Annotated in this window: 53 protein-coding genes and 1 other RNA gene (1 of these 54 only partly in view); 50 read left to right on the top strand and 4 right to left on the bottom strand. The window is 59.5% G+C overall.

The window, feature by feature from the left end; all coding sequences use genetic code 11:
• Positions 1 to 647 precede the first annotated feature (647 nt).
• From lepA to deoC, 15 genes are all read left to right on the top strand, one after another.
• Positions 648 to 2,471, top strand: coding sequence for a translation elongation factor 4 (gene lepA, locus BM063_RS01795; RefSeq protein WP_092035602.1), 1,824 nt, complete (start codon positions 648 to 650; stop codon positions 2,469 to 2,471).
• A gap of 40 nt (positions 2,472 to 2,511) precedes the next feature.
• A complete protein-coding gene (gene hemW / locus BM063_RS01790) occupies positions 2,512 to 3,672 on the top strand; it encodes a radical SAM family heme chaperone HemW (RefSeq protein WP_092035601.1) in 1,161 nt (386 codons plus the stop codon).
• Between the two features lie 88 nt (positions 3,673 to 3,760).
• Positions 3,761 to 4,786, top strand: coding sequence for a heat-inducible transcriptional repressor HrcA (gene hrcA / locus BM063_RS01785; protein WP_092035600.1), 1,026 nt, complete (start codon positions 3,761 to 3,763; stop codon positions 4,784 to 4,786).
• Positions 4,787 to 4,881: 95 nt separating this feature from the next.
• The gene (locus BM063_RS01780) at positions 4,882 to 6,432 is read left to right on the top strand and encodes a TCP-1/cpn60 chaperonin family protein (RefSeq protein WP_092035599.1); all 1,551 of its coding nucleotides are present in this window, start codon (positions 4,882 to 4,884) and stop codon (positions 6,430 to 6,432) included.
• Between the two features lie 12 nt (positions 6,433 to 6,444).
• On the top strand, positions 6,445 to 7,050 hold the full coding sequence (grpE, locus tag BM063_RS01775) for a nucleotide exchange factor GrpE (RefSeq protein WP_245751968.1): 606 nt from the start codon (positions 6,445 to 6,447) through the stop codon (positions 7,048 to 7,050).
• Positions 7,051 to 7,103: 53 nt separating this feature from the next.
• A complete protein-coding gene (gene dnaK, locus BM063_RS01770; RefSeq protein ID WP_092035598.1) occupies positions 7,104 to 8,954 on the top strand; it encodes a molecular chaperone DnaK in 1,851 nt (616 codons plus the stop codon).
• Between the two features lie 200 nt (positions 8,955 to 9,154).
• Positions 9,155 to 10,288, top strand: a complete 1,134-nt coding sequence (gene dnaJ, locus BM063_RS01765; protein WP_092035597.1) for a molecular chaperone DnaJ — start codon at positions 9,155 to 9,157, stop codon at positions 10,286 to 10,288.
• An 88-nt stretch (positions 10,289 to 10,376) separates the two neighbouring features.
• Positions 10,377 to 11,309: a 50S ribosomal protein L11 methyltransferase gene (prmA, locus tag BM063_RS01760; protein ID WP_092035596.1), complete on the top strand. Its 933-nt coding sequence runs from the start codon at positions 10,377 to 10,379 to the stop codon at positions 11,307 to 11,309.
• Positions 11,310 to 11,374: 65 nt separating this feature from the next.
• The gene (locus BM063_RS01755) at positions 11,375 to 12,121 is read left to right on the top strand and encodes a 16S rRNA (uracil(1498)-N(3))-methyltransferase (protein ID WP_092035595.1); all 747 of its coding nucleotides are present in this window, start codon (positions 11,375 to 11,377) and stop codon (positions 12,119 to 12,121) included.
• On the top strand, positions 12,118 to 13,461 hold the full coding sequence (mtaB, locus tag BM063_RS01750; protein ID WP_092035594.1) for a tRNA (N(6)-L-threonylcarbamoyladenosine(37)-C(2))-methylthiotransferase MtaB: 1,344 nt from the start codon (positions 12,118 to 12,120) through the stop codon (positions 13,459 to 13,461). The genes BM063_RS01755 and mtaB overlap by 4 nt, the downstream gene beginning before the upstream one ends.
• A 326-nt stretch (positions 13,462 to 13,787) precedes the next feature.
• Positions 13,788 to 14,237 carry a GNAT family N-acetyltransferase gene (locus BM063_RS01745; RefSeq protein ID WP_092035593.1) on the top strand — a complete coding sequence of 150 codons (450 nt, stop codon included), beginning with the start codon at positions 13,788 to 13,790 and terminating at the stop codon, positions 14,235 to 14,237.
• Positions 14,238 to 14,783: a GNAT family N-acetyltransferase gene (locus BM063_RS01740; protein ID WP_245751967.1), complete on the top strand. Its 546-nt coding sequence runs from the start codon at positions 14,238 to 14,240 to the stop codon at positions 14,781 to 14,783. It begins immediately after the preceding gene.
• A gap of 107 nt (positions 14,784 to 14,890) precedes the next feature.
• Positions 14,891 to 15,043, top strand: a complete 153-nt coding sequence (locus BM063_RS17505; protein WP_177198924.1) for a hypothetical protein — start codon at positions 14,891 to 14,893, stop codon at positions 15,041 to 15,043.
• Positions 15,044 to 15,243: 200 nt separating this feature from the next.
• A complete protein-coding gene (locus tag BM063_RS01735) occupies positions 15,244 to 15,714 on the top strand; it encodes an NUDIX hydrolase (RefSeq protein ID WP_245751966.1) in 471 nt (156 codons plus the stop codon).
• A gap of 50 nt (positions 15,715 to 15,764) precedes the next feature.
• Positions 15,765 to 16,433 carry a deoxyribose-phosphate aldolase gene (gene deoC / locus BM063_RS01730; RefSeq protein WP_092035592.1) on the top strand — a complete coding sequence of 223 codons (669 nt, stop codon included), beginning with the start codon at positions 15,765 to 15,767 and terminating at the stop codon, positions 16,431 to 16,433.
• A gap of 45 nt (positions 16,434 to 16,478) precedes the next feature.
• On the opposite strand, the gene BM063_RS01725 is transcribed toward deoC, so the two are convergent.
• Together BM063_RS01725 and BM063_RS01720 are read right to left on the bottom strand one after the other, a co-directional pair.
• On the bottom strand, positions 16,479 to 17,438 hold the full coding sequence (locus tag BM063_RS01725; RefSeq protein ID WP_092035649.1) for a Na/Pi symporter: 960 nt from the start codon (positions 17,436 to 17,438) through the stop codon (positions 16,479 to 16,481).
• 116 nt (positions 17,439 to 17,554) lie between these two features.
• Positions 17,555 to 17,923: a hypothetical protein gene (locus tag BM063_RS01720; RefSeq protein WP_092035591.1), complete on the bottom strand. Its 369-nt coding sequence runs from the start codon at positions 17,921 to 17,923 to the stop codon at positions 17,555 to 17,557.
• 157 nt (positions 17,924 to 18,080) lie between these two features.
• On the opposite strand from BM063_RS01720, the gene BM063_RS01715 reads away from it, so the two are divergent.
• From BM063_RS01715 to glyS, 21 genes are all read left to right on the top strand, one after another.
• Positions 18,081 to 18,422: a histidine triad nucleotide-binding protein gene (locus BM063_RS01715; protein WP_092035590.1), complete on the top strand. Its 342-nt coding sequence runs from the start codon at positions 18,081 to 18,083 to the stop codon at positions 18,420 to 18,422.
• A gap of 237 nt (positions 18,423 to 18,659) precedes the next feature.
• Complete coding sequence (gene rpsU / locus BM063_RS01710) at positions 18,660 to 18,833, top strand: 30S ribosomal protein S21 (protein ID WP_092035589.1); 174 nt, start codon at positions 18,660 to 18,662, stop codon at positions 18,831 to 18,833.
• A 17-nt stretch (positions 18,834 to 18,850) separates the two neighbouring features.
• Positions 18,851 to 19,294, top strand: a complete 444-nt coding sequence (locus BM063_RS01705; RefSeq protein ID WP_092035588.1) for a GatB/YqeY domain-containing protein — start codon at positions 18,851 to 18,853, stop codon at positions 19,292 to 19,294.
• Between the two features lie 150 nt (positions 19,295 to 19,444).
• The gene (locus BM063_RS01700; protein WP_092035587.1) at positions 19,445 to 20,818 is read left to right on the top strand and encodes an NfeD family protein; all 1,374 of its coding nucleotides are present in this window, start codon (positions 19,445 to 19,447) and stop codon (positions 20,816 to 20,818) included.
• A gap of 1 nt (position 20,819) precedes the next feature.
• Positions 20,820 to 21,809 carry a flotillin-like protein FloA gene (floA, locus tag BM063_RS01695; protein ID WP_092035586.1) on the top strand — a complete coding sequence of 330 codons (990 nt, stop codon included), beginning with the start codon at positions 20,820 to 20,822 and terminating at the stop codon, positions 21,807 to 21,809.
• Between the two features lie 39 nt (positions 21,810 to 21,848).
• The gene (locus tag BM063_RS01690; RefSeq protein WP_143085198.1) at positions 21,849 to 22,358 is read left to right on the top strand and encodes a hypothetical protein; all 510 of its coding nucleotides are present in this window, start codon (positions 21,849 to 21,851) and stop codon (positions 22,356 to 22,358) included.
• Positions 22,359 to 22,644: 286 nt separating this feature from the next.
• Positions 22,645 to 23,892, top strand: coding sequence for an MFS transporter (locus BM063_RS01685; RefSeq protein ID WP_092035584.1), 1,248 nt, complete (start codon positions 22,645 to 22,647; stop codon positions 23,890 to 23,892).
• A gap of 160 nt (positions 23,893 to 24,052) precedes the next feature.
• The gene (locus BM063_RS01680) at positions 24,053 to 24,241 is read left to right on the top strand and encodes an alpha/beta-type small acid-soluble spore protein (RefSeq protein ID WP_092035583.1); all 189 of its coding nucleotides are present in this window, start codon (positions 24,053 to 24,055) and stop codon (positions 24,239 to 24,241) included.
• A gap of 191 nt (positions 24,242 to 24,432) precedes the next feature.
• The gene (yqfC, locus tag BM063_RS01675; RefSeq protein WP_092035582.1) at positions 24,433 to 24,711 is read left to right on the top strand and encodes a sporulation protein YqfC; all 279 of its coding nucleotides are present in this window, start codon (positions 24,433 to 24,435) and stop codon (positions 24,709 to 24,711) included.
• A gap of 13 nt (positions 24,712 to 24,724) precedes the next feature.
• The gene (gene yqfD / locus BM063_RS01670) at positions 24,725 to 25,918 is read left to right on the top strand and encodes a sporulation protein YqfD (RefSeq protein ID WP_177198922.1); all 1,194 of its coding nucleotides are present in this window, start codon (positions 24,725 to 24,727) and stop codon (positions 25,916 to 25,918) included.
• A gap of 5 nt (positions 25,919 to 25,923) precedes the next feature.
• Positions 25,924 to 26,874, top strand: a complete 951-nt coding sequence (locus tag BM063_RS01665) for a PhoH family protein (protein ID WP_425439104.1) — start codon at positions 25,924 to 25,926, stop codon at positions 26,872 to 26,874.
• A gap of 27 nt (positions 26,875 to 26,901) precedes the next feature.
• A complete protein-coding gene (locus BM063_RS01660; protein ID WP_092035579.1) occupies positions 26,902 to 29,046 on the top strand; it encodes an HD family phosphohydrolase in 2,145 nt (714 codons plus the stop codon).
• Positions 29,030 to 29,497: an rRNA maturation RNase YbeY gene (gene ybeY, locus BM063_RS01655; protein ID WP_092035578.1), complete on the top strand. Its 468-nt coding sequence runs from the start codon at positions 29,030 to 29,032 to the stop codon at positions 29,495 to 29,497. The genes BM063_RS01660 and ybeY overlap by 17 nt, the downstream gene beginning before the upstream one ends.
• Positions 29,498 to 29,509: 12 nt before the next feature.
• Positions 29,510 to 30,199, top strand: coding sequence for a diacylglycerol kinase family protein (locus BM063_RS01650; RefSeq protein WP_092035577.1), 690 nt, complete (start codon positions 29,510 to 29,512; stop codon positions 30,197 to 30,199).
• Between the two features lie 21 nt (positions 30,200 to 30,220).
• Complete coding sequence (locus BM063_RS01645; RefSeq protein WP_092035576.1) at positions 30,221 to 30,952, top strand: DUF502 domain-containing protein; 732 nt, start codon at positions 30,221 to 30,223, stop codon at positions 30,950 to 30,952.
• On the top strand, positions 30,949 to 31,350 hold the full coding sequence (locus BM063_RS01640; protein WP_092035575.1) for a cytidine deaminase: 402 nt from the start codon (positions 30,949 to 30,951) through the stop codon (positions 31,348 to 31,350). The genes BM063_RS01645 and BM063_RS01640 overlap by 4 nt, the downstream gene beginning before the upstream one ends.
• On the top strand, positions 31,340 to 32,236 hold the full coding sequence (era, locus tag BM063_RS01635) for a GTPase Era (protein WP_092035574.1): 897 nt from the start codon (positions 31,340 to 31,342) through the stop codon (positions 32,234 to 32,236). The genes BM063_RS01640 and era overlap by 11 nt, the downstream gene beginning before the upstream one ends.
• A gap of 124 nt (positions 32,237 to 32,360) precedes the next feature.
• A complete protein-coding gene (locus tag BM063_RS01630) occupies positions 32,361 to 32,498 on the top strand; it encodes a YqzL family protein (RefSeq protein ID WP_092035573.1) in 138 nt (45 codons plus the stop codon).
• 15 nt (positions 32,499 to 32,513) lie between these two features.
• Positions 32,514 to 33,275: a DNA repair protein RecO gene (gene recO, locus BM063_RS01625; protein ID WP_092035572.1), complete on the top strand. Its 762-nt coding sequence runs from the start codon at positions 32,514 to 32,516 to the stop codon at positions 33,273 to 33,275.
• Between the two features lie 319 nt (positions 33,276 to 33,594).
• Positions 33,595 to 34,479, top strand: coding sequence for a glycine--tRNA ligase subunit alpha (glyQ, locus tag BM063_RS01620; protein WP_092035571.1), 885 nt, complete (start codon positions 33,595 to 33,597; stop codon positions 34,477 to 34,479).
• Positions 34,472 to 36,559, top strand: coding sequence for a glycine--tRNA ligase subunit beta (gene glyS / locus BM063_RS01615; RefSeq protein WP_092035570.1), 2,088 nt, complete (start codon positions 34,472 to 34,474; stop codon positions 36,557 to 36,559). The genes glyQ and glyS overlap by 8 nt, the downstream gene beginning before the upstream one ends.
• Positions 36,560 to 36,872: 313 nt before the next feature.
• Here the strand turns inward: glyS and helD are convergent, their stop codons facing one another.
• Complete coding sequence (gene helD / locus BM063_RS01610) at positions 36,873 to 39,215, bottom strand: RNA polymerase recycling motor HelD (RefSeq protein WP_092035569.1); 2,343 nt, start codon at positions 39,213 to 39,215, stop codon at positions 36,873 to 36,875.
• A gap of 339 nt (positions 39,216 to 39,554) precedes the next feature.
• Here helD and ccpN point away from each other — a divergent pair, with 339 nt between their 5' ends.
• The 14 genes from ccpN (at position 39,555) to BM063_RS01540 (ending at position 56,558) form a co-directional block, all read left to right on the top strand.
• Positions 39,555 to 40,184 (top strand): transcriptional regulator CcpN, encoded by a 630-nt coding sequence (gene ccpN / locus BM063_RS01605; protein WP_483878449.1) that lies wholly within the window; start codon positions 39,555 to 39,557, stop codon positions 40,182 to 40,184.
• A 33-nt stretch (positions 40,185 to 40,217) separates the two neighbouring features.
• Positions 40,218 to 41,045: a pyruvate, water dikinase regulatory protein gene (locus BM063_RS01600; protein ID WP_218154395.1), complete on the top strand. Its 828-nt coding sequence runs from the start codon at positions 40,218 to 40,220 to the stop codon at positions 41,043 to 41,045.
• Complete coding sequence (gene ppdK / locus BM063_RS01595) at positions 41,042 to 43,699, top strand: pyruvate, phosphate dikinase (protein WP_092035567.1); 2,658 nt, start codon at positions 41,042 to 41,044, stop codon at positions 43,697 to 43,699. Before BM063_RS01600 ends, ppdK begins: the two co-directional genes overlap by 4 nt.
• A gap of 433 nt (positions 43,700 to 44,132) precedes the next feature.
• The gene (gene dnaG, locus BM063_RS01590) at positions 44,133 to 45,959 is read left to right on the top strand and encodes a DNA primase (protein WP_245751964.1); all 1,827 of its coding nucleotides are present in this window, start codon (positions 44,133 to 44,135) and stop codon (positions 45,957 to 45,959) included.
• Positions 45,960 to 45,989: 30 nt separating this feature from the next.
• On the top strand, positions 45,990 to 47,126 hold the full coding sequence (rpoD, locus tag BM063_RS01585; RefSeq protein ID WP_092035565.1) for an RNA polymerase sigma factor RpoD: 1,137 nt from the start codon (positions 45,990 to 45,992) through the stop codon (positions 47,124 to 47,126).
• A gap of 267 nt (positions 47,127 to 47,393) precedes the next feature.
• A complete protein-coding gene (locus BM063_RS01580; RefSeq protein ID WP_092035564.1) occupies positions 47,394 to 48,533 on the top strand; it encodes an acyl-CoA dehydrogenase in 1,140 nt (379 codons plus the stop codon).
• A 74-nt stretch (positions 48,534 to 48,607) separates the two neighbouring features.
• Complete coding sequence (locus BM063_RS01575; protein ID WP_092035647.1) at positions 48,608 to 50,257, top strand: AMP-binding protein; 1,650 nt, start codon at positions 48,608 to 48,610, stop codon at positions 50,255 to 50,257.
• A 259-nt stretch (positions 50,258 to 50,516) separates the two neighbouring features.
• On the top strand, positions 50,517 to 52,013 hold the full coding sequence (locus tag BM063_RS01570; protein ID WP_177198920.1) for a M1 family metallopeptidase: 1,497 nt from the start codon (positions 50,517 to 50,519) through the stop codon (positions 52,011 to 52,013).
• Between the two features lie 6 nt (positions 52,014 to 52,019).
• Positions 52,020 to 52,889, top strand: a complete 870-nt coding sequence (locus BM063_RS01565; protein ID WP_092035562.1) for an endonuclease/exonuclease/phosphatase family protein — start codon at positions 52,020 to 52,022, stop codon at positions 52,887 to 52,889.
• Positions 52,890 to 52,916: 27 nt separating this feature from the next.
• Positions 52,917 to 53,672 (top strand): tRNA (adenine(22)-N(1))-methyltransferase, encoded by a 756-nt coding sequence (locus BM063_RS01560; protein WP_092035561.1) that lies wholly within the window; start codon positions 52,917 to 52,919, stop codon positions 53,670 to 53,672.
• Entirely contained in the window at positions 53,648 to 54,757 is a 1,110-nt protein-coding gene (locus BM063_RS01555; RefSeq protein ID WP_092035646.1) for a Nif3-like dinuclear metal center hexameric protein, read from the top strand. Before BM063_RS01560 ends, BM063_RS01555 begins: the two co-directional genes overlap by 25 nt.
• 69 nt (positions 54,758 to 54,826) lie before the next feature.
• Positions 54,827 to 55,255: RNase P RNA component class A (gene rnpB / locus BM063_RS01550), an RNA gene on the top strand.
• 164 nt (positions 55,256 to 55,419) lie between these two features.
• A complete protein-coding gene (locus BM063_RS01545) occupies positions 55,420 to 56,211 on the top strand; it encodes a GDSL-type esterase/lipase family protein (protein WP_245751973.1) in 792 nt (263 codons plus the stop codon).
• Positions 56,212 to 56,294: 83 nt separating this feature from the next.
• Positions 56,295 to 56,558 carry a hypothetical protein gene (locus BM063_RS01540; RefSeq protein ID WP_092035559.1) on the top strand — a complete coding sequence of 88 codons (264 nt, stop codon included), beginning with the start codon at positions 56,295 to 56,297 and terminating at the stop codon, positions 56,556 to 56,558.
• A 65-nt stretch (positions 56,559 to 56,623) separates the two neighbouring features.
• Here the strand turns inward: BM063_RS01540 and BM063_RS01535 are convergent, their stop codons facing one another.
• Positions 56,624 to 57,671 carry the end of a DUF2339 domain-containing protein gene (locus BM063_RS01535; RefSeq protein WP_092035558.1) on the bottom strand. Its footprint extends 1,307 nt past the window's final position, so only the last 1,048 of its 2,355 coding nucleotides appear in the window; its start codon lies off the right edge, out of view; the stop codon is at positions 56,624 to 56,626.

The following is a 57,671-nucleotide window of genomic DNA, read 5'->3' as shown; positions in this document are numbered from 1 at the left end:
CGGAAGGTCAAAAAATTGGGTCTAAGAGCCCGCCTGTGGCCTGTGCCCCTTCTTATTGAAGGGCTGCGCCGGATCCGATATACTAAATTAATGCGTTTTTCCCGCCGTCGATTTTGTCCGTGTGCAGGCGGTTTGAAACAGCTATAATATTTATATGTGCCAACGCCGGAGGATCCGGTATGATATAAAACAGCAGGGTCCCATCGAGGCGCAAAGGGGGAGGCGCCCCCTGAAAATAAATAAGGAAGGTTTCGATCCCCCGCGGCACTCCTTTGGCGGCGCGCGGCATGAGGCGCGGCCGGCGGGAACCCCCCGGTGAGCGGGAAAGAGGACAGCCCGGATGGGAAGGGTTCTTCGATGGAAGGGCCGGGCCTGCGGGGCGGCGCCTTCCTCGGGAAGCCGGATCGTGAGAATGGAACGGACGGGGCGGAAGTCGGCGGAGTCGAAACCGCGGGGATGACGGCGCCTCCTGGGGAAGGCGGTTCCCGCCGGGCCGGGCGAGCGAGGCCGGGATGCTTCCGGTCCTGCCCGGTTGGGTTTTCGGGCCGCGGTTCCATATCCCATATCCGAAAGGAGGCGAAGGCCTGGTCGAAAGACCGGTCTGCTTGGAGCACGGCTCAAGCGGATTTTTTGAACCAGGGAAGGATATGGACGTTCGGAAACGGCAGCAATTGATTCGCAATTTTTCCATTATCGCACACATCGACCACGGCAAATCCACTTTGGCCGACCGGATCCTGGAGCATACCGGGGCCCTGTCGGAGAGGGAGCGGGTTGACCAGTTCCTCGACCAGATGGATTTGGAACGGGAGCGGGGAATCACCATCAAGCTGCAGTCGGTCCGCCTCAAATACCGGGCGAAGGACGGGAAGGAGTATATCCTGAACCTGATCGACACCCCCGGACACGTGGATTTCACCTACGAGGTTTCCCGCAGCTTGGCCGCATGCGAAGGCGCCCTCCTGGTGGTGGACGCCGCCCAGGGGGTGGAGGCCCAGACCCTGGCCAACGTTTATCTCGCGCTGGAGAACAACCTGGAAATCATCCCGGTGATCAACAAGATCGATCTGCCCAGCGCCGATCCGGACCGGGTCAAGCGGGAAATCGAGGAGGTCATCGGGCTGGACGCTGGCGATGCGGTGCTGGCATCGGCCAAGGAAGGCATCGGCGTGGAGGAGATTTTGGAGCGAATCGTCCGGGACGTGCCTCCTCCTTCCGGCGATCCCGAGGCGCCGCTCCGGGCGCTCATCTTTGATTCGGTCTACGATTCCTACCGTGGTGTGATCACCTATATCCGGGTGGTGGACGGCACCATCAAGAAAGGGATGAAGATCCGGATGATGTCCACCGGGAAAACCTTCGAAGTGACGGAGGTGGGCTCCTTCACCCCCCGGCCCGTCGTGATGGATGCGTTGTCCGCCGGCGAGGTGGGATTTGTCGTGGCCGGGATCAAAAACGTGAAGGATACCCGGGTGGGGGACACGATCACCGACGCCCAGCGGCCCGCCGGGGAGCCCCTGCCGGGTTACCGGCGGGTGAATCCCATGGTGTACTGCGGCATGTATCCGGTGGACTCGTCGGATTACGACGATTTGAAGGAGGCCCTGGAAAAGCTGGAGCTGAACGATGCCTCCCTCCACTATGAACCGGAAACTTCCACCGCCCTGGGTTTCGGTTTTCGCTGCGGTTTTTTGGGCCTGTTGCACATGGAGATCATCCAGGAGAGAATCGAGCGGGAATTCAACATTCCGCTGATCACCACCGCGCCCAGCGTGGTTTACAAGGTATACCTGACCAACGGGGAAGTGAAGGAGATCGACAATCCCACCCACATGCCCCCCCAGCAGAAGATCGATCACATCGAGGAGCCGTATGTCCGGGCTTCCATCATGGTGCCGAACGATTACGTGGGGGCCGTGATGGAGCTGTGCCAGTCCAAACGGGGGGAGTATGTCGACATGCAATATCTGGACACCAACCGCGTCAATCTCGTATACGAGCTGCCCCTGTCGGAGATCATCTACGATTTCTTCGACCAGCTCAAATCCGGGACGCGCGGTTACGCTTCCCTCGATTACGAGCTGATCGGATACAGGGCTTCCCAACTGGTCAAGATGGATATCCTGCTGAACGGGGAGCCGGTGGACGCCCTCTCCTTCATCGTCCACCGGGACAAGGCGTATCATCGGGGCCGACAGCTGGTGGAGCGGCTGAAGGAGCTGATTCCCCGTCAAATGTTCGAGGTGCCCGTTCAGGCGGCCATCGGCAACCGGGTGATCGCCCGGGAGACGATCAAGGCGATGCGGAAAAACGTCCTGGCCAAATGTTACGGCGGAGATGTCAGCCGGAAGCGGAAGCTGTTGGAGAAACAAAAGGAAGGAAAGAAACGGATGAAGGCCGTCGGCAGCGTGGAGGTGCCCCAGGAAGCCTTCATGGCGGTGTTGAAGCTGGACGACTCCGGCAAGAAATGAGGCATGCCCCGGTGGCAGAAGGAGGGAAGGAAGGGAGCCGATGCCCCCTGAAGCGGTCTATATTCACATCCCCTTTTGCACCAACAAATGCCATTACTGCGACTTCACCGCCTACGTGGTGAAGGGGCAGCCGGTGGACGAATACCTGTCGGCGCTGGAAAAGGAGATGGAGATGTGGGTGCGGAAGGTTCCCCCCGGACGAATCCGATCCGTCTTTCTGGGCGGGGGAACCCCGACGGTGCTGACACCGTCCCAGATGGAGAGGCTGCTTTCGGCGGTCCGGCGCTTCTTTCCGGAGTGGTCCGGCGATCTGGAGTTCACGGCGGAAGCCAATCCCGGCACGACGGGGCCCGATCTGTTGCGCGTCATGCGGGAGGGCGGGGTGAACCGGCTCAGCCTCGGCGTGCAGACCTTTCGGCCGGATTTGCTCGTGCGGATCGGTCGGATTCACACGGTGGAGGATGTGTTTCGCAGCGTGGAGCAGGCCAGAGCCGCCGGGTTCGACAATCTCTCCTTCGACCTGATCTTCGGGCTGCCGGACCAGCGGGTGGAGGACATGGAAAGGTCCCTGGAGCAGGCCCTCGCCCTGAAGCCGGATCATTTGTCCGTCTACAGCCTCAAGGTGGAAGAGAACACGCTTTTTCACCTGCTGTATGAGCGTGGCCGGCTGCCCCTTCCCTCCGAGGACGACGAACTGGCCATGTATCAGTTGACGCGGCGCCGCCTGGCCGAAGCGGGGTTTGTCCACTACGAAATCAGCAATTTCGCCCTCCCCGGCCGGGAAAGCCGCCACAACCGCACCTACTGGCTGAACGAGGAATACTACGGGCTGGGGGCGGGAGCCCACGGCTACGTGGACGGGTGGCGCCACGCCAATGTGCGCGGCATCCGCGAATACATCCGGCGCTGCCGGGACGGGCGCCTTCCGGTGGCGGAACGGAACCCGGTGCCTAAGGCGGAGGCGATGGAGAACGAGATGATCCTCGGGCTCCGGCTGCTTCAGGGGGTGGACCCTTCCCGTTTCCACAGGCGGTTTGGACGAAGGGTGGAGGAGATTTTCGGCAAGGTGCTGACGTCCCTGTTTGAAAGGGGGCTTCTGACGGAAAGGGACGGGCGCCTGGCCCTCACCGAACGGGGTCTTCTCTTCGGAAACGAGGTGTTCGCCGCCTTTGTGGGAGAGGCGGAACAAGCCTGCGGATAAGATTGACATCGCCTTTTCCTTCTGGTACTTTTAAATTGTGTATTTTTAGCACTCGAGGGCTTGGAGTGCTAACAAGGAGGTGGGGCAGATGTTGACCGAGCGGCAGGAAAAAATCCTCCAGGCCGTCGTGGATGATTACATTCTGACCGCGGAACCCGTCGGTTCGAGGACGGTTTCGAAGCGGAAAGGGGTGGGTTACAGCGCCGCCACGATCCGCAACGAGATGGCCGACCTGGAGGAGATGGGTTATCTGGAACAGCCGCACACATCTGCCGGCCGTATTCCTTCCCACAAAGGCTACCGTTATTATGTGGATCATCTCCTTCCGCCTTTTCGACCGCGGACGTCGGACATTCGGATGCTCAAGCGCCTTTTCACCCTTCAGATGGACGAATTGGAGCAGGTGTTTCAGGAAACGGCTTCGATATTATCCAAACTGACTCAATATACCACCGTCATTCTCGGACCCAAGGTGAACGAGGATAAGTTGCGCCATCTGCAAGTGGTGCCGCTGTCGGAAAAAAATGCGGTCGTGGTCGTCGTCACCGACGCGGGCCACGTGGAAAAGAGGAGGTTTACCATACCGGAGGGGATTTCCCTCTCTTCGATCGAGAAACTGGTCAACCTGCTGAACCACCGGCTGAAGGGACTTCCTCTCGTTCAGCTGAAGCAGACGGTTCATCGGGAGCTGATGGATGAGCTGTCGCGGTATGTGGATCAGTACGAATACCTCATGGACATGATCGACGAGATGCTCCAGCGGGAGCAGGAAGAACGCATCTATTTCAGCGGTACGACCAACATTCTCAATCAGCCGGAATTTCGCGACGTGGAGAAAGTGAAACGGCTGTTCGACCTTTTTGATCAGACCGACGTGGTCCTCCAGCTGTTCGGGTCGACGGACAGCGGGGTCCAGGTTCGGATCGGGAAGGAGAACCGCTGTGAGGCGGTCGACAACTGCAGCATCGTTTCGGCATCCTACACGGTCAACGGACGATCCGTCGGAACCATCAGCGTATTGGGACCTACCCGGATGAACTACAAAAGGGTGATCAGTCTTCTTGAAATGTTGGCCATAGACTTCTCCGACCATCTGCGCCGGTTGTTCGGGTAGGCCCGTTCCGGCATTGGTGGGGATTGAACGGATATTGGATCGGGGGTTCGAAGGAGCCCCCTATCCCTATGTCACAATAGAGAGGAGCCGCATCCATGGAGCGTCAAAAGGAATTCACCGGATCCGACAAGGGAGATTCCCGCCTGAGCGCCCTCCAAACCAACACCAGTGCTGTTCGGGCCATTGCCTCAGCGGTGGAGGGAACGCTTGGCCCCAAGGGACTTGACACCATGCTGGTGGACAACCGGGGGGAAGTGATCGTCACCAACGACGGCGTCACCATTCTGGACCGCATGGAAGTGAAGCATCCCGCCGCCCGCATGCTGGTCAACGTGGCCAAAGCCCAGCAGGAAGAGATGGGGGACGGGACGACGACGGCCACCCTGCTTGCGGCCGCATTGGTGGAGGAAGGGGCCAAGCAGGTTTTCCGGGGTGTGCCGGTGGCGAAAGTGATCGCCGGAATCGGCAAAGGCGTCCGTTTCGCCCTGCAGAAAATGCAGGAGATCGCCCGTCCCATCTGGGAGCTGGATGACGAATGGCTCCAGCGGATTGCTTTCACCGCCGGCCGGGAAAACGAGGACATCTCGGAATTGGTCATTGAAGCGGCACAGATGGTCGGCCGGGAAAAGCTGATGGAGAAGAACTTCAAACTCTGCGACTGCGTGGTGGCCCATCCGCGGGCTGAAAGCGAAGTGTTCGCGGGAATCCTGATCAACAAAGGGCGGATGAACCTGCAGATGCCGGCGTACAAGCATGATGTCCGCGTGCTTGCGGTGGGGGACGCCCTGGAGCCGGAGCCGGTGGACGAGGAAGCGCTCGCCACGGAGGCCGGCTTTGCGCGGCAGATGGAGTTGAAGGACGAGTTCCTTCAAGTCATTGAAAAGTTGATACAGATGGACATCGGATTGATCGTTGTCGATCGCGGCGTCGACCCGGTGGCGGAAGAGATGTTGGCCGATGCCGGGGTGATGGTGATCCAGCGGGTCCACCACCGGGATCTCGTCAAGGTGGCGGAGCACACCGGCGCCCGGATCGTCAAGCGTTCCGCTCTGCGGAAAACGCCGGAGGAGTTGGAGGCGGCGATCGGGCACTGCGAAGAAGTGGAGGACCACGAGCCCTATCAGCGGATCCGGGTGAGCGGCGGTCGAGGCAAGCCCTTTGCCACCATTCTGGTGGGCGCTTCCACCGAGGAAGTGGTGGGAGAGCGGGAACGCATCTGCAAGGATGCCGCTTCCGCCGTGCAGGCTGCCGTCCGCGGCGGTTTTCTTCCCGGAGGCGGCGCCGCCGAACTGGCGCTGGCCCGGGAAGTGGAAAAATACCGCGATTCGGTCCAGGGCATGGAACGGTTCGGAGTGGCCGCCGTGGCCGAGGCTCTGCACCGCCCGATGGCTCAAGTGGTGGCGAATGCCGGTTTCAATCCCCTCGAAAAGGTGGAGGCCGTGAAGGCGCTCCAGTTGAAGCGGCAGTCCGATTCCCTCGGGATCGATTGTGATCGGGGAAATGTGGCCGACATGATCGAAATGGGCGTTGTCGATCCGGTGCCCGTCAAGTATCACGCCCTTCAGGCGGCAGGCGAAGTGAGCACTGCAATCCTTCGGATTCATACCATTGTTAAGATGCGGGATCTGCCCGAGTTGACCGAGTAGGAGGTGACCGGCGTGAACGGAGGAAAGGATGAGCTGGCATCCGAGGAGGCTGCGGAAACTTCCCGGTCCATGACTGAGAATGAACAGGCGGACCGTCAGCCGAATCCGGAAAGCGCTGATGCCGCGGCGGAGGAATCCCCGAAACGGGGGGATTCCTGTGAGCAGCTGGAGAAAGAAGTGGAAAAATGGAAGCAAAAGTCCGAGGAACATTACGAGATGTTCCTCCGGGCGCGGGCCGATCTGGAAAACTACCGCCGGCGCGCCCGCAAAGAGCTGGAGGATACGGCCCGCTACGGGGCGGCTCCCTTGGCGGAGGCGCTCTTGCCGGTGCTTGACAACCTGGAGCGGGCTTTGGACGCCGGACGGAATTCGGGGGACGGGGAAGCCTTATATCAGGGCGTGGAAATGGTTTACCGTCAGCTGCTCAATGTGTTGGCCGAAGCGGGAGTGACCCCGATCGAAGCGGTGGGCAAGCCCTTTGATCCCCATTTGCACAACGCCGTCATGCAGACGGAGAGTGACGAATACGAACCCGGCACAGTGGTGGAAGAGCTTCAGCGGGGGTACCGGTTCAAGGACCGCGTCCTCCGGCCCACGATGGTGAAAGTGTCCAAATAAAGACAGATAAAGAAACGGAAACAGCATCTCCGGCAAAAGGGGGTATTTCTTCGATGGGCAAAGTGGTCGGAATCGATTTGGGAACCACCAACTCATGCGTCGCTTTCATGGAAGGGGATGAAGCCGTCGTCATTCCCAATGCGGAGGGGGGGCGCACCACTCCCTCCGTCGTTGGTTTTTCGAAAAGCGGTGAGCGCCTTGTCGGGGAAGCCGCCAAGCGGCAGGCCATCACCAACCCGGAGAAGACGATCATTTCGATCAAGCGGCACATGGGCACCAATCACAAGGTGAAAATTGACGGGAAGGAGTATACGCCCCAGGAAATCTCCGCCATGATCCTGCAGAAGCTGAAGGCGGACGCAGAGGCGTACCTGGGCGAAAAGGTGACCCAGGCCGTGATCACGGTTCCCGCTTACTTCAACGACAGCCAGCGGCAGGCGACCAAGGACGCCGGCCGGATCGCCGGCCTGGAAGTGCTGCGAATCATCAACGAGCCCACCGCTGCCGCCCTCGCCTACGGACTGGATAAGGAGGAAGATCAGACCATCCTGGTGTTCGACCTGGGCGGCGGAACCTTTGACGTGTCCATTTTGGAGATCGGGGACGGCCTGTTTGAAGTGAAGGCCACCAGCGGAAACAATAAGCTGGGAGGGGACGATTTCGACCAGGCGATCATCGATTACCTGGTGGAGGAATTCAAAAAAGAACACGGCATCGACCTGACCGGCGACAAGATGGCGATGCAGCGGCTCAAGGACGCGGCGGAGAAGGCGAAAAAGGACCTTTCCGGCGTGTTGAGCACCACCATCTCCCTTCCTTTCCTCGCGGCCGACGAGACCGGTCCGAAACACCTGGAAGTGACCCTGACCCGGGCCAAATTCAACGAACTGACGGCCCACCTGGTGGAAAAGACGATGGAGCCGACCCGTCAGGCCCTGAAGGATGCGGGATTGGAGCCGAGCCAGATCGACAAGGTGATCCTCGTCGGCGGTTCGACCCGGATTCCGGCGGTTCAGGAAGCGATCAAGAACCTGATCGGCAAAGAGCCGAGCAAAGGGGTCAACCCCGATGAAGTGGTGGCCATGGGCGCGGCCATTCAGGCCGGCGTGCTCTCCGGCGAAGTGAAGGATGTGGTCCTGCTCGACGTCACGCCCCTTTCCCTGGGAATTGAAACCCTCGGCGGGGTGTTCACCAAGCTGATCGAACGGAACACCACCATTCCGACCGAGAAGACGCAGATTTTCTCCACGGCGGCGGACAACCAGACGGTGGTGGACATCCACGTCCTGCAGGGCGAGCGGCCGATGGCCAAGGACAACAAGTCCCTCGGCCGGTTCCAGCTGCACGGCATTCCGCCGGCTCCCCGCGGCGTTCCCCAGATCGAGGTGACCTTCAAGATCGACGCCAACGGGATCGTCAATGTGTCGGCCAAGGATAAGGCGACGGGCAAAAGCCAGGCGATCACCATTCAGTCCTCCAGCGGCCTGTCCGAGGAAGAGATCCAGCGCATGATCAAGGAAGCCGAGGAACACGCCGAAGAGGACCGCAAAAAGAAAGAAGAGGCGGAGGCGCGCAACCGGGCGGATCAGCTGATGTTTACCGCCGACAAAACCCTTAAGGATCTGGGCGACAAGGTGGAGCAGGCGGACAAGGACAAGGTGAACGAAGCCAAGGAGAAGGTGAAAAAAGCCCTTGAGGGCAAGGATGTCGAGGAAATCAAAAAGGCTTCGGATGAGCTGGAACAGGCGGTTCAGCAATTGGCGGTGAAGATGTATCAGCAGCAGGCCGCCCAGCAGGCCCAGACGGCCGGATCGGATGCCGGCGCCCAATCCAAGGAGGACAAGGATAACGTCGTGGATGCCGAATACGAAGTGGTGGATGATAAAAAAGAAGAGGAGAAATAACCTTTCCTTTTCCTGAGACAAAGCCGGGGAAGCTTTCCGGCTGCCTTTTTCATATGTTCACCCCGAAGATGACGGGTGAATAATTCAATCAGCAGAGGGACCACATGAAGCCCTTGCCGGCCGTGCGGGGAAGAGGCGCCTTTTCTTCGGCTCTCCATCAGACCCGAGTGCCATGGCCTGCATGAAAAGGAGGTGACCCGGTGAGCAAGCGCGACTATTACGAAGTGCTGGGCGTGAGTCGGAACGCTTCCGCCGAAGAGATCCGCAAGGCATATCGGAAGCTGGCCCGCAAATACCACCCGGATGTGAACAAGGCGCCGGACGCCGAGGAAAAATTTAAAGAGGTGAAAGAAGCCTACGAGGTCCTCAGCGATCCGCAAAAAAGGTCCAACTATGATCGGTTCGGCCATGCGGATCCCGGTGAGGCCGCCGGGGCGGGAAGCGGCTTCGGCGGATTTGGCGGAGCGGGTGCCGACTTCAGTTTCGGCGACATCTTCGACATGTTTTTCGGCGGGGGACGGAGAAATCCCCACGCCCCCCGGCAGGGCGCCGACCTGGAATTCCACATGGAATTGGAGTTTAAGGATGCCGTTTTCGGCAAAGAAACGGACATCTACATTCCCCGGACCGAAACTTGCTCCACCTGCGGAGGCAACGGTGCCAAACCCGGCACCCAACCGGAGCGCTGTCCGCTCTGCCGCGGGACCGGTCAGGCGGAAACCGTGCAAAACACGCCCTTCGGACGCATCGTTAACCGCCGGATCTGTCAACAGTGCGGCGGTCAGGGGCGGATCATCCGGGAAAAATGCCCCACCTGCGGGGGATCCGGAAAGCAGAAGCGCAGGAGGAAGATTCACATCAAAATTCCCCCGGGGATTCACGACGGCGCTCAACTGCGCGTCAGCGGTGAAGGCGAACCGGGAATCAACGGGGGACCTCCGGGGGACTTGTATATCCACATTCGCGTAAAACCCCATGAATTCTTCAGACGGGAAGGGGACGACATCGTCTGTGTCCTGCCGATCACCTTCGTGCAGGCCGCCCTTGGCGATGAAGTGGTGGTTCCCACCCTCGACGGGCGGGCGAAATTGAAAATTCCGGCCGGAACGCAGACCGGAACGGAGTTCCGCCTGCGGGGGAAGGGGGTTCCCCGGCTTCGCGGATACGGCCAAGGAGACCAGCGCGTCAAGGTGCGCGTGGTGACTCCGACCCGTCTCAGCGAGAAGCAAAAGGAAGTGTTGCGGGAGTTCGGCCGGCTGAGCGGGGATTACATCCGGGAACAGTCCGAGGAAACCTTTTTCAACAAGATGAAGAAGGCCTTTATGGGGGAATGAATTTCCGCAAGCGAAAATCCGCTGGAGAAATAGATCACCCATTGTCTTCGCGGGCTTCGGGGCCCGCGTTTTTCTTGGGGGTGTCGGTGTGAATTGGTTGGAGATTCGCGTCCATACGAGCTCGGAAGCGGTGGAGGCGGTCAGTTCCATCCTCATGGAATTGGGAGCCGGAGGAACCGTGATCGATGATCCGGAAGTGCTCACCCGTTCCTGGGACGGTCCCTTCGGTGAAATCGCCGGGCTAAACCCCCGGGACTATCCGGAAGAGGGCGTGGTGGTGAGGGGTTACTTTCCCGAATCGACGCCGGAAGGAATGCTTGCGGGACGCGTCCGGGACCGGCTGGCCAAGCTTCCGGACTTCGGTCTGGACCCGGGGCCGGCGGAGGTGTCCTGCCGGATCGTCTCGGAGGAGTCCTGGGAGCACGCCTGGAAAAAGTACTATAAGCCCGTTCGCGTGACGGAGCGACTGATCGTGTGCCCCGTGTGGGAGAAGGCCGACCCCGGACAGAGCGGGACGGTGATCCGCCTGGATCCGGGGATGGCCTTCGGCACGGGAACCCATGCCACCACGCAAATGTGCCTCCGCCTGCTGGAAAAGCACCTGCGCCCGGGGGATCGGGTGATCGATGTCGGTTGCGGCAGCGGCATTCTGAGCATCGCCGCCGCCAAACTGGGGGCCGGATCCGTGCTGGCCGTCGATCTGGATGAGGTGGCGGTCCGGAAGACGCGGGAAAACGCCGGACTCAACGGCGTGCAGGATCGGGTTTCCGTCCGGACGGGGGACCTGCTTGAAGGGGTGACGGAAGAGGCGGATCTGATTCTGGCCAATCTGTTGGCTCCCATCATTCTGCGCCTCGCCCGGGACCTTTGCCGGGTGCTCCGGCCGGGCGGCCGGCTGATCGCCTCGGGAATCGTTTCCGACCAGATTCGAAGCGTGCAAAAAGCCCTGGAGGATGCGGGTTTGGAGACGGTGGAAACGATTGGCGAGGGGGACTGGGTGGCGCTGGCGGCCAAAAGGTGATAAAATATACCTTCAGCATGAAAATCGATCCGACAGGTCCGGTCGCTTGTGGAAGGAGCACGGGGATGCAGCGGTACTTTATCTCACCGGATCAGGTTCAGGGGGAGCAGTTTGTCATCCGCGGAGACGATGTGCATCACATCCGGCGCGTCATGCGCTTTCGTCCCGGCGATCAACTGATCGCCTGCGACGGCGAGGGGACGGATTACCTCGGCGAGTTGACGGAGGAAATCGGGAATGAGGTGATCTGCCGCATCCTCCGGCGGGAACCTTCGGCGGGAGAGCCCGGTCTTCAGGTCACGCTGGCCCAGTCTCTGCCCAAGGGAGACAAATGGGAGTGGGTGTTGCAAAAGGGAACGGAACTGGGCGCCTCCTCTTTCCTGCCCTTCACCTCCCGTCGAACCGTGGTGAAATGGGACCGGGTCAAGGCCGAAAAGCGCCGGGTCCGTTGGAAGCGGATCCTCAAGGAGGCGGCCGAGCAATCCCACCGCGGGCGCATTCCCACGGTTTCCCCGGTGACCGACTGGAACGGGTTGCTCGAGGCGATCGCGAGGGCGGAGTTGGCGCTCATCGCCTACGAGGGCGGCGGTGAGCCCTTGTCCGCTGCCCTGGCGAGGAAAAGCTTCTCCCGCCTCCTCCTGATTGTCGGACCGGAGGGGGGATGGGAGGAGGAGGAAGTCCGCCAGGCCCGGGAAGCCGGGGCGGTCCCCGTCAGTCTGGGATCGCGGATCCTGCGGACGGAGACGGCGGCGGTGGCGATGCTCGCCTGCGCGATGTTTGCAAACGGTGAAATGGGAGGTGAAACCCTGTGAACACGGTGGCTTTTCACACCTTGGGCTGCAAGGTGAACGCATACGAGACGGAAGCCATTTGGCAGTTGTTCAAGCGGGCCGGTTATCAGCGGGTGGACTTTGACAGGAAGGCGGATGTTTACGTCATCAACACCTGCACGGTGACCAACACCGGCGACAAAAAGAGCCGTCAGGTGATCCGCCGGGCGATCCGCCGCAATCCGGACGCCGTCATCGTCGTCACCGGATGTTATGCCCAGACCTCGCCGGCGGAAGTGATGGCCATCCCCGGGGTCGATATCGTCTTGGGCACCCAGGGTCGGGAACGTCTGCTGGAATACGTGGAACAGTACCAGCGGGAACGGCAACCGATCAATGCGGTGAAAAACATCATGAAAACGCGGGAGTTCGAGGAGTTGGACGTTCCCGCCTTTTCCGACCGGACGAGGGCGTCCCTCAAGATCCAGGAAGGCTGCAACAATTTCTGCACCTTCTGCATCATTCCCTGGGCCCGGGGGCTTCTCAGGAGCCGCAAGCCGGAAAATGTGTTGAAACAGGCGCGCCAGCTGGTGGAGGCCGGATACAAGGAGATCGTCCTGACCGGAATCCACACCGGCGGTTACGGCGAAGACCTGGAAGACTACAGCCTCGCCGATCTGCTGTGGGATCTGGACAAGATCGACGGGCTGAAGCGGATCCGGATCAGTTCCATCGAGGCGAGCCAGATCGACGAGCGGATCCTGGAAGTGTTGAATGCGTCGGACAAAATGTGCCGCCATCTGCACATTCCCCTGCAGGCGGGGGACGATGAGGTGCTGAAGCGGATGCGGCGCAAATACACGGTGGACGAATACCGGAAGAAAATCGAGCGGATCCGCGAAGCGATGCCGCAGGTGGCCATCACCACCGACGTGATTGTCGGCTTCCCGGGCGAGACCGACGAGCAGTTCGAGAACACCTACCGGTTGATCGAGGAGCTCCGGTTTGCCGAACTGCACGTGTTCCCCTATTCCAAACGGACGGGAACCCCCGCCGCCCGGATGGAAAACCAGGTACCCGAACCGGTGAAGCAGGAGCGGGTCAAAAGGCTGATCCGGCTTTCCGAACGCCTTTCCCTGGAATACGCCCGCCGGTTTGTCGGCGACGTGTTGGACGTGATTCCGGAACGACCCTACAAGGAAGAACCGGGAAGCGGTCTGTATGTGGGTTACTCCGACAATTACCTGCAGCTGGTCTTCCCCGGCAATGAGCAGTTGGTGGGCAAGGTGTGCCGCGTCCGCCTGGACGAACCCGGCCCGGAGGTTTGCCGCGGCACCTTCGTCCGCGTCCTGGATGACGCCCCCCGGACCGAGGCCGTTTGAAGAGCGATCCGGGAAATCGCCCGGTCCGGCGACAAAGGATCGAGGGGAGGCGTCTTAACGCTTGGAGGCGGCGGAACCTCTTCCTGCTGCCGGATTTTGGGCTTTGTCAGCCGTCACGGCGATCCGAAAGGATCGCTTTTTTTTATCTTGCCCCTTTTCCGGTCTGCGCTTTTGGGGGATGGATGCCGAATGACGGTGCCGGTTGACCCGCTTGTGACGGATGCTTGAAACCGGCTGCAACCATTTCGCCGCTTTTTCGCTATAATGGGCCCGTGGCCGCATGTGACCGGCGTCAAATGCGATTCCGTACAAAGGAGAGATGCCCAATGATTCGTGAATTGACCCGAAGGGAAGAGTGGGTTGAAGCCTTTCCGCTCTTGAAGGAACTGCGGACCCATCTGGATCTGGACACCTATCTGTCCCTGCTGGAGGAGATGCGCCCGCGGGGTTACCGGCTGTTCGCCCTGGAGGAAAGCGGTCGGATGCTGGCCCTGGCCGGCGTGGCGGTGATGGTCAATCTGTACAATGGCCGGCATCTTTTCATTTACGACCTGGTCACGAAGGAGGAAGAGCGGTCCAAGGGATACGGGGCCAAGCTTCTCCGATACCTGGAGGACTTCGCCCGGGCCCAGGGCTGTCGTCTGGTGGAGCTGACCTCGGGGGTCCGGCGGAAGGAGGCCCACCGTTTCTACGAGGAGAAGATGGGTTATACGAGAAACAGCTGGGTGTTCAGAAAGCGGCTTTCCCCTGAGGGGAAGGAGGAGGGAGTGAAATGAGTGGGGTTTGAGCAGGTGTCAACCTTGCCCGATGGGCGAAGGCTGGTCCTTCGGGAGGCCGTTTTGGAGGATGCGGAGGAAATGATTGTCTTTGTTCAGAAAACCCTTGGCGAGTCCGATTACCTGCTTTTCGAACCGGGAGAGTTTCGCCCGTCAGTGGGCGAACAGCGCCAATTGCTGGAACAGTGCGCCCGATCCGACACCCATTTGTATTTGATCGCCGAGGTGGACGGAGAGATGGCCGGCATGCTTCATTTTCAGCCGGGGAAACGGAAGCGCAATGCCCATGCCGGCGAATTCGGCATCAGCGTCCGCAAAAAGTACTGGGGGATGTCGATCGGAAGACAGTTGCTCCAAGCCTTGCTTCAATGGGCCCGGCAAACCGGGAAGATCCGGAAGATCAACCTGCGGGTCCGGACGGACAACGAACGGGCCATTCGCCTGTACCGTTCGGTCGGCTTCAAGGTGGAGGGAACCATCTCGAGGGAATTTTGCATCGACGGTCGGTTTTACGACGCTCACTGGATGGGAATCGAGTTGGACTGAATCCCGAATGAAGGGGCTTTCCCCCGCGCAGGATACCCCTAGAAACCGCAAACCGAAAAGGGACTGCCGAACGGCGTTCCGACGGCGGCGGTGAAGGAGGGACATCGATGAAAAGGGAAAAGCGCAAACAGGAGCCGACCGTCGCACCGGGGATGGATGACCGGGAGGAGCTGGAGCGGCGGGCGTCCGAGGAAGAGATCCGGGAAGGCGATTATACGGAAGTGACCTCCCTGTCGTGGGATGAGGCGGATCCGTCCTGAAGCGAGGTTCGAAAAAGGCCGGCAAGCCTGTCGGGCTTGTCCCCGTTTTCTCTTGCGGACGGTGGAATGGCCCTGCCATCCGCATTTCCGTTGTGTTATGCTAAAATCGCGGCGCCCGGGACATTTTCCGAAAGGAAGCGGACTTTCGGCCCCGGTGAAGGGCGGAGGAAAGTCCGGCGGAAGAGGACGGTCCCGGTCCCATGATCCAAAACCAGGGCGGAAAGGTTGTGGACGGCTTGAAGGAAGTATCGGCAGGCGGGGTGGTGTTCCGCCGCAGGGATGGCCGGGCGGAAATTTTGCTCATCGAGGATCGGTACGCCCGGTGGACGCTTCCCAAGGGAAAAAGGGAAAAGGGGGAGACGAACGAGGAGACCGCCCTGAGGGAAATCCGGGAAGAAACGGGGGTTTCGGGGCGGATCCTGCGCCCGTTGACAACGGTTCGGTACCGCTATTTCCACCCCGATCGCGGAGACGTGGAAAAGGAAGTGCACTATTTTCTGGTGGAGGCGACGAGCGAGGCGCTCGATCCCGCCCTGTCCGAAATCGGCGGGGCCCGCTGGCTTTCTCCGGAGGAAGCCTTTCGCCTCATGCAAAGGGAAGGATATGACAACAACCTGCCCGTGATGGAAGAGGCCTACCGCCACCTGGGGCTTCGTGCGGGCGAAACCTGAGAGCCGCGTTTTTTGCGGTTCGTCAAGCGGAAAACAAGGGGAGGAGAGCCATGACGGTATCCAATCTCGCATCGATGATCGATCACACCCTGTTGAAACCCGAGGCGACGGCGTCGGACATCGACCGTCTTTGCCGGGAAGCGTCGGAGCTTGGTTTTGGCGCGGTCTGCGTCAATCCCTGGTGGGTCTTCCGGGCGGCGGAACGGCTGAAAGGATCCGGCGTCCGGGTCTGCACGGTGGTCGGTTTTCCCCTCGGGGCCACGAGCACGGAGGCCAAGGAGGCCGAGACCAAACGGGCCGTCGCGGACGGGGCTTCCGAAATCGACATGGTGATGAACATCGGAGCCTTCAAGTCGGGGGACCGCCAGGGCGTGGAGGATGACATCCGGGCGGTGGTCCGGGCGGCCGGGGGGCGCACCGTCAAGGTGATTCTGGAGACCGGCCTGCTCGCGGAAGAGGAGATCCGCCTCGCCTGCGAGCTGGCCAAGGCTGCCGGAGCCCACTTTGTGAAGACCTCCACGGGTTTCGGACCCGGCGGGGCGACGGTGGAAGCCGTCCGCATCATGCGGGAGGCGGTGGGCCGGGAGATGGGAGTGAAAGCCTCCGGAGGGATCCGGAACCTGGCCGCGGCAAAGAAAATGATTGCCGCCGGAGCGAATCGGATCGGCACCAGTTCCGGCGTCGCCATCCTGGAGGAATTGGGAAACCGGGAGAAGTGACAGCCTTTCATAAGGGTTTTCCCCTTTTCGCCGCGGCGGCCCCCGTCATTTTCGCCCTTTGCTGATTCGCCAGACGATCACGCCGTCCGGAACGAGGGCGGTGACGAGCCGGGCGAAGGGCCGCGCAAAGGGCAGGGCGATCAGGGAGCAGAGGATGTTGAACAGGGTTTGGACGTGGGCCACCCGGGCGGCCGGATCGCCCTCCAACAGGCGGACGGCGTCGGCCAGCCAATGGACGGCCGGGGCAAAGAGAAGGACGCCGATCACATTGAGGAGCAGGTGGGCGACGGCCACCCGTTTGGCGGACCGGCCCGTTCCGGTGGCGGCGATCAGGCCGGTTGCGCAGGTTCCCACATTGCTGCCGAGGACAATCGCGACGGCGGCGGGCAAAGGCAGCAGCCCCGCGGAGTAAAAGCCCATGGTCATGGCGACGGCGGCGCTGCTGCTCTGGATGACCGCCGTCAGCAGGGTTCCGGCGGCGATGCCGGTCCAGATCGGATTTTCCCCCTGTTCCAGGAACCATTGGATCCATCCCCGTTCCTTCAAGGGGAAGGACAGCCATTGCATCGCTTCCATCCCGAGGAAGATGCAGCCGAAACCGGCGAGGGCCATCCCCGCGCCCTTGATGCGCTTCCAGGGAAGGAGATGCAGGCATCCGCCTGCCACGAGCATGGGGACGGCGAAATCCTCGATCTTCAGGGCGAGGATTTCGGTGGTGACCGTTGTTCCGATATTGGTGCCCAGGATGATGCCGATGGTTTGGGGAAAAGTGAGAATTCCGGCGTCCACCAGGCCGATCGCCAGAACGGTCACCGCGCTGCTGCTCTGCAACAGGGATGTGACGATGAGACCGGTGAACATCCCGCGGGCGGGCGTGCGGGTGAAGCGGAGAAGCAGGGACTCCAGCCGATCCCCCGCCAGGATGCCCAGCCCGATGCGGATCAGTTGCATTCCGAACAAAAAAACGGCCAAACCCGTTGCAAAGGGTATCAATATCTCCTTCACAGGCACCGCCCCCTCTCCCATGTATATGGCCCGAGGGGGACAGGCATGACGGGGCCGGAAAAATCGCGCTGAAATCCGGGTGAAAGAAAAAAGCCCCTCCCCGGGGGCTTCATCCGTCATTTGCGCCGTTTGGGAATGTAGGGCGGATTGTCGAGGCCCGATTCCGGATCCGGCGTGTAGGGACCGGGCCATTCGGGGTAGCGGGGGGGTTGTTCCGACCGCCCCGACGGTTTCCGAGTCGGATCCGGTTGAGCGGGGCCGAAGCTGGCCCACGGGGGGTGATCCGGGGACAGGTCGCCCTGATCGAACGGATCGGGATAGCCGCGGCTCTCGTGAAAATCAGGCCGATGCTCTACTTTGGGTGGGAAATCCGGGTCGTGCTCCATCCAATCGGGATCGTCCGCGTTCCTCATCCGCTGCAGCTCTTCCCTGACGATTTTCCGTATCATCTGCCGCAGCTGGGCATCTGCCTTCTTTTTGGACACAGGCCTTTGCACTCCTTTCCTTGAGGGTGGGCGGTCGTTCTATTATATGCGCCATTTTTCAGGAGGTGTGGGACGGACGCCGGGGCAAAGGCAGCGTCTTTCGCAAACCGGACGGTTCTTGGTATAATATCGCCAAATCGGACAAGGGGGGTTTTCTGTGGTCGATTGCATTTTTTGCGGCATCGTCGAGGGCAGCGTTCCCTCCGACAAGGTGTACGAGGACGACAGCGTGCTGGCCTTTCGGGACATCAATCCCGTGGCGCCGGTTCACGTGCTGATCATTCCCAAAAAGCACGTTCCGTCCCTTTTGGATGCGGAAGAAGAACCTGAACTGATGGGAAAAATCATCGCGGCGGCCTCCAAGGTGGCCAAAGAGTTGGGACTGGCGGAAAAAGGGTTCCGCTTGGTGAACAATTGCGGTGAACACGGGATGCAGACCGTCTATCACATCCATTTCCACCTGATCGGCGGGCGCCAGCTCACCTGGCCTCCCGGATGATTTTGACATCTTCTTTTGGGCTGGGGTATAATAGGTGTTGACTTACTGCGCATCATCCGGTTTTTCCGGATGAATTTCGGGCGGTGTTGGGCCGAAGCGTTTCCATGCAGGTGTTTGGGTTTTCCGTCCCCTGTGGGACAGGGCCGCTCGCTTGCGTGATTGGACAGTGAAGGTTTTGTCTCACCCGGCTTCTTTTCGTCCGGGCGGCTCACCTGGCCCGCGGAGGGAGGGAAAAGCGTGGCCGAAGTTCGCGTTCGCAAAAACGAATCGCTGGATAACGCTCTCCGCCGTTTCAAGCGCTCCTGCGCCAGGGACGGACTTTTGGCCGAGGTGCGCAAGCGCGAACATTACCAGAAACCGAGCGTCCGCCGGAAAAAGAAATCCGAAGCGGCTCGCAAGAAACGCAGGTAAAAGAGGTGCCGAAAAGGATGAGCCTGACCCAGCGGTTGGAGCAGGATATGAAGACTGCACTCAAAAATAAAGACAAGACGAAATTGAGCGTCATCCGCATGGTGAGGTCCGCCATCAAAAATGCGGAAATCGAGCGGGGGCGCCCCCTCGAGGAAGGGGAAGTGCTGGACGTCCTTTCCCGGGAGTTGAAGCAGCGCAAGGAATCGCTTCAGGAATTTGAAAAGGCGGGGCGGACCGAGCTGGTGGAGAAGATGAAGGCGGAGATCGCCGTGGTGGAAGCTTATCTGCCCGCTCCCCTGTCTGAAGAGGAGTTGCGGGAGTTGGCCCGGCAGGTGATCGACGAGGTGGGCGCTTCATCCCCTGCGGACATGGGCAAGGTGATGAAGGAAATCATGCCCCGCGTCAAGGGACGAGCCGACGGAAAAGAGGTGAATCGGATCGTCCGCGAGTTGTTGGGCTGACAAGATCGGGCAACTGTTGCAGGCTGTTGACGCAGGTGCGAAGTCAACAGCCGCTTTTTTTCGGAGGGTGGATCGGGAGCAAGCGCCGATGGAGGCGGAGGTCCGCAAAGCCCGAGCGCGACTTCACAGGGAAATGGCGACTTAAGGAGGTTGAAACGGAACGGAGGGATTCCCCCGGTGAAGCGGGTTTCTTTGGTGTTGATCGGTGCGGCACTGCTTCTTTTGTGCTGGCCGGGCTGGTCTGCGGCGGAACCTTCGGGCGCCGGGAAAGTGGTTTACTGGATACCGGTGGAACAGGAAGTGGAGCGGGGATTGTCCGCCTTTCTCGAGCGGGCGCTGACTGAAGCGGAAGAGGCCCGGGCGGAGGCTGTCGTTTTGGAAATCGACACCCTGGGCGGGGAAGTGGAGGCAGCCCTGGAAATCGGAAAGCTGATCCGCCGTTCATCGGTTCCGGTGATCGCCTACATCCGGGGAGAGGCCATTTCCGCAGGGGCCTACATTTCCCTCAATGCGGATCAGATCCTGATGGCCCCGGGAAGCGCCATGGGCGCCGCTGAACCCCGCACGTTTTCCGGCGAAGTGGCCGATCCGAAGACGGTTGCCTTCTGGTCCTCCAACATGCGCGCCGCCGCCGAGCAGGGAGGGCGGAACGGGGATGTCGCCGCCGCCATGGTGGATCGCAACGTGGAAATCAAGGGGCTGAAGAAGAAGGGAGAGCTGCTCAGCCTGTCCGCCGAGCAGGCGGTTGAGTGGGACATGGCCGACCGCATCGTGCCCTCCGAAAGGGAGGTGCTGCCGGCAATCGGGCTGGGGGATGCGGAAGTGGTCGAAGTGGAGCTGACGCCCGCCGAGAAGTTTGCCCGCTGGGTGACCAGCCCCTATGTGGTTCCCATCCTGCTCCTGCTGGGACTGGGCGGAATCGCCCTGGAGCTGCTCACCCCGGGCTTCGGGGTTCCGGGCGCCGTGGGACTTTTGTCCTTTGGTCTCTATTTCTTCGGGCATTATCTGGCCGGACTGGCCGGGATGGAGACGGTGCTGCTCTTTGTCGCCGGGATCGTGTTGATGGTGATCGAACTGTTTGTTCCCGGCTGGGGCATCTTCGGCGTGCTCGGCCTGATTTCCCTGGGAACCGCCGTGGTGTTGGCCGCCTATGACCCTGCCTTCGGCATCATCTCCTTGTCGGTGGCGCTGGCCATCACGCTGATCGGGGTGTGGATCGCCGTCAAGGTTTTTGGCATGAAGGGCGTTTGGGCCAAAATCATCCTGAAGGAGTCCCAACAGAACGAATCGGGTTATACCTCCTCCAGGGATTGGAAACACTTGGTGGGAAAACAAGGGATCACGTTGACGCCCCTCCGGCCCGCGGGCTGGGTTCAAGTGGACGGCGAGAAATACGACGTGGTCAGCGATGGCGGCATGATTCCCGCCAAAACGGCGGTGAAAGTGGTTCACGTGGAAGGGTCCCGCATCGTTGTTCGTCGAATAGATACCACCGAAGAAAAAACATCCGAGGAGGAAAAGTGATATGGAAGCGGCAGGTTTGCTGACGGTGATCATTCTCGTGGTCCTAGTCATCGCTTTCCTTGCCATCCTGTTTTCATTCGTTCCTGTCATGCTGTGGATCAGTGCGATGGCTTCCGGCGTGTATGTCGGCCTGACCACCCTGATCGGAATGCGCTTGAGAAGGATCCCTCCGGCCCGGATCATCAATCCCCTGATCAAGGCGCGCAAAGCGGGATTGGACGTTACCATCGAGCAATTGGAAACCCACTACCTGGCGGGGGGAAACGTGGACCGGGTCGTGGACGCGCTGATTGCCGCCCAGCGGGCGAACATCGATCTGGTGTTTTCCCGGGCGGCGGCGATCGATCTGGCCGGCCGGGACGTGCTGGAAGCGGTGCAGATGAGCGTGAACCCGAAGGTTATTGAAACGCCGACGGTTTCCGCCGTGGCCAAGGACGGAATTGAAGTGAAGGTCCGGGCGCGGGTGACCGTGCGGGCCAACATCGACCGCCTGGTCGGCGGTGCCGGGGAAGAAACGATCATCGCCCGGGTGGGCGAGGGAATCGTCACCACCAACGGTTCCGCCGACAGCCACAAGGATGTGCTGGAAAACCCCGACATGATCTCCCAGACGGTCCTGGAAAAGGGATTGGACGCGGGAACCGCCTTTGAAATCCTGTCCATCGACATCGCCGACGTGGACGTGGGGAAAAACATCGGGGCCGAGCTGCAGACCGACCAAGCCGAGGCCGACAAGCGGATCGCCCAGGCCAAGGCGGAGGAACGTCGGGCGATGGCCGTGGCCAAGGAACAGGAAATGCGCGCCCGCGTGGAAGAGATGCGCGCCAAGGTGGTGGAGGCGGAAGCCCAAGTGCCCCTGGCCCTCGCCGAAGCCCTGCGTTCGGGCAAGATCGGCGTGATGGATTATTATCAGTTGCAGAACTTGATGGCCGACACCAATATGCGGAAATCGATCGGAGATCTGGCCAAAGACGAGGATGCCGACAAATGATGTTGCGTCCCGATGCTGTCCGGCGGGGAGGTGACGGGAATGGAATTGCTCATTCTCATGGTGGCACTTGCGCTTTGGATCCTGCAAAAGGTGCTTTCTTCCTCGAATAAGGAGGAGGCCAATCGGCGAAAAAAAAGGAGGCCTCCCGCACCCGCTCCCTGGAGGGATCCGTGGGGGGAGCGGACGGACTCTCTCCCCTTTCCGGATCTTTTTGGGGAGCACGCCGACGGAGATTCCGCACGTTCCACCTCTCCCTCCGCAGCCGGACCTGTCAAGGAGAATATTCAGCGTATCGCGAAAAAAATCGAAGAAGCGAAAGAACAGGTGAAGGATGTTCAGGCGGCGGTCTCCGAGGCGGAAAAACCGGAGAAAACCCTGAAGAAGGTACAACCTCCGATTCCGGATTTGAAAGGAAGGAAGAAGTCTTTCCGGCTGGAGAAGGGCTTGTTTACAAAGGACAGTCTGGTCCGGGGCATCCTGTTGCACGAGATCCTTGGCCCCCCTCCTTCGCGCCGTTATTTTCAAGGGGTGCATCGCCGCAATTCATAGGCACGGGCGACAGATCCGACGGGATCTGTCGCTTTGTTTTGGGCGGGAAATGGCGCGATTTCAGGATGCTCACCGGATAAAGCGGGTTTTAAGGGGTGTAGAGGAAATTCCTGTTCATGGATTGCGCCAAATAAATAATATACAACCGCCCGTTTTTTAAATTGTTGTGAATCCGATGGACAAGCAAAAAGCCGGAGATTGCCCGCATTTTCCGGATGCCCGTCGCAATTTGGGGCGGTGCCATCTCCTAAACCGAGAGGATTTTGAATTTGGAGGCAATTGAAATATGGATATTACCCTTCAAAATCTGTTTCGACAGCCCCCATTTGTAATGCTTTGGTTGTCCCAAACGCTCCAATCTCTCGGGACGGTTCTCCTTCAAGTGATTGTAATGGTCAACGTATACCGTCACACGGATTCCGTATTCAGCTCATCCCTGGTCTTGGCCGTCATGGCACTGGGTTCTTTTGCAGGCGGAATCCTGGGCTCCCGTTACATCCACCGCTTTTCGCCGGTTCAAATGTTGAAGTGGATCGAATGGTCCCGGGCGGGATTGACCGTGATTCTGGGATTGTTCCTGTATAAAATAGAGCCCCTTCTGTTGTTTCTGACATTGGCCGTTCTCTTTGTCGTCGCGTGGATGGGTGCATGGTATCAACCCGCCCGTTTTGCATTGCTTCCCATGGTTGTCTCAAAAAAGGAATATATGAAGGCAAACGGAACCCTGAATGTCGTTTACCAACTGTTTCTGGTTGCCGGATGGGGACTGGGAGGAATGCTTGTCGCCGCTTTCCCTTTTTACGCCGTCATTCTGATCATCACCCTGTCTTTTTTGTTATCAGGCGTCTGTATTCGAGGGATCCGATTAAAGGAATCCGCGACCCTTGGAAAAACATCGAAACCGGAACCGGCTTGGCGGAAAATCTTTCGAGCCGGGGTGATCCGAAATTTGACGTTGATGGACCTTTTTGAAGCCTTGGCCAATGTTGTGTGGACCAGTGCCTTCATACTGGCTTTCACTCACGAGATCTTGGGAAAAGGAAGCGAGTGGTGGGGGTTTATCAACGCTTCTTATTGGGTCGGCGGAATCGTCGGAAGTTTCATGGTGGTTCTTATCACCGGGTTTTTGGAAAAGCGTGTGGGTTATATGATTGCGCTAAGCGCATTGTCGATGTCCCTTTTGACCTTTTTCTTTGCCGTAAACTCAACTGCGATATTGGCGTTGTGGCTGTGCCTGATGATGGGACCGATTTACCAAATAAGGGAAATCTGCCAGGAAACCGTTCTGCAGGATGTACTCTCCCCGATGGAGAGAGCCAAGGTGATGGCGGCAAGAGTCGCCCTGCTGACTCCCTGGGGGGCGTTGACTCACCTGATCATGGGGTGGCTGGCGGATCGGACCGACATTCAGTCTGCATACCTTCTCGGCGCGGTTTTGTACGGGATCACGTTTTTGATCGCGATCCTCCATCCGCAGTTGAAGAATTATCAGTATCGGACAGGGGAAAAATCGTCGGCTTCCCAATCATCCTGAAGGGGCATCGAAAAGGGATGTGCTTCTCCGACAGACAGAGGAGCGGCGGGTGTTCGGTGATTTTTCCCTAGAAGACCCACGCCTTTTCGGCTTATGGAAACAGTTCACCTGCAGGAAATCCGGCCGTACACCCATACTAACAGCAAAGGAGGTGAACCGCATGGCGCGTCGGAGCAATCGCCTTCTGGTTCCGGGGGCGGCCCAAATTTTGAACCAGTTCAAGGAGGAAATCGCGGCCGAATTCGGTGTCACCCTTGGTCCCGACACGACGTCCCGAGGAAACGGATCGGTCGGTGGAGAAATCACCAAGCGTCTGGTTCAGCAGGCGCAGCAGGGTCAATCGCAATGATCCGGGGATCGTTTGTCCAGCCGGGCCCTGTTGAGGGTCCGGTTTTGCTCTTTCGGAGAAAAATACGGTCCGATGTAGCCCTTATTTTGTTCCGTGCCAAATAAAAACATTCCCGCCTGAAGGAGGGCGCGTCCATCATAATCGGGGAGCCCGACGCATAAGGGTTAAAAAGAAGATGGAGGGCTTGTTTCATGCTTAAAGGGACCGTCAATTTTCGCCGCCGTCTCGCCCGATGGATGGACCTCCCCCCCGATGTGACCGCGGAGGTTCCCCGGATCCAGATGGTCGGATCCCTCCAGGTGATGGTGGAAAACCATCAGGGGTTGGACTTTTTCAGCGATTCCGAGATTCTTCTGAGGATCCGCGGAGGGAGGATTCGGATTCGAGGGGAGAAATTGGTGATTCGCGCAATTTATCCGGGGGAGATGTGGATCGAGGGCCATATTGTCGAAATGAGGTTCACGGATTAGGGGGAGAAGCGCGTTGGTCGAATTCATCAAGGGAAAGGTAACCGTCGAACTGTCCGGCTCCCGGCTCACCCCGCTCATCAACGAGGCCATGGAAGAGGAGATCGTCCTGGGAGACATCCGCTTTCTGGACGAGGAACGGATCCGGTTGACCGTTCTTCTCCCCGATTTTTTCCGCCTGGTGAAAATCCTTCGACGGCGATCCGGCATCCGGATGCGGATCATATCCAAGCAGGGACTTCCCTTTTTGCTCTCCAAGATGTACAAGCGCAAGTTTTTTGCGGCAGGGGTTGTGCTCTTCGTTTTTTTGCTTATGGCGATGAGTTCCTTTGTCTGGAAGGTGGAGGTGGAGGGAAACGAGCGGATCCCGGAGGAACAAATCCTGACGTATGCCCGGGAAGCGGGAGTGTTTCCCGGACAGCTGAAGTTTCGCGTGCCGGATGGCGAAGAGATTCAGCACCGGTTGGCCATGCGGCTGCCACAGGCTTCCTGGGTGGGATTCCGCCTGGAGGGCACCCGGGCGGTGATCACCGTTGTCGAAAAGCGGGAAACGGAGGAGGAGAGAGAACGGTCTCCGGGACCGGTTCACCTGGTGGCGCGCCGGAGTGCGCTGATTTATGACATGAGGGTGGAGCAGGGAAAGCCCGTGGTTCAGGTGAACGACATGGTGAAAAAAGGGCAGTTGTTGGTATCCGGTATCTACGGGAATCCGGAGGAAGACGGTTCGGAACGGGTGGTCGGCGCCAAGGGAAAGGTGTGGGGGGAGGTTTGGTACGATTCGGATGTGGTCGTTCCCCTGGAACAGAAACGGAAGGTGTACACCGGAAATCGCGACAGAGGCTATTATCCCTACGTGGCGTCGCGGATCATCCGGCTTCCCTTTTTGTACCCGGTTCCCTTCAAGGATTTTGAAACGGTGGAACGGGCCCATGTTCTCCGCCTGTTCCATTGGCGGCTCCCCATCGGATGGGTGGTGGAAGAGCGGTTGGAAATGAAATGGATAAAGCGCAGGCTGACCCCCGAGGAGGCGATCCGTCTGGGGAAGGAGCGGGCCCGGGCGGACGTGCGGGAGAAAATCGGACCGGACGGGCGGATTTTGTTGGAAAAGGTTTTGCAACCCCGCGTCGATAGTGGTAAAGTTTATATGAAGGTACACTTCGACGTAATTGAAAATATTGCGGTATCTCAACCGATTCTGCAAGGAGAATGAGTCCTTTGTCCGAACCGATCAAAATCGTGTTGCGTGATGCGGCGGAAGCCCTTTCCCTCTTTGGACCTCATGATGCATATCTCAAGCGGATTGAAGCCGAAACTTCCGCCAAGATTGTGACCCGGGGCGAGGAGCTGGTGATCAACGGTCCCCCGGAGGAACGGGAGATCTTGCACCAGCTGTTTCGCGTTCTCCTCAGTTTGATTCGCAAAGGGGTTCATTTGAGCGAACGGGATGTGGTCTATGCCCATCGGCTGGCCAAGCAGGGACTGGCGGAGGAACTCCTGGAACTGTACAGCGAGGAGATCGGCGTCACCTACAAAGGGAAGCCCGTCCGGGCGAAAACCCTCGGCCAGCGCCACTACGTGTCCGCCATCAAAAAGGCGGACATCGTGTTCGGCATTGGGCCCGCGGGGACGGGGAAGACGTTCCTGGCCGTCGCCATGGGAGTGACCGCCCTGAAAGCCCACCGGGCCAAGCGGATCGTCCTGACGCGCCCGGCGGTGGAAGCGGGGGAAAACCTCGGATTTCTGCCCGGAGATCTGCAGGAAAAGGTGGATCCCTATCTCCGACCCCTGTATGACGCGCTGTATTATATGCTCGGTGTGGAGCAAGTGTCGAAGATGATGGAGAAAGGGATCATCGAGGTGGCTCCGCTCGCCTACATGCGGGGGCGCACGCTGGAGGATGCTTTCGTGATCCTGGACGAGGCCCAGAACACCACGCCGGAGCAGATGAAGATGTTCCTGACCCGTTTGGGTTTCGGTTCCAAAATGGTGGTCACGGGAGACGTCACCCAGGTGGACCTTCCGAAAGGGAAGAAGTCGGGTCTTGTGGAAGCGGAGCGCATTCTTCGCGATATCGACGGGATCCGCTTTATCCACCTGACCCAGGAAGATGTGGTGCGACACAGCCTTGTCCAGAAAATCATCGACGCTTACGCACGGAACGGCTGAGGCGTTTTCCCAAGGAGTCGGTCCTGGATGAAGCCAAAGGTGAAGCAGAACACCGCCAGCCGGAAGCAGACGCCCCTTGCGTCCGGCTGGCGTTCAAGCGCCTGGGTGCGCTTTGCCTTTTACGGGTTGGTCGGGATTTTCGGTTATTTTTTATTGCTCAATCCGGTTCTGCCCAAACAGTACGATCTCAAACCCGGCGCAGTCAGTCCGGAAACGATCGTGGCGCCGGTGACCAAGATCGATCAGAAGGCGACGGAACAGGTCCGCGAGGAGGCGGCTCAATCCGTTCCCTTGCAATACCGCAAAGACGAGCAGATCACCAGCCGTCAGCTGGAGCGCCTCGAACGGATTTTCGATCAGATTCGGGAAGCGGAAGGCAGTTCCGCGTCCGAGAAAGAAAAGACGGAACGGCTTCGCGCGTTGATTCCCGCCATGTCCGACGATTTCTACAAGGCCTTGGCCCGGATTCCGGAGAAGGAGATCCCCGAAGTCCGCTCCGCCATCCGAGAGGTGCTGCAGCAAGTATTGTCGGAGGGCGTTCGTCCCGCCCAGCTGGTGCAAAAGCGGGAGCAGGCCATCCAGATGCTGGAGAAGTCCTACCCTCGTGGAAAGGCCCGTGATGCCGCCGCGGAACTGTTGCGGACCCTGATCGTCCCCAATGTGGTGGTCGACAAGGCTTTGACCGATGCTCTGCGGGAAACGGCAAGGGAGAGCGTCAAACCCGTGATCATCCAGAAGGGCGACGTGATTGTCGCCGCCGGGGAAGTGGTGACCGAAGAAAAGATCCGGGAGTTGAGGGAACTGGGTCTCATCCGGCATCATCTCAATTTCCGGTTTTACACGGGTCTGATCCTTTTCCTTCTGATCTGGCTCGCCCTGCTGTATGTCTGCGTCCAGCGTTTTCATCCGGAAATTCACGCCGACAACGGCAAAGTGTTGATGATGGCGGCGGTCTTCATCCTCAACCTGTTGGCGATGAAGGTTGTCTCCCTGGGGCAGGATCTGGAATGGAGCACTGTGGGCTATTGCGCCCCCTTTGCCTTTGGGCCGATGCTCCTCGCTCTGCTTTTGGACACCCGGCTGGCCATATGGTTCGGTGTCCTGTTCAGCCTGGCCGCCGGAATTTTCTTCAACGCCGAAGGCCCTCTGCTCTTCGATTACCGCTACGGGCTGGTCGCCCTGGTCAGCGGAACGGCGGGCGCCTTGGCCTTGGCCGGGGTGCGAAACCGCCCCTCCATTTTCCGGGCGGGCCTGTTTGCTTCATTTGCCGCGACGATGGCCGTTGTCGCGCTGCACCTGCTCGTGCCGGCGGAGGGAGATCTCCGGTTGTTCCTCCAATCCGTCGGTTTTGCTCTTCTCTCGGGCGTGATTTCCGCCGTGCTGACCATCGGATTTCTGTCGCTGTTTGAAACGGTCTTCGACATTCTTTCGCCGCTGCGCCTGTTGGAGCTGTCCAATCCCAACCATCCCCTGTTGCGCAAACTGCTGGTGGAGGCGCCGGGGACCTATCATCATTCCGTCATGGTTGCAAACCTGGCGGAATCGGCGGCGGAGGCGATCGGGGCCGACGGACTGTTGGCCCGGGTGGGGGCTTATTATCACGACATCGGCAAGCTGAAACGGCCGCAGTTTTACATCGAGAACCAGATGCAGATGGATAACCCCCACGACAAGATCTCTCCCCATCTGAGCAAAACGATCATTTTGTCCCACCCCAAAGATGGCGTGGAGATGATGGAAGCCTACCGCATTCCCAAGCCGATCCGGGATATCGCCGCCCAGCATCACGGCACGACGCTGCTCAAGTATTTCTACCACAAGGCGAAGGAGCTAAACGGCGACAGTCAGGTGCTGGAGGAGGATTTCCGCTATCCCGGTCCGAAGGCGCAGTTCAAGGAAGCGGCCATCGTGGGGATTGCCGACTCCATCGAGGCGGCGGTCCGCTCCTTGTCCCGCCCCACGCCGGGGCGGATTGAATCGATCGTCCGCAAGGTGATTCGGGAGCGCCTGGAGGACGGCCAATTCAATGAATGTGACCTGACGCTGAAGGAGTTGGAAGTTATCGGCCGTTCCATGTGTGAAACCCTTCAGGGAATTTTCCACGCCCGGATTGAGTATCCCGAGGAGGTATCCGGGAAAGGAAAGGATGTCAAAAATGGAGTTGTCGGTTGATATTCAGGTGGAAATTCCGCTGACGGAAGAGGAGCGATCCGTTCTCCGCTGGGTCCATGCGAGCCTTGAGGAGGCGGCCTCGGCGGAAGGGTTGCCGCCGGCGGAGGTTTCGGTGACGATCGTGGATGATGAGGGCATCCGCCGGTTGAACCGGGACTTTCGCCAGGTGGACCGCCCCACGGATGTTCTCTCCTTTCCCCAGTGGGAGCCGGGAGAGCCGATGGAGGGCGCGGGGGATGGCCCCGTTCCCCTCGGGGACATCGTCATCTCCTTTCCGCGCGCCCGGGAGCAGGCCGACGCCTACGGCCACTCCCTGGAGAGGGAAATCGGCTTTCTGGCGGTTCACGGCTTTTTGCACCTGCTCGGGTATGATCATGAAACGGAAGAAGAAGAGCGACGCATGTTTGCCCGCCAGGAGGAGATATTGGGGCGAGTCGGCCTCAGAAGGTAGGAGTGGTGGCCCATGTGGCTGACCAAACTGCTACATAGTTTCCGGTTTGCGCTGGAAGGATTAAAATATACCCTGGTCACCCAGCGCAACATGCGGATCCATTTCCTGGCCGCGCTGGGGGTTTTGCTGCTGAGCCTGTATCTCCCGCTCAGCAAAACCGAAGTGCTCCTGCTGTTCGTCGCGATCGTTCTGGTGCTGGTGGCCGAGCTGTTCAACACCGTGGTGGAAGCCGTGGTCGACATGATCACGAAGGATTTTCACCCCTTGGCCAAGGTGGCCAAGGATGTGGCCGCCGGGGCGGTTCTGCTTACCGCCGGTTTTGCGGTCGTGGTCGGTGTGAGCGTTTTTTATCCCTATCTCGATCCGTTGAAGCTTTCCTACTTTGAAGAGGCCCCCATGCCGCCCAATATCGGAATGGTGGCCATTTTGGTCGCCGACTTTTTTCTGACCCTGCTGCTGAAGGGCTGGTTTCACCGCTTGGGGCAGACCCGGTGGGAACCCAGCATGACCACGTCCATCGCCTTCTGCATCGCCACTTCCGTCGCCCTGATGATTCGCCATCTGCTCATCGCCCTGCTGGTGTATCTGCTCACCGCCCTTCTCGTGGGAACGCGGCTGCACATCAAGACGAGGAGGAGTACCGTCGTCATCGGAGCGCTTTTGGGAACAGCCGTCGCACTCATCGGTTTTATCCTGCTGTGACTGCCTGAAAGGGAGAACGACATGTTCAAATCGATCCGCAACCATCTCATCATCGGAACCTTGGCATTGCTTCCCGCTGTGGCCACTTTATACGTGCTGAAACTCCTTTTCCAGTTCATCGACCCCACCCTCGGAATCACCGTGGCCCGGATCATGGATTGGGTGGGCTTGGTGGAGTTTCCCCTCCAGGTGGGGCAGCTCAGGTTTGAAACCCATATCCCCGGCGTCGGACTGCTCCTCACCCTGGGGCTGCTCGTCCTGGTGGGGATCATGGCCAAGAGCTTTTTCGGCCGGCAGATGATCCTTTTTACGGAAAGGGTTTTCACGCGGATTCCCATCGCCCGCAGCATTTACTCCACCGTGAAGCAGATCACCAATGCCTTCGGTCACGATGCCACCTCCTTCAAGCGGGTGGTCATGGTAGAGTATCCGCGGAAGGGCATCTACACGCTGGGGTTTTACACCGGCGAAAGCAGTGAAGAAATCCGCCGGCGGTCCGGGGAAAAGGTTCTCAACATCTTTCTTCCCACCACGCCCAATCCCACCTCGGGTTGGCTCGTGCTCGTCCCTGAAAAGGATGTGATCTTTCTGGACATCACGGTGGAGGACGGACTGAAATACATCATTTCCGGGGGTGTGGTGGTTCCGCCGGCGAACGGGCGCGGGGAGCGGGCGGAAGGCCCGCCTTTCGCACCGGAAGATTCGTCGGGCGTGCGCCTCAGGATCAGGAGACAGGGAGAGGTGGGGCCATGAAAGAGATGCTGCTTGCCGAAGCGCGCAGGGCGAGGGAGCACGCCTACGTTCCCTACTCCCGCTTTCCGGTGGGGGCCGCCCTTTTGACCGACGACGGGGCGGTGTTCAGGGGGTGCAATGTGGAGAACGCCTCCTACGGATTGACCAACTGTGCGGAAAGAACCGCCCTGTTCAAAGCCGTTTCCGAGGGCAAACGCCGCTTTGCGGCATTGGCGGTCATCGCCGACACACCCGGTCCCGTCGCCCCCTGCGGGGCCTGCCGCCAGGTGATGGCGGAGTTGTGCCCGCCGGACATGAAGGTGTACCTGGCCAATCTGAAGGGAGATTGGAAGGAAACCACCGTGAAAGAGCTGTTGCCCGACTCCTTCGGCAGGGAGGAACTCCAACATGAGCCATAAATCGGGGTTTGTTGCGCTGATCGGCCGGCCCAACGTGGGGAAATCCACGCTGATGAACCACGTGGTCGGCAGAAAAGTGGCGATCATGTCGGATAAGCCCCAGACGACGCGAAACAGGATCCGGGGCATCTTTACCGACGAGCGGGGGCAGATCGTGTTTCTGGACACCCCCGGCATCCACAAGCCCAAATCGAAGCTGGGCGAACACCTGGTTCAGACGGCCCGGGCCGCTCTGGAAGAGGTGGATCTGATCCTCCTGCTGGTGGATGCCGAGGAGGGGATGGGTCCGGGAGACCGCTTCATCATCGAGCACCTGAAGCAGGTGGAAACGCCCGTTTTTCTGGTGGTGAACAAGATCGACCGGGTGCATCCCGACGCCCTGCTTCCGCTGATCGATTCCTATCGCCGCCTCTATTCCTTCAAGGAAGTGGTTCCCATTTCCGCGCTGCAGGGGAACAACACGGGCACCCTCGTGGATCTGATCTTCAGGGAACTGCCCGAAGGCCCCGCCTATTATCCGGCGGATCAGGTGACCGACTCCCCGGAACAATTCATTGTCGCGGAACTGATTCGGGAAAAGGTGCTCTTCCTCACCCGGGAGGAGATTCCCCATTCCGTGGCGGTGGTCGTCGAAGAGATGATCCCCCGGCAGGACCGGGAGACCGTGTACATCCGGGCGACGATCTATGCGGAACGCCCCTCCCAAAAGGGGATATTGATCGGGAAGCGGGGGGCCATGCTGAAGGAAGTGGGCCGACTGGCCCGGGAGGAGATCGAACGTTTGCTCGGGAACAAGGTGTACCTGGACCTGTGGGTGAAGGTGAAAAAGGACTGGCGGAACGAAGAGGCTTATCTGCGCCGGTTCGGATACGGCGATGTGGAATAGAAAGAAGGCGGTTGGCGGAATTTTCCCGGACGGATAGCAATATTTCCAAGTCATACTCCCAAGCCTCCCGGTCATCCTAACCCTATAGAAAGACAACCGACGTCAGGGAAAGGATGGGTGCTGGTTGCGCAATTTCTATTGGAATGTCTTTGCGGTAACTGGCAGTATCGATGCGTACCTGATGTACAAGGAAGTGGACGGGATCAAGGACGATTCCGCCAAGGACCGGGAGGAGGAGCATGACCGGGAGGAAGTCCATTAGGGGAAGGGCTTGTCCATGTTGATCAAAACCGAGGGAATCGTCATTCGGACCCGGGATTACGGGGAAAGCCACAAGGTGGTCGTCCTGTTCACGGCGGAACGGGGAAAGCTGCCCGTCCTGGCCCGAGGGGCGAAAAAGCCGAGGAGCCGTCTGGGAGCGGTCACGCAACTTTTCACCCGGGGGCAATATCTCTGCTTTTTGGGATCGGGGATGGGAACCCTGTCCCAGGGAGAGCTGATTTCCTCCCACCACGGACTCCGTTCCGATCTCCTGTTGACGGCGACCGCCGCTTACCTGGTGGAACTGCTGGACCGCATGACGGAGGAGAAGGATCCTTCGCCCGCTTTGTACCGCCTGCTGTCTTCCACGTTGGATCAACTGGAAGGGGGCACCGATCCGGAGATCCTTTCACGGATCTTCGAGCTTAAAGTATTGGAGGCCGCGGGATACCGGCCCGTGCTGGACAAGTGCGCCCTTTGCGGCTCAAGAGACCGTCCCGTTCGCTTCAGCGTCCGGCAGGGCGGTTTTTTGTGCTCCGATTGCCTCCACCGGGATCCGCACACCCTTCCTTTGTCGGAGACGGCCGCCCGCCTTCTGCGGCTCTTGCAGCGCATTACCCCGGATCGGATCGGGGAAGTGCGGGTGAAGGAGGAGACCAAGGCGCAGCTGGAGCGGGTTCTCAGGGCCTTTATCGACGAATATGCGGGCATCAAGTTCAAGTCCCGCCCCTTTTTGGACCAGTTGCGCAAAGATTGGTCCAAGTCGCCGGATCGTTGACAACAGAAGGCCTCGTCTGATATATATAAGACTACATACCACGTACATACCGCGTGCAAAGCGCGCTGTTTCGGGCAATGAAATAAGGGCCGCGCGATGACGGAAAGGAGTAGCCGGCTCCTCCGTGATCAGCGAGTCGGGGAGGGTGAGAGCCCGGCCACGGAACCGGTGAAGGGCGTTCCTGAGCGCGATGGCGAAATGAGGGGGTCGGCGCTGCCGGCCAAATAGGGTGGAACCGCGGGAAAAGCTCCCGTCCCTATGGTTTTCGGGCCATGGGGCGGGGGTTTTTTTAACGGCAATCCGACAGGAGGTGCAGGCGATGCATTTTCAGGAAATGATACTGAGACTGCAAACCTTCTGGGCGGAACAGGGATGTGTCCTCGTTCAGCCCTACGATGTGGAAAAGGGAGCGGGAACCCTCAATCCGATGACCTTTTTGCGGTCTCTCGGTCCGGAGCCCTGGAAGGTGGCCTACGTGGAGCCTTCCCGCCGGCCGGCGGACGGGCGGTACGGGGAAAACCCCAACCGGGTTTATCAGCACCACCAATTTCAAGTGATTCTGAAGCCTTCGCCCGACGATGTCCAGGAGGTGTATCTGGACAGTCTCCGGGCGTTGGGGGTGGATCCCCGCCGCCACGACATCCGCTTTGTGGAGGACAACTGGGAGCATCCCATGCTGGGCGCCGCCGGACTGGGATGGGAAGTGTGGATCGACGGGATGGAGATCACCCAGTTCACCTATTTCCAGCAGGTGGGCGGATTGGAGGCCGATCCCGTCTCCGTGGAGCTCACGTACGGTTTGGAGCGCCTGGCCCTTTACCTGCAGGACAAGGAGAGCGTCTACGATCTGGAGTGGGTGGAGGGTGTGACCTACGGCGACGTGTTCCGCCAGGCGGAATACGAGCACTCCAAATACTCCTTTGAGGTGGCCGACACGGACCTCTTGTTCCGCCTCTTTGACGACTGCGAGCGGGAAGCCCTCCGCGCCCTGGAGGCCAAACTGGTTCTGCCCGCCTACGATTGGGTGCTGAAGTGCTCCCATACCTTCAACCTGCTGGAAGCCCGGGGGGCGATCAGCGTGACCCAGCGGACTGGTTACATCGGCCGGGTGCGCGATCTGGCGAGAAAATGCGCCAAAGCTTACGTGGAAGAGCGGGAACGGCTGGGATTTCCTCTGTTGAAAGGGGGAGAAAAGCGTGGCTGAAAGGGAATTGCTGTTGGAGATCGGCTGTGAGGAGATACCGGCCCGGTTTGTGGGCGAAGCGGCCAAGCAGTTGAAAGAGCGGGTCGAAAGCTGGCTCAGGGAGAATCGGATCGACTACCGGACCAGTCATACATATGCCACGCCCCGGCGGCTCGCCCTGCGGGTGGAAGGGGTGGCCGAGCGCCAGCGGGATGTGCGGGAAGAGGTGCGAGGCCCGGCCAAGCGGATTGCCCTCAAGGAGGACGGAAGCTGGAGCCCCGCCGCGGTGGGGTTTGCCCGGAAGCAGGGCGTCTCTTTGGACGATCTGTATTTTGGCGAACACAAAGGGGAAGAGTACCTGTTCGCCCGGAAGGTGATGAAGGGGAAAGCCACCGGGGAATGTCTGCAGGAGGGACTTCCCGGCGTGCTGTCGTCCATCCACCTTCCCGGCGCGATGCGCTGGGGGAGCGGCCGGACCCGGTTTATCCGCCCGGTGCGGTGGTTGGTCTGCCTCTTCGGCCGGGAAACGGTTCCCTTCTCCTGGGCAGGCGTCACCGCCGGCAATCGGACGCGCGGACACCGGTTTCTGGGGGAAGAGGTGGAACTCTCTTCGCCGGAGGAGTATCTGGAAACCCTCCGAAAGCAATGGGTGATCGCCGATGTGGAGGAACGCAGGCAACGGATTCTCGACCAGCTGCGCCGGTTGGAGGAGGAAAAGGGTTGGCGCATTCCCGTTGACGAGGGTTTGCTGGAAGAAGTGACCCATCTGGTGGAATATCCGACGGTCCTCGCCGGCTCCTTTGACGAGAAATTTCTCGAATTGCCTCCGGCCGTGCTGATTACGACCATGAGGGAACATCAGCGCTACTTCCCGGTGACGGCCGCAGACGGAAGCCTGCTTCCCCATTTCGTCACGGTCCGGAACGGGGACGATGTCGCCCTGGATGTGGTGGCCCGGGGAAATCAGAAGGTGCTCAGGGCCCGTCTGGCCGACGCCCGCTTCTTCTACGAGGAGGATTTGAAGCTCTCCATCGACGAGGCGGTCTCCCGGCTCGACCAGATTGTTTTCCATGAGAAACTGGGGAGCATCGGGGACAAGGTGCGCCGCGTCCGCACCCTGGCCCTTTCCATTGCGGACTGGCTCGGATTGGATGAGGAAACGGTGAGGAAAATCGACCGGGCTGCGCGAATCTGCAAATTCGATCTGTCCACGCAGATGGTGTACGAATTCCCCGAGCTGGAGGGAGTGATGGGCGAAGAGTACGCCCGGCGGGCCGGGGAAGATCCGGAGGTATCCCGGGCGGTTTTCGAACATCACTTGCCCCGCCATGCCGGGGACGAGCTCCCCGCCTCCGTTGTGGGAACCGTCCTCGCCCTGGCCGACAAGATCGATGCCCAGGCCGCTTTCCTCGGCATCGGCATCCAGCCTTCCGGTTCCCAGGATCCCTACGGGTTGCGCCGCCGGGCCGCCGGTTTGATCCAGATCCTGCTGCACCGGGATTGGCCGTCGGTGACGCTGAATCGCCTGTGGGACCATGCCCTGGAGCTTCTGCGGGAAAAGGGGCTCGTCACCCAACCCGCGGAGGAAGTGAAGAAACGGCTGGAGGAATTCTTCGCCCTCCGCCTGCGGACGGTCCTGCAGGAGGCGGAAATCCGCCACGACGTCATCGATGCCGTGTTGGCCGCCGGGGTGGGAGACCCCCGGCTGGCGGTGGACAAGGCCCGGTTTCTGATGGAGCGGGTGAAGGAGGAAGACGCCTTCAAACCGGTGGTGGAGGCCTTCAACCGGACCGCCAACCTGGGAAGGAAGGGAGATCCGAACAGGGGGGTGGACCCGTCGCTGATGGAGGAGGAAGCGGAGCGCCTCCTCTGGAACGCCTACCGGCAGGCCGCCGACCGGTTCGAGGCCGCCCTGTCCCGTCGGGACGTCGCCGGCATGTACCAGGCCCTGGCGGAGATGGCTCCCACGATCCATCGCTTCTTCGACGAGGTTTTCGTGATGGCCGAGGATGAAGCCGTCCGGGCCAACCGCCTGGCGCTTCTCCGCCGGCTGACCGATTTGGTGAGGCGTTTCGCCCACTTTGATCGGTTGGCCGGGTGAGTTTTCACCGGGGCCGGACGTTCCCAACGCGGCCCCGGGCCCTTTTTTTGCGGGCCGGGCATCGGATGTGCGGATTTCCGCGGCCTCCGAATTTCCGCCGGGCCGGTCCTTTGTTTTTTTTCCGCCGCCAAGTGGCGATTAGCGGGCGCACGCGATGGCGGGAGGCGGTTTGTCCGACAAGAATGCCGGGTTGATGGCGAGATTGCGACGGCGAAAGGGCAAGATGTGATGAAGAGAAGCTTCACCATCCTCACGGATTGCAAGCTGCGCTCTTTCAACAAAACCCCGGACCGCAAACCGGTCCGGGGTTTTGTCACGATTCCACCACATACAAATCCGGCGACACGTCGGACAGGAAAGGAGTGGCTTTGCCCGCGCAATAAAGATGCAGTTCGTGCATTGCCCGGGTACAGACCGTATAGAACAGTTTCCGCTCGCTTTCCCTTCCGTATCGCGCTTCCTGGGCGTCGAAAACGATCACCGCGTCAAACTCCAGCCCCTTGGCCAGATAGGAGGGAATGACGAGGGGACCCGCTTCAAAGGTGACTGTCTCCTTTTCGATGAGCCGAAGGGAGGGATAGCGCTTCTTCAGCCCTTCATAGGCTTCCCGGCTCTCCCGGGCGGTCTTGCAGATGATTGCGATGGTCCGGTGGCCGGCGTCCTGAAGGCGGCGGATGCGGTCCGGGATTTTTTCGAACAGCTGCTCCCGATCCTCCACCTGCGTCCACGTCGGCTTGGGGCCGTCGCGGTGGAAGGGTTCGATTTGATCGCCTCCTTCGATCAGTTCCCGGGTGAACAGGACGATTTGCCGGGTGGAACGGTAGCTCCGCGTCAGGATGAAGGTCTCGGTTTCATCGGCTCCGAACAGGCCGGTCAGGAAATCAAAGCCCGATTCGGCGGAGATGAAGATCGCCTGGTTGAAGTCGCCGAGAACGGTCATGCTGGCCCGCGGGTACAGGTGTTTGAGGAAAGCGAATTGAAACGGGGAAAAGTCCTGGGCCTCATCCACAAACACGTGGCGAATGTGGGGGTTGGTTTGAAACCCTTCGATTTTCTCCGTCAGATAAAGAAAGGGAGTCGCATCCTCGTAAGCCAATTCGTTCCGCCCGAGGCGTTCCGCCGTCCGGGCGCAGATGGCCTTCCACCCCTGCGGCAGGCGGATGTCCGGCATCATGCGCGGAACGAAATCGGGATCCGCAAACAGCCGCCGATACAAAGAGGGGATGTCGACAAACCGATACCGCTTGATGAAGTGCCGCAAGGGTTTGAACCGCTCCTTCACCACGAAGGAGGCGAGCCACTCCCGTTCCTTTTTCAAGTCATCGGCGCCGTTTTCGGAGAATCCCGGCTGGCGCTTAAGCTCCCTGTAGGCGCGCTGGTAGGTCTCGGCGTCGAGCAGTTCGATCTCATCCTCCACCCAGGGCTTCTCTTTCTCTTTTTCTTCCATTTCTTCCAGAAGATCCAGGAGCTGTTCTGCCAGCCGGCTCATGCGGCCGGAGATCGACCGCGAGGGATCGAGGGAATAAAACCGCCTTTCGATTTCTTCGGCGGGGATGAGAACCCGGTTTTGAAAGACGACATCCCTGAAGATCAGGCCTTCCCGTCCCAGGCGCTCGAGGTATCGATCGATCACTTCCATGAAACGGGTCGATGTTTTGAACCGGATGCCCTGGAGACGCTCGTCGTATCCCGGTTCGTTCATCCCCTTAAGCACGTATTCCATCTGATCGAAGGGATCCTCCAGGCGGAACCGTTTTCCAAGCCGGTTTTCCAACATTTCCTGAAAGGTGGTCTGTTGCATGTTTTCCTCACCCAATCCGGGGAGAACCGTCGATACATAGCTGTTGAACATCGGGTTGGGAGAGAACAGGACCACCTGCTCCGCCGTCAGCGATTTTCGGTAGCGGTACAGAAGCCAGGCCACCCGCTGCAGGGCCGTCGAGGTTTTTCCGCTGCCTGCGGCTCCCGATACCACCAGGAGCCGTTTTCCCTCGTTTCGGATGATGCGGTTTTGTTCCTTTTGGATGGTGGCCACGATGTTTTTCATCTGCGCGTCCGAATGGCGGCCGAGGACCTCCTGCAGCAGTTCGTCGCCGATCGTGATGCCGGTGTCAAACATGCTCCGGATCCGGCCGTCGCGGATGACAAACTGGCGCTTGTTTTTCAGCGTCCCCGTCACCTCGCCCGCGGGGGTCTGATACCGCACCGGTCCGGGCGAACCTTCATAATACAGACTGGCGATGGGGGCCCGCCAATCATAAACCAGGGGTTCTCCCTCCTCGTCGCGGACCGAGGCGATTCCCAGGTAAATCGATTCGGCCTTCGATTCCCCGTCTTCGACGAAATCGATCCTCCCGAAGTATGGGGAGTCCTTCATCCGAACCAGCGTTGTCAACCGCCTGCGGGCGTGACGGTAGCTCCGCTCCCGCTCTGCCAGCACCCTGGCCTGCTGATTGACGCTGGCGAGGGTTTCGATAGTGTCGTGGGGATCGCCGAAGTTGATCGTCACTTCATCCCAGAAATTTCGGCTCATTTCCAGGACTTCCTTTTTGATCGCCTCCGTCTGTCGCCGGAGTGCGCGGATTTGGTGGTCGATTTTTTGGACGACTGCATCGACTCGCTCCTGTTCCTTTTCCAATTCCCGTTCCGCCGCCATGGGTGACCTCTCCTTTTTTTTTGGGATGAAATGTTGACAAAACCCGACTCATATAGTAATATAAAATAGGGTATTTATTTTTATTTACGAAAACGCGAAGGGTGCACTTTATTAATGTATCACGGAAATCCTTCGCAAGTCAACAGAGCCCTTGAACCGGAATGGATTCGCAGGCGCGCGAGGCGGATCCTTTTTTTTATGGGATCCTTTGGGACGGCGGAGAAATAAAAGACTTGCAGAAATAGAATGGTCAATATAGTATATACTATATGGGGAATTTGTTTATAAAGTATGACACAATCTACCTTCGCCCGTTGAAGGGGGTGTGGGGCGATCGAACTGACCAAGCGACAGGAGATGATTTTGCAGATCGTCAAAGATGAGGGGCCGATCACGGGCGAGCAGATCGCCGAAAAACTGAACCTGACGCGGGCGACGCTTCGTCCCGACCTCGCCATATTGACGATGGCCGGATTTTTGGATGCCCGTCCCCGGGTTGGATATTTTTATGTCGGAAAGACGGCCAACCAGCTCTTCACGGAACACGTGCGCAAATTGAAGGTGAAGGATTACAAGTCGATGCCCGTCGTCGTGACGGAAAAGCTCTCCGTGTACGACGCCATCTGCACCATGTTTCTGGAGGATGTGGGGACGCTGTTTGTGGTGAAGGACGGCGGCCGGCTGGCCGGGGTGGTGTCCCGGAAGGATCTTCTGAAAATCGCCCTGGGCAAGCAGGATTTGCAGGCGATTCCCGTCAGTGTGGTGATGACCCGGATGCCCAACATCATCACGTGCACCCTGGAGGAGACCCTGTATGAAGCCGCGTCCAAGCTGATGCGCTATCAGGTGGACGCCTTGCCGGTCGTCCGCCCCATGGAAGACGGCGAGGGCTTGGAAGTGGTGGGCCGCATCACCAAAACGACCATTACAAAGGCTTTCGTCGAGTTGGGACAGGAATCCGTCGTATGAGATGCTTGTCGGGTTAAGGGGAGGGGATGAACCATTACCAGCGATTTGCATCATCCGGTGGTGTATGTTGTGTCCGATTCCGTGGGGGAGACCGCCGAATTGGTCGTGCGGGCGGCTTCCAGCCAATTTAACGGGGATCAGGTGGAGATTCGCCGGGTCCCCTACGTGGATGACAAGGAGACGATCGCGGAAACGGTTCAGGCGGCCAGCGAAGTTCGGGGGATGATCGCTTTCACTCTGGTCGTGCCCGAACTGCAGAAATTTTTGATCGAAGAGGCCGAGCGGCGCCATGTGCCCGTCATCGACATCATGGGTCCGATGATCGATGAGCTTTCCAGGCTGTTTCGGCGCGCTCCGAGGCGGGAACCGGGCCTTGTGCGCAAGATGGACGAGGAGTATTTCCGGCGGGTCGAGGCGATCGAGTTCGCCGTCAAGTACGACGACGGCCGGGATCCCCGGGGGATTCTCCGGGCGGATGTCGTGCTGATCGGGGTTTCCCGCACGTCCAAAACTCCCCTGTCCATGTATTTGGCGCACAAGCTGCTGAAGGTCGCCAATGTTCCGCTGGTGCCCGAGGTGGAGCCGCCGGAGGAGCTGTTCCGCATTCCTCCGAACAAATGCATCGGCCTGACGATCGAACCGGAGTTTTTGAACAACATTCGCCGGGAGCGCCTCAAATCCCTGGGTCTGACGTCCCAGGCCAGCTATGCCAGCATGGAGCGCATCCTGGAGGAGTTGGAATACGCCGAGGGGATCATGAAAAAAGTGGGTTGTCCCGTCATCGATGTGTCCCGCAAGGCGGTCGAGGAGACGGCCAATATCGTGCTGGACATCCTTCGCAGGGGAGGTCGTAAGGATTGAGCAAAAAGGTGGTTTACCGGTTTGATGAGGGGCGCGGGGATATGAAGCGTCTTTTGGGCGGGAAAGGGGCCAATCTTGCGGAGATGACCCGGCATGGCCTGCCGGTTCCCCCCGGTTTCACCATCACGACGGAGGCTTGCCTCGATTATTATGCGGCCGGTCGCCGGCTGACCCAGGATGTGCTCGACCAGATGGAGCAGGCGGTTGCGGATCTGGAAGAGCGGACGGGAAAGGGGCTCGGGGATCCGGAGAGGCCGCTGCTCGTCTCCGTCCGCTCGGGAGCGGTCATTTCCATGCCGGGCATGATGGATACGGTGCTCAATTTGGGGCTGAACGACGAGACGGTGAAGGGGCTTGCCCGCCTGACGGGGAATCCCCGTTTCGCCTACGATTCCTACCGCCGGTTTATCCAGATGTTCGGCGATGTGGTTCTGGGCATCGATCATTATCTCTTTGAACGGATCATCGACGAGCGGAAAGAGGCGAGGGGTCTCAAGCTGGATCCGGAGCTTTCGGCGGAGGATTGGCAGTGGGTGATCGAGCGCTACAAACAGCTGGTCAAGCGGGAAACGAAGGAACCTTTCCCCCAGGATCCCAAGGAGCAGCTGCGCCGGGCGGTCATCGCGGTCTTTGATTCCTGGAACAACCAGCGGGCCGTCATCTACCGGAAGATTCACAAGATCCCGGATCATCTGGGCACGGCGGTCAATGTGCAGATGATGGTATTCGGCAATATGGGAGAGGATTCGGGAACGGGGGTGGCCTTCACCCGGAATCCCTCCACCGGCGAAAAGGTTTTGTACGGGGAATTTTTGACCAACGCCCAGGGAGAAGACGTGGTGGCAGGCATCCGCACCCCCGAACCGATTTCCGCCCTGAAGCGGCGCATGCCCGGCATCTACGAGGAGTTCCGGGAGATTGCCGATCGCCTGGAACGCCATTACCGGGACATGCAGGACATCGAGTTCACCGTGGAGCGGGGCAAATTGTACATTTTGCAGACCCGATCGGGGAAGCGGACCGCCCACGCCGCCGTCAAGATCGCCGTGGACATGACAAAGGAGGGCATTATCGACAGGAGGACGGCCCTGATGAGGGTGGAGCCCGACCAGCTGAATCAGATTCTCCACCGGCGCATCGATCCCGAAGCGCGGCTCGATGTGTTGGCCAAGGGCCTGCCCGCCTCGCCGGGGGCGGCATCGGGGAAGGTGGTGTTTGACGCGGACACGGCGGAGCGGCTCGCCCGGGACGGGGAAAAGGTGATTCTCGTCCGCCCGGAGACCACGCCGGAGGACATTCACGGCATTCTCGCCGCCCAGGGGATTCTCACCAGCCGGGGAGGCATGACCAGCCACGCGGCGGTGGTGGCCCGCGGCATGGGAAAACCGTGCATCTGCGGCTGCGAAGAACTCCGCATCGACTTGCGCAAAAAGGAGTTCCGCGCCGGGGAAACGGTCATCCGGGAAGGGGACCTTCTCTCCATCGACGGCGGAACCGGACAGGTGATCCGCGGAGAGGTGCCCTTGATCGATCCGGAGCTTTCCGGAGAGTTTCAGGAAATCCTTTCCTGGGCCGACGAGGTTCGCACCCTGAAGGTCCGGGCGAATGCGGACAATCCGGAGGATGCCGCCAAGGCCCGCCGCTTCGGCGCCGAAGGAATCGGGCTCTGCCGGACGGAGCACATGTTCATGGAAGCGAGCCGCGTCCCCATCGTTCAGGAGATGATCCTCGCGGAAACACCCGAACAGCGGCGAAAGGCCCTGGACAAGCTGCTTCCGATGCAGTTGGAGGATTTTAAGGGCATTTTCAGGGAGATGGAGGGACTTCCGGTCACGATCCGCCTGTTGGATCCGCCCCTTCACGAGTTTCTCCCCAACCTGGAGGATTTGCTGACCGAAGTGACCCGGCTGCGGATGGATCCCGAAGCCGATCCCCGGAAGCTGAAGGAAAAGGAAACCCTGCTCGCCAAGGTGAAAGCCCTGCACGAATTCAATCCGATGATGGGGCATCGGGGCTGCCGTCTGGGCTTGAGCCATCCGGAGATTTACGAAATGCAGGCGGAAGCCATTTTCCGGGCGGCGGCCGAACTGATCGAGGAGGGGATCGCCGTTCGGCCGGAGGTGATGATCCCCCTCGTCGGCCATGTCAACGAGTTGAAGGAGCTTCGCCGGTTGGTGGAGGAGACGGCCCGCCGGGTGATGGAGGAGACCGGGCGCGAAATCCCCTATTCCGTCGGCACCATGATCGAAGTGCCCCGGGCCGCCCTCACGGCGGATGCCATCGCCGAGGAAGCCGACTTTTTCTCCTTTGGAACCAACGACCTGACCCAGATGACCTTCGCCTTCAGCCGGGACGACGCCGAGGGCAAGTTCCTGCACACCTATCTCGAGCGCAAGCTTTTGCCGGACAATCCCTTCATGACCCTGGATGCCGAAGGCGTGGGCAAACTGGTGCGGATGGGCGTGGAATTGGGCCGGAAAGTCAAGCCGGAACTGAAAGCGGGCATTTGCGGCGAGCACGGCGGCGACGCGCGCTCCATCGCCTTCTGCCATGAGGTGGGGCTTGACTATGTCAGCTGTTCCCCCTTCCGAATTCCGCTGGCCCGCCTGGCGGCGGCTCAGATCGCCGTTCAATCGTCCGGGAAGGCGGAGTGAGGCAGGAAGAGGAGAATAACAATTCGACGGCCGCGGAACCGAAAAGGCCGGAGAACCGGCGTTTCGGTTCCGCACCTTTTTTCCGCCTGCGGGGCTGGAGCACAAAAATGGGATTTGTCAAGGGAACAAAGAGGATTTTTTTGGTTTAGACGCGTATAATACTACAGAATCGGGAAATAAACCAACGGGATAGTCCAAAATTACCAGTTTCAACGGATTTCCGATCTGGAAGGAAAACCACTTTCCATTGTAGAATAGATAGGATGAAGAGACTTAATCGGCTTGTCCCTTTTCCGCCTCTCTCCGTTTTCCTCCAAAAACTCCATCCCTCAGCAGGAGTTTGACGAATTTTGGCGAATAACATCAAGATGATGGGACAACTGCCCGATTTGATTTTCCCGCGGGTTCAGGTTTGCGGAAAGCGGTGGTATCGGTGAGGGGGGGTCCGATTCCCGACGAAGTCATCGATCGCGTGCGGGAGCATTACGACATTGTGGATGTCGTGGGACGATACGTTCAGCTCAAAAAAAGCGGCCGCAACTATTTCGGCCTGTGTCCCTTTCACTCCGAAAAAACCCCTTCCTTTTCCGTTTCCCCGGAGAAGCAGATGTATTATTGCTTCGGCTGCGGGGCGGGGGGGAATGTCATCAAGTTCATCATGGAGATGGAACAGATGTCCTTTGTGGAAGCCGTTCGCCATCTCGCCGAAGAGGCTTCCATCCCCCTTCCCCGGGCGGGAACGCTCGCCGATTCCGAGGATGGACCGAAGAAGCGGATGCGCGAAGCCCTCGATTGGGCCTGCCGGCTGTACCATCACATCCTGCTGAACACGGATCAGGGCCGCGACGCCTTCCGTTATCTCCAGGATCGCGGGGTGTCGATGGAGACGATCAAGGAATTCCGGCTGGGCTTCGCCCCTTCTTCCGGAAATGTCCTCCTCCGCTTTTTAAGGCGAAAGGGCTTTTCGGAAAAGCTCCTGGAAGAGGCGGGTTTGGTGAGTTCCTCCGAATCCGATCCCCCGCGGTTTTTTGACCGCTTCCGCGGGCGCGTGATGTTTCCCATCCACGATTTTCAGGGCAGAGTGATTGCCTTCGGCGGGCGCGTGCTCGGCGACGGACATCCCAAATATCTGAACAGCCCCGAAACGCCGCTCTTCCACAAGGGCCAGCACCTGTTTAATCTGCACCGGGCCCGCAGGGCGATCCGGAAGGCACGGGAAGTGGTCCTGTTCGAGGGATATATGGATGTCATCACGGCATGGCAATCGGGCATTCAGACCGGTGTCGCCTCCCTGGGGACTTCCCTTTCCGAAGGTCAGGCGCGGGTGATCCGGCGTTGCGCCGAAAATGTGGTGATCTGCTACGACGCCGACGATGCCGGCCAGGCGGCGGCGGATCGGGGACTGGATCTGTTGAAGGATCAGGGGTGTCTCGTCAAGGTGGCCCAGATGCCCCCCGGGATGGATCCGGACGATTTTCTCCGCAAACGCGGAGCGGAGGCTTTCCGGGAGGAAATTCTCGCCGAAGCCCTTCCCCTTCCCGCCTTCAAGCTGGAGTACCTGAAGAAGGATTTCAACCTGCAGGATGAAGGGGAGCGAATGAAATATCTGACCCGCGCACTGGATGTCATCAGCGATCTTTCCCTTGCCATCGAGCGGGATCACTACCTCCGCCGCCTTGCCGACGAGTTTCGGCTGTCTCTGGACGCGCTGAAACAGGAGCAACAGCGCATATGGCGGCGCAAAAAGGAAAAAAAGAGGGATAAAGGGGGGACGAAGTGGAATACTGAATATCACGATGCCAAACACATGGTCGCACACCGGCGAAGGCCTTCCGCCCACGAGGAGGCGGAAAGGCAGCTGGTGGCCATGATGATGCGCGATCGAAGCGTGGCCGAACGGGTTCGCGAAACCGTCGGCGCCGAATTTCACGTTGATGAGTATGCGGCGATTGTGGCATACCTGTACGCCTATTACGCGGAAGGCCATCCGGCCGACCCGTCCCGCTTTATTCATTATGTGAAAGACGAGCGTCTGATGAATTGCATCAGCGAGCTGGCGATGATGGATTTTCCCGATTCCTTTTCGGATGAAGGGATTGAAGACTGCATTCGAATGGTCCGCAATTATCCTCTTTATAAGGAAATGGACACCGTAAAACGCCAGATCGAGCAGGCAGAACGTGCCGGAGACATCGCGAAGGCCGCGCAGCTCGGAGCGGAGCTGTACCGGTTGAAAAAAAGAGTGCAGGCGCGGTCTTGAAGCGGTGCAATGAGGAAGGAGGGAAAGAATTTGGCCAACGAACAATTCATGGACGCCGAACCGGATCTTTCGTTGGAGCAGGTGCAGGAGCAGCTGATCGATCTCGGAAAAAAGCGGGGCGTTTTAACTTATAAAGAGATCATGGAAAAGATGTCCCCCTTCGAACAGGATTCGCAGCAGATCGATGAATTTTTCGAGCGTCTCGGCGAGCAAGGGGTGGAAGTGATCAACGACAATGACGTGGATGACGGGGAGGACATTCTCTTTTCCGATGAGGATGATTCCGCGGGGGAAGAGAGCGATCTGCTGGACGATGACCTCAGCGTTCCGCCCGGCGTGAAGATCAACGACCCGGTCCGCATGTACCTCAAGGAGATCGGCCGCGTTCCGCTGCTCACCGCCGAGGAGGAAGTGGAGCTGGCGAAGCGGATCGAGCAGGGGGACGAGGAAGCAAAGCGCCGGCTGGCCGAGGCCAACCTCCGTTTGGTGGTGAGCATCGCCAAACGGTATGTCGGCCGGGGAATGCTGTTTCTGGATCTGATCCAGGAAGGAAACATGGGTCTGATTAAAGCGGTGGAGAAATTCGATTACCGCAAAGGGTACAAGTTCAGCACCTATGCCACCTGGTGGATTCGCCAGGCCATCACCCGGGCGATTGCCGATCAGGCTCGAACCATCCGCATTCCCGTCCACATGGTGGAGACCATCAACAAATTGATCCGCGTCTCCCGCCAGCTGCTGCAGGAGCTGGGACGGGAACCCACGCCCGAAGAGATCGCCAAGGAGATGAACCTCAGCCCCGAGAAGGTGCGGGAAATCATGAAGATCGCCCAGGAGCCCGTCTCCCTGGAGACACCCATCGGGGAAGAGGACGATTCGCATCTCGGGGATTTCATCCCGGACGACGACATTCAGGCGCCTGCGGACGCCGCTGCCTACGAGCTGCTGAAGGAACAGCTGAAGGAAGTGTTGGATACGCTGTCTGACCGCGAGGAAAACGTCCTTCGTCTCCGGTTCGGGTTGGACGACGGACGCACCCGCACGCTGGAGGAAGTGGGCAAGGTGTTCGGCGTCACCCGGGAGAGGATCCGCCAGATCGAAGCCAAGGCCCTGCGCAAGTTGCGCCACCCCAGCCGCAGCAAGCGCCTGAAAGATTTTCTGGAGTGAGTAATGTTTGAAAAGCATCCCGCCGGCGGGGTGCTTTTCTTTTTTTGAAAACGGGCAGGGCTACTGGGGTGTTCTTCCTCTTACTTGACAGTGTACACGAAAATTTATGTCAACACAAATGTAGACAAGCTCCATTTTGGGAGTAATCGGGTTTTGAGGCGCCGCCTGTGCGCTTTATCCGGATCGCTTGAAGGATGAGGTTTTTTCCGCCTATAATGGAAGTGTAAGCGCAATCATGCGGGTTTCTATGGAGGGAGTGGAGGGTGAATGAATTTTGATCTTACAGAAGAGCAAAAAATGATCCGCAAATTGATGCGGGATTTCGCCGAGGGGGAAGTGGCTCCCGGTGCCGATGAGCGGGACCGGAAGAAGGAGTTCCCCCTGGAAGTGATAAAAAAGATGGCGAAGCTGAACCTGATGGGATTGCCTTTCCCGGAGGAGTACGGCGGCGCCGGTGCCGACACGATCAGCTTCGCCATTGCCGTCGAGGAGCTTTCGCGGGTGGACGCTTCGGTGGGGATCACCTACTCCGCCCACATCTCCCTGGGCTGTGCGCCCATCTATCTGTTCGGGACGGAAGAACAGAAGCGGAAATACCTGGTTCCCCTCTGCCGGGGAGAGACCCTGGGCGCCTTCGGCCTGACGGAACCGAACGCCGGATCGGATGCCGGGGGCACCCGGACGAAGGCGGAAAGAGACGGGGACGAATGGGTGATCAACGGGACCAAATGCTTCATCACCAACGCCAGTTACGCCGATTTCGTCTCCCTGACGGCGGTGACGGGGCGGAAAGGGGACAAGAGTGAGATCACGGCCTTCATCGTCCCCACCGACGCCGAAGGGTTTACCGTCAACGCCAACTACCTGAAAATGGGACTCCACAGTTCCAACACGACGGAACTGGTGTTGGAAAATGTGCGGGTTCCCCATGAAAATGTCCTGGGCAAAATCGGCGAAGGGTTCAAGCAATTCCTGATCACCCTGGACGGAGGGCGAATCGGCATCGGCGCCATGGCCGTGGGCATCGCCCAGGGAGCCTATGAGGCGGCGCTCCGCTACGCCAAGGAGCGGGTGCAATTCGGGCAGTCCCTTTCCAAGTTTCAGGCGATTCAGCACAAACTGGCGGATATGGCGATGAACATCGAAGTGGCCCGCAACATGGTGTACAAGGCGGCATGGTTGAAGGATCAGGGGCGGCGCTTCACGAAGGAAGCCTCCATGTGCAAGCTGTTCGCTTCGGAGATGGCGATGCGCGTCTGCGACCAGGCGGTGCAGATCCACGGCGGTTGGGGATACATGCACGACTTCAAGGTGGAACGCTACTTCAGGGATGCCAAACTGACCGAAATCGGGGAAGGAACTTCGGAAATCCAGCGCAACATCATCGCCCGGGAAATCGGGTGTTGACGATGTTCGGGGCCGGAGGGCCCCTTCTTTCGCAGAAATGACGGAATATTGGGGAGGTTTTGGATATGGCCCGGCTGATTCACAAGACCGTGGGAGATTTGTTGGACGAGACCGTCGAGCGATTCGGCGAACGGGACGCCGTCGTGTATCCCGAACTGGGCATTCGATGGAGCTGGTCGGAGTTTCAGAAGCAGTGCAATCGCGCGGCCAAAGGACTGATGCGCCTCGGTCTCGGGAAGGGGCACCATCTGGCGATCTGGGCGACCAATTTGCCGGAGTGGGTGATCACCCAGTTTGCCACGGGCAAGATGGGGGCGGTCCTGATCACCGTCAACACCCAGTACCGGACCCGCGAGCTGGAATATCTTCTCCGTCAGTCGGACACGGAGACGTTGATCCTGATGGAGGGGTTTCGGGGGAACAGCTATCTGGACATGATCTACGAAATCTGTCCCGAATTGAAGGAATCGATGCCCGGACAGCTCCGCTCCGCAAGGCTGCCCCGCCTCAAAAATGTCATCTTTATCGGAGACGAGCGGAAGCCGGGGATGTTTCTGTGGAAGGACATTCTGGCGCTGGGGGACGAGGTGAGCGACGAAGAGCTGCGGCGCCGCCAGGCATCCCTTCATCCCGACGATGTGATCAACATGCAGTACACGTCCGGCACCACCGGATTTCCCAAGGGAGTGATGCTGACCCACAACAACATCGTCAACAACGCCCGGAACGTGGCGGAATGCATGAAGCTGACCCACGAAGACCGCCTGTGCATCCCGGTCCCTTTCTTCCACTGTTTCGGTTGTGTGATGGGAACCCTGGCTTGTGCGGGCACGGGCGCGACGATGGTCCCGCTCATCGCCTTTGATCCCCTGAAGGTGCTGCAGGCGGTGGAACAGGAGCGGTGCACCGCGCTTCACGGGGTTCCCACCATGTTCATCGCGGAGCTGAACCATCCCGACTTCCGCAAGTTCGATCTGAGTTCCCTCCGCACGGGCATCATGGCCGGCTCCAACTGTCCCATCGAAGTGATGAGACGGGTGGTCGACGAGATGGGGGCGAAGGAGATCACCATCGCCTACGGCCAGACGGAATCCTCTCCGGTGATCACCCAGACCCGGACCGACGATCCCATCGAATTGCGCGTCTCGACGGTGGGACGGGTGCTTCCCAACGTGGAGGCCAAGATCGTGGATCCGGCGACGGGGAGAGAGGTGCCGCCGGGCGTCCAGGGGGAGCTGTGCACCCGGGGCTACCATGTCATGAAGGGATATTACAAGATGCCCGAAGCCACGGCGGAAGCCATCGACGATGAAGGGTGGCTCCACACCGGCGATCTGGCGGTGATGGACGAAAACGGCTATTTCCGCATCACGGGGCGGCTGAAGGATATGATCATCCGGGGAGGGGAAAACATTTACCCCCGGGAGATCGAGGAATTTCTCTACACGCATCCGAAGATCCTGGATGTGCAGATCGTCGGCGTTCCCGACGAGAAATACGGGGAGCAGGTGGCCGCCTTCATCCGGGTCAAGGAGGGGGAGCAGCTCACCCCAGAAGAGGTGCGCGCCTTCTGCGAGGGGAAGATCGCCCGGTACAAGATTCCCCGCCATGTCTTCTTTGTCGATGAATATCCCATGACGGCCAGCGGCAAAATCCAGAAATTCCGGCTGCGGGAGATGGCCGCCAGGGAATTGGGCCTGGAGAAAAAGGAAGAATCCGTCTGATTTGATACCCGCCTCTGAGAGAAGGGGGTCCCGCTTTTCAGAGGCGCTCCGGGAATTTCATCGAAAGAAGCGGTTTCTCGGGGCGACTCCTTCATTAGGGGAAATAAGGTTTGCCTGCGGCCTTGAGCGTTCCCGTTTCGGGGACGCTTTTTTTTGCGTCATTTTTATGCGGCGGCTCACTTCGTCCATTATGATTTCACCCCGGATTGGAAACCCTAGGAGCGGAAGAAATACGGAAAGGAAATGGGTGAATGGATGGATGAAACGCGCCTTGGTGGAGCTCCGCTTCTGGGCTTGTCTTGGGTTTTGCCTGGTTTTGGCCGCGATTGCTTTGATGGGGCAGCTGGATCGTCTGCGGGCGTCGGAGGTGCCGGCCCGTCTGTCGATGGGAAAAGCGTCTTCCCCGACCGCCTCCCGCCCCGTCTACCGGATCAGGGCCGATTATGACGACAAAGCCCGCACGGTCGCCGGACGGATGGAGGTGACGCTGCCGAAAAATCGATCGGAAACGTGGGAAGAGGTCTATTTCCGCCTTTACCCCAATGCCTTCCGCCGGTGGCAATGGGAGGAGCACTCGAAACCGAAGGAACCGGGTTATCTGGATGTGACGGAGGTTAAGGTGAACGGCCGAAAGGCGGCGACCCATATCGACGGAACCGTGATGAGGGTGAACCTGCCGAAGCCCCTTCAGCCGGGACAATCCGCCCGAATCGAGATGAAATACCGCCTGAAACTGCCCAGGGGGGGAAGCCGCCTGAACGCCTTCGGTCGCACCGCCTTTCTCGCCCAATGGTATCCGATGCTGGCCGTGAAGGACGAGGACGGCTGGCACACGGAACCCTACACCACCGTGGGGGATCCCTTTTATTCCCAGATGTCCGATTTTGAAGTGACGTTCCGGGTGCCGGAAGGATACCGGGTAATCACCAGCGCCGATGATGACCCGACGAAGCCGGCGAAGGGGACCGTGACCCTCCGCCAGGAAAACATGAGGGATTTTGCCGCCGTCATCACCAAAGATTACGAGGTGATCCAAGGAGCGGCGGGGGATGTGGAGGTCAACCTCTGGTATCAAAAGGGAATGGAGAAAGAGGCGAAAAAACTGCACCGGGCCGCCGTATCCGGCATGCGGTTCTTCGGAAGCCTGTTCGGGCCCTATCCCTATCGCGAGGTGGACGTGGTGCTGGGAGAGACCGGCTACGGGATCGCGGGCATGGAGTATCCCGGCCTTGTCACGTCCATTCCCAAATACCCCACCCGGAAAGGGGAGCGTCCCGCCGTCAATGTCGTGGTGCACGAGCTGGCCCATCAGTGGTGGTACGGAGTGGTCGGCAACAATCAGGTGAAGGAACCCTGGCTGGATGAGGGTTTGACCACCTTTTCCGAGATGCTGTACATGCATGACAAGATGGGGGAAGATCAGCGGGAGTTTCTGGCGAGGGCGGCGGAAGTGAGCGATGAAATCCATAAAAGGCAGGGGGTGACCTCGGTGGAGCCCCTGTACCGGTACTCCGACTCCATCTACGGGTTGATGGTCTACACCCGTCCCGCCGCCATGCTCTGGAGGCTGATGGATGAGATCGGAAAGGAGAAGGTGTTGGAAATCCTCCGAACCTATTATGACCGGTACAAGTTCCAGGTGGCCACCACCCGGGATTTCATCCGGGTGGCCAATGAGGTGGCCGGCAGGGACCTTACGCCCTTTTTTGACCGCTGGCTCTTTTTCAAGGAGAAGGACATAAGGAAGGCGGGATAGCATAACATGTTGCCGGAGGTGATCCTCCGGCCTTATTTTCGTTTTGCCGAGATCGTGGGTCGCGGAGGTGAAGGTTGGGTGCTGGTGATGTCCTACAACATCCGCCACGGGCTGGGCTGTGACGGGGTGTTGGATCTGGAGCGGATCGCCGCGGTGATCGAGTCCGTCTCTCCCGATGTGGTCGGCTTGAACGAAGTGGATGTCCGCTTTCACCGCCGCAGCGGATGGGCAGACCAGCTCGGATGGCTGTCCCGCCGGCTGAAAATGGCATCTTGTTTTGGTCCCACCCTCCGGAGGCGGCATGGGGGGCTGCCTTCGGGCGGATACGGAAACGGCCTGCTGACGAGGGATCCGATTCTCCGCCACCACCATCTCACCTTCTCCATGAAGGTCGGCGAGCCCCGCGGGATCCTGGTCGCCGATCTGGAGCGGGAAGGGAGGACGGTGCGGCTGGTCGTGACCCATCTGGGGCTGACGCCCGTGATGCGCAGGCGGCAGGTGGAGGCCCTCCGGGGTCTCTGCCGGGAATGGACGGGTCCGATGGTGGTGATGGGGGATTGGAATGTGACGCCGGAACAGCCGGAAGTGACCCGTCTCAGCCCCTGGCTGACCGATGCCCTTTCCTTTTGCGGGGTGACCGGGGGAACCTATCCGTGTCTGCGACCCCGCAAGCGGATCGATTACATCTTTTGCTCATCCCATTTTCGGATCCTGGAGGCGTCCGTGGTTTCGGTGGAGGACTGCCCATCCGATCATCTGCCCGTAAAATGCCTGCTGGACTGGTCGAAAGATGAGGCCGGTTCCGGTATAATGGGTACGAACCGGCGTGCGGAACGGGATGGAGGGGGAAGATCCCGAAGCCGGCTCTCCGGATGATTTCGTTTTTCATGGGAGGGAACATCATTGTCCCTTAGTCCGTCCCCTTCAAGGGATGTGAAATGCTCCGAGCGGCTCCAGGCCGTCGCCCGTTGGGTTCCCGCGGGGACGACCGTGGCGGATATCGGGGCGGATCACGCCCATCTCCTGATCCATTTGGTTCTCCGGAAGCGGATTGAGAAAGGAATTGCCGGGGAATTGAACAAAGGTCCCTTCGAAAACGCCCGATCACAGGTCCGGCGCTGGGGTCTTTCGGACCGGATCGAGGTGCGCCGGGGAGACGGGCTTTCCGTCCTGAAAGAGGGCGAAGCGGATGTGATCGTCATCGCCGGGATGGGCGGCCCCCTCATCGCGAAGATTCTGGATCAGGGCAGGGAGAAGCTGTCCGGCGCCTTTCGGCTCGTTCTTCAACCCAACACCGGAGGGGAGCGGGTGCGGCGGTGGCTCAGACAAAACGGGTGGGCGCCCGTGGGGGAGACCCTCGTGGAAGAAGGGGGAACCCTGTATGAAATCATCGCCGCGGAGCGGGGAGAGGACGAAGCGTTGTACCGGCAGCCGCCCGCATCGGAGGAGCAATTGCTCCTGCTCGGTCCCCTCCTCTGGAGGGAAAAACATCCCTTGCTGATCAAAAAATGGCTTCAGGAACTGGCCGCCCGCGAACGAATCCTCGAGCGGGTCCGGGCCGGCCGGACGGAGGAGGCGGCCCGGCGGGCGGCGCAGCTGGAGGAAGAAATCGCCCAATGGAGGAGGTTGAGGAAGTGGCTGTGCGAGGAGAATCCCTGATCCGCGCCCTGGAGGAATGGGCGCCTCCGTCCCTGGCGGTGGAAAGGGATCCGATCGGCCTTCAGGTGGGGGATCCCGGGGCGGAAGTGACCGGAGTCTTGGTCACGCTGGACGTGACGGAGGAAGTGGTTGACGAAGCCTTGCGCCTCGGGGCCAACTGGATCGTCAGCCATCATGCGTTGATCTATCGTCCCCTTCACCATTTGCGCGGGGACCGGCCGGCGGGTCGGTTGGCGGCGAAATTGTTGAAAAACGGCATCAATGTGTATGTGGCCCACACCAATCTGGACACCGCGGCCGGGGGGGTCAACGACGTCCTGGCGGAAAAGCTGGGGCTGGAAAACGCGGAAGTGCTGGCTCCCCATTTCCGGGAGCGGTTGAAAAAGATCGTCGTGTTTGTCCCCGAGGATCACCACATGAACGTTTTGAATGCCATGTGCGAAGCGGGGGCGGGATGGATCGGCAACTACAGCCACTGCACCTTCAATTCCCGGGGGACGGGCACGTTTCTTCCCCGCGAGGGAACGAATCCCTACATCGGGCAGCAGGGAAAGCTGGAGCAGGTGGAGGAAGTGCGGCTGGAGACGATCGTTCCCGAGTCGGCTCAGGCCCGGGTGGTGCAAGCCATGCTGGAAGCGCACCCCTATGAAGAAGTGGCCTACGACATCTATCCCCTGGACCTTCCCGGCCGATCCTTCGGGCTGGGGCGGATCGGGCGGTTGCCGGAAAAAACCCGCCTGAAAGACCTGGCCGAAAGGGTGAAGCAGGCCTACGGAATCCCCGCCCTTCGCCTGGTCGGAGATCCGGATCGCCCGGTATCCACCGTGGCGGTTTTGGGCGGCTCGGGCGGCCGCTACGCCCGGACGGCCTTGGAGCGCGGGGCGGATGTTTTCATCACCGGCGATATCGACTACCATACGGCCCTGGATGCCTTGGCCGCCGGCCTTGCGCTGATCGATCCGGGCCATCATGTGGAGCGTCTGGTCCTGGAGCGGGTTTGCCAAATTCTGCGGGAAAAGTGGGCTCCTCCGGGGATGAAGGTCGTTCCGACGAACGTACACCGCGATCCCTTCCAGTTCCTTTGAGCAGTTTCCAATATGTGTGTGTTGTGTTTGACCTCAAGCTTTGTTAGAATGTATAATCCGTGGATGAGGAAAGTAAGCCAGGCAACCGCCGGTGGAGTGCCGCAAGGCCCCACGGGAGGAAAGTCCGAGCTCCACAGGGCAGGGTGCCGGCTAACGGCCGGTGGGGGCGACCCCAAGGCTAGTGCCACAGAAATGCAGACCGCCGATGGAAGCGCCCGGCGGGCGCTTCACAGGCAAGGGTGCAACGGTGCGGTAAGAGCGCACCAGCAGCATGGAGACATGCTGGCTAGGTAAACCCCACCCGGAGCAAGACCTAGTAGGGGATCAGCACGTCTTCGGACGTGCAGCTGTGGCCCGCAGCGATCCCGGGTAGGTCGCTGGAGCCGTGCAGCAATGCACGGCCTAGATAGATGGTTGCCACTCCAAGGGGTGGGAGGCGGGGCAAGCCGCCGCAACACCACCCGGAGCACAGAACTCGGCTTATGGTTTGCTTTCCTCACGAGCTTGCCGAAAGACGCGTGATGGCGCGTCTTTTTTTATTATGTTATTTTTTCCATTAAAAGGAATAAACAACTGTAATCTTAACAAAATAGAGGTGTAATACAGGTTCGGTACGATAAGGATGAGGAACGGTTAAAACCATTGGGGTGAGTGTCGTGAACATGCGCAGGGTGATGGCGATCGGGGCAGTGCTGTTGGCGACGGGTTTCGCCGGCCTGTGGGCACTGTTGGGTCCGTCGAAACCCGCAGACATCCCCCGGGAGGGGGGATTTCTTCGGGAGCTAAGAAAGATCGCGGCCGAGGAAGGCAGGTTGGATTATCTGGTCCTCGGCGATTCGGTCGCCCTGGGAAAGGGATCGGTGAAGGAGGCGGGCTACGGTTACTGGGTTGCGGAATATCTCAAAGGGGAAGGGATCGATGTCCACTTGGACAACCGGGCCGTTTCGGGACAGACGTCGGACCAACTGCTGCGATCCCTGGACAATCGCGATCTCTTGGCAAAAGTTCGGGAGTCGGACCTGATTTCCATTACCATCGGCGGAAACGATCTCCTGAAGGAATTGCTCCTTCGCGGCAATCCCGTCGATGCCCTGATGGAGTTTCGGCACATCCAAAACCGGTATCTGAATAACCTGCGGGCCATCCTGGAAAAGATCCGGGCGTGCAATCCCCGCGCCCCGGTGTTGATCACCTCCCTTTACAATCCCCTGGGTCCGGAGGAACCCTATTTTTCGGTCGTCCGGAAACGGATCATTCAATGGAACCAAGGGATGAAGGAGGTGGCCCGCGACTATCCCGCCACGACGGTGATCGATGTGGATCGCCGCCTGCTCCCCGATGACCGCAACTGGTTGGCCGATGAAATCCATCCCAACGATCGGGGTTACCAGCTGATGGCGGAGGGATTGCTGGAAATCATCCGCGGAGAGATGTCGGGGGTGGTCCGGCGGTGAATGCTGGAAAAGGAAAGGGCGCGGATAAGTGGGGGCGGTTTGCGGCAAGCTAAGGGCAAAGCCCTTCTCAGGGAGATGAAGGCATGATCCGCGATGTTTCCTCCTATGAGGCCTATTTGGAACGCTACAAGATGTTCTGGTCGGAGGAAGGGGACGGCCGTCCTCCGATCTTGTCCGAGGAGGAGTTCCGGAAGAAGTTTCAACTGCTTTGCGAATGTTATAAGACCTACCGGGATCTGATGCGGGACGGGCAGGAGGACAAAGCGGCCCATTATTATGTTAACGTGATCAATTCCCTGGAAAACGAACTGGCCATCGCAGACGGATCCGACAACTGCCTCCGATGAACTTTGGGCGGCCGAAAATGGGGCGGAAAAAGGACGGGACCCATCCCGTCCTTTTCGGTGTTTTTTCATTCGGCCGCTTTTTTTCTGTCATCGGGCATAAACAGGCCTTTGTACCGGCTGTACACGTAAGAGACCCCGATCAGAATCAAACCGAGCGCGATGAAGGAGATGATGCGGTAGAGCGTCTCGAGAAAAGACAGGTCGAAGAGGAAGATTTTCAGGACGGTCAGGCCGAACAGTCCGAAGGCCATCATCCGCGCCCCTTGTTTTCGGCGCCAGATTCCCATGGCCATCAGCGCGAGGGAGTAGAAAATCCACACCATCGATAACGTCAGCTGTTCCCGGTTGGACAGGCGGTAAATCTCCTCCGGGGACGCCCCCTGCTCCTCCAGCAGGTGGGCCGCCTGGCGGTAGTAGTCAAGGGTTTCGGCCGTCATCATTTGGAACAGGACGAAACCGATCACGACGGAGATGACAATGGACAGCCCCTTGACATGGAATTTCTTCTCCCCGCGCAGCCATCGTCCCGTGAGATAGACGGCCAGGGCGATCAGTGCCAACATGAGGAAACGGACATTAAGCACCGGTGTGTAAAGGGCGATGGGGTCGTAGAACCAGCCGAGGATGAAGCCGGTTCCGAAGGCGAACACCATCGCGCCGAGGCCGGCGAAGACGAGAGGGGGCTTCTTTTTCACCAGACCGATCCGGATGAGGAGAAGGGCATAGGCCAGCCACACCCCCGCGATGCTCCAGACCTGCCGGATTTCGAGAAGTTGCCGCCGCATTCCCGACTCTTCCAGCATCAGCTTCCCGAAGAACTGGTGGACTTCCCCCGTGAGCCAGACGAAGAGCAAGATGCACCAAAGAAGATGCAGGATGGTCGGGACCGACCTCCAGGTTCCCTTCAGCCGCCGGTAGATGTACGCACCGGCGCCGAGCGCCCCCGCCGTCGCTATCGAGGCGAACGCCCGCATGTTGAACAGCGGGATGAAGTCGGCGACGGGAATCGGATTTGCCGCGGCGCTGTAGGCGAGGTGAAGCGGGATCAGCCCGAACAATCCCAATGCGGTCAGCCACAGGGGTCGGTGTTTTTTGGAAATGCCCCAGAAGGCC

The sequence above is a fragment of the Planifilum fulgidum genome, from assembly GCF_900113175.1.
GTDB classification, from domain to species: Bacteria; Bacillota; Bacilli; order Thermoactinomycetales; family DSM-44946; genus Planifilum; species Planifilum fulgidum.
This window is presented reverse-complemented; position numbering and strand designations above follow the sequence as displayed.

What these genes read in the sequence shown, in the direction of transcription:
- lepA (WP_092035602.1), top strand. Translation starts at nt 648, where the DNA reads ATGGACGTTCGGAAACGGCAGCAATTGATTCGCAATTTTTCCATTATC.
- hemW (WP_092035601.1), top strand. Translation starts at nt 2,512, where the DNA reads ATGCCCCCTGAAGCGGTCTATATTCACATCCCCTTTTGCACCAACAAA.
- hrcA (WP_092035600.1), top strand. Translation starts at nt 3,761, where the DNA reads ATGTTGACCGAGCGGCAGGAAAAAATCCTCCAGGCCGTCGTGGATGAT.
- BM063_RS01780 (WP_092035599.1), top strand. Translation starts at nt 4,882, where the DNA reads ATGGAGCGTCAAAAGGAATTCACCGGATCCGACAAGGGAGATTCCCGC.
- dnaK (WP_092035598.1), top strand. Translation starts at nt 7,104, where the DNA reads ATGGGCAAAGTGGTCGGAATCGATTTGGGAACCACCAACTCATGCGTC.
- BM063_RS01755 (WP_092035595.1), top strand. Translation starts at nt 11,375, where the DNA reads ATGCAGCGGTACTTTATCTCACCGGATCAGGTTCAGGGGGAGCAGTTT.
- BM063_RS01745 (WP_092035593.1), top strand. Translation starts at nt 13,788, where the DNA reads ATGATTCGTGAATTGACCCGAAGGGAAGAGTGGGTTGAAGCCTTTCCG.
- BM063_RS17505 (WP_177198924.1), top strand. Translation starts at nt 14,891, where the DNA reads ATGAAAAGGGAAAAGCGCAAACAGGAGCCGACCGTCGCACCGGGGATG.
- BM063_RS01735 (WP_245751966.1), top strand. Translation starts at nt 15,244, where the DNA reads ATGATCCAAAACCAGGGCGGAAAGGTTGTGGACGGCTTGAAGGAAGTA.
- deoC (WP_092035592.1), top strand. Translation starts at nt 15,765, where the DNA reads ATGACGGTATCCAATCTCGCATCGATGATCGATCACACCCTGTTGAAA.
- BM063_RS01705 (WP_092035588.1), top strand. Translation starts at nt 18,851, where the DNA reads ATGAGCCTGACCCAGCGGTTGGAGCAGGATATGAAGACTGCACTCAAA.
- floA (WP_092035586.1), top strand. Translation starts at nt 20,820, where the DNA reads ATGGAAGCGGCAGGTTTGCTGACGGTGATCATTCTCGTGGTCCTAGTC.
- BM063_RS01690 (WP_143085198.1), top strand. Translation starts at nt 21,849, where the DNA reads ATGGAATTGCTCATTCTCATGGTGGCACTTGCGCTTTGGATCCTGCAA.
- BM063_RS01685 (WP_092035584.1), top strand. Translation starts at nt 22,645, where the DNA reads ATGGATATTACCCTTCAAAATCTGTTTCGACAGCCCCCATTTGTAATG.
- BM063_RS01680 (WP_092035583.1), top strand. Translation starts at nt 24,053, where the DNA reads ATGGCGCGTCGGAGCAATCGCCTTCTGGTTCCGGGGGCGGCCCAAATT.
- yqfC (WP_092035582.1), top strand. Translation starts at nt 24,433, where the DNA reads ATGCTTAAAGGGACCGTCAATTTTCGCCGCCGTCTCGCCCGATGGATG.
- BM063_RS01660 (WP_092035579.1), top strand. Translation starts at nt 26,902, where the DNA reads ATGAAGCCAAAGGTGAAGCAGAACACCGCCAGCCGGAAGCAGACGCCC.
- ybeY (WP_092035578.1), top strand. Translation starts at nt 29,030, where the DNA reads ATGGAGTTGTCGGTTGATATTCAGGTGGAAATTCCGCTGACGGAAGAG.
- BM063_RS01650 (WP_092035577.1), top strand. Translation starts at nt 29,510, where the DNA reads ATGTGGCTGACCAAACTGCTACATAGTTTCCGGTTTGCGCTGGAAGGA.
- BM063_RS01645 (WP_092035576.1), top strand. Translation starts at nt 30,221, where the DNA reads ATGTTCAAATCGATCCGCAACCATCTCATCATCGGAACCTTGGCATTG.
- BM063_RS01640 (WP_092035575.1), top strand. Translation starts at nt 30,949, where the DNA reads ATGAAAGAGATGCTGCTTGCCGAAGCGCGCAGGGCGAGGGAGCACGCC.
- era (WP_092035574.1), top strand. Translation starts at nt 31,340, where the DNA reads ATGAGCCATAAATCGGGGTTTGTTGCGCTGATCGGCCGGCCCAACGTG.
- recO (WP_092035572.1), top strand. Translation starts at nt 32,514, where the DNA reads ATGTTGATCAAAACCGAGGGAATCGTCATTCGGACCCGGGATTACGGG.
- glyQ (WP_092035571.1), top strand. Translation starts at nt 33,595, where the DNA reads ATGCATTTTCAGGAAATGATACTGAGACTGCAAACCTTCTGGGCGGAA.
- helD (WP_092035569.1), bottom strand. Translation starts at nt 39,215, where the DNA reads ATGGCGGCGGAACGGGAATTGGAAAAGGAACAGGAGCGAGTCGATGCA.
- BM063_RS01580 (WP_092035564.1), top strand. Translation starts at nt 47,394, where the DNA reads ATGAATTTTGATCTTACAGAAGAGCAAAAAATGATCCGCAAATTGATG.
- BM063_RS01570 (WP_177198920.1), top strand. Translation starts at nt 50,517, where the DNA reads ATGAAACGCGCCTTGGTGGAGCTCCGCTTCTGGGCTTGTCTTGGGTTT.
- BM063_RS01565 (WP_092035562.1), top strand. Translation starts at nt 52,020, where the DNA reads ATGTTGCCGGAGGTGATCCTCCGGCCTTATTTTCGTTTTGCCGAGATC.
- BM063_RS01545 (WP_245751973.1), top strand. Translation starts at nt 55,420, where the DNA reads ATGCGCAGGGTGATGGCGATCGGGGCAGTGCTGTTGGCGACGGGTTTC.
- BM063_RS01540 (WP_092035559.1), top strand. Translation starts at nt 56,295, where the DNA reads ATGATCCGCGATGTTTCCTCCTATGAGGCCTATTTGGAACGCTACAAG.